Source organism: Gramella sp. KN1008, assembly GCF_004332155.1.
Taxonomy (GTDB): domain Bacteria; phylum Bacteroidota; class Bacteroidia; order Flavobacteriales; family Flavobacteriaceae; genus Christiangramia.
The window spans coordinates 115,344-173,014 of sequence record NZ_SJDV01000004.1 but is presented as its reverse complement, the minus strand read 5'-3'; the positions used below and the strand labels follow the sequence as shown (position 1 = coordinate 173,014).

The 57,671-nt window shown below is 40.7% G+C and carries 46 protein-coding genes (2 of these 46 cut by a window edge); 18 read left to right on the top strand and 28 right to left on the bottom strand.

Features of this window, described 5'->3' with window-relative positions:
* Positions 1-954 carry the 5' portion of an aminopeptidase P family protein gene (locus tag EZJ28_RS09020; RefSeq protein WP_131397059.1) on the bottom strand. 339 nt of this gene lie to the left of the window's left edge, so only the first 954 of its 1,293 coding nucleotides appear in the window; the start codon lies at positions 952-954; its stop codon lies beyond the left edge, outside the window.
* Positions 955-1,073: 119 nt separating this feature from the next.
* Between EZJ28_RS09020 and EZJ28_RS09015 the strand changes: the two genes are divergently transcribed.
* Positions 1,074-3,929: a sialidase family protein gene (locus EZJ28_RS09015; RefSeq protein WP_131397057.1), complete on the top strand. Its 2,856-nt coding sequence runs from the start codon at positions 1,074-1,076 to the stop codon at positions 3,927-3,929.
* 5 nt (positions 3,930-3,934) lie between these two features.
* Here the strand turns inward: EZJ28_RS09015 and EZJ28_RS09010 are convergent, their stop codons facing one another.
* From EZJ28_RS09010 to EZJ28_RS09000, 3 genes are read right to left on the bottom strand one after another with little or no spacing between them, the layout of a single operon-like run.
* Entirely contained in the window at positions 3,935-4,225 is a 291-nt protein-coding gene (locus tag EZJ28_RS09010; protein ID WP_131397055.1) for a chaperone modulator CbpM, read from the bottom strand.
* 59 nt (positions 4,226-4,284) lie between these two features.
* Positions 4,285-5,208, bottom strand: a complete 924-nt coding sequence (locus EZJ28_RS09005; protein ID WP_131397053.1) for a DnaJ C-terminal domain-containing protein — start codon at positions 5,206-5,208, stop codon at positions 4,285-4,287.
* A 7-nt stretch (positions 5,209-5,215) separates the two neighbouring features.
* The gene (locus EZJ28_RS09000; protein ID WP_165499056.1) at positions 5,216-5,704 is read right to left on the bottom strand and encodes a DinB family protein; all 489 of its coding nucleotides are present in this window, start codon (positions 5,702-5,704) and stop codon (positions 5,216-5,218) included.
* Positions 5,705-5,988: 284 nt separating this feature from the next.
* Between EZJ28_RS09000 and EZJ28_RS08995 the strand changes: the two genes are divergently transcribed.
* The 6 genes from EZJ28_RS08995 (at position 5,989) to EZJ28_RS08970 (ending at position 12,209) form a co-directional block, all read left to right on the top strand.
* Positions 5,989-6,705, top strand: a complete 717-nt coding sequence (locus EZJ28_RS08995) for a succinate dehydrogenase cytochrome b subunit (protein ID WP_131397049.1) — start codon at positions 5,989-5,991, stop codon at positions 6,703-6,705.
* Between the two features lie 3 nt (positions 6,706-6,708).
* Complete coding sequence (locus tag EZJ28_RS08990) at positions 6,709-8,712, top strand: fumarate reductase/succinate dehydrogenase flavoprotein subunit (RefSeq protein WP_131397047.1); 2,004 nt, start codon at positions 6,709-6,711, stop codon at positions 8,710-8,712.
* Positions 8,713-8,781: 69 nt separating this feature from the next.
* Positions 8,782-9,525 (top strand): succinate dehydrogenase/fumarate reductase iron-sulfur subunit, encoded by a 744-nt coding sequence (locus EZJ28_RS08985; RefSeq protein WP_131397045.1) that lies wholly within the window; start codon positions 8,782-8,784, stop codon positions 9,523-9,525.
* A gap of 82 nt (positions 9,526-9,607) precedes the next feature.
* On the top strand, positions 9,608-10,762 hold the full coding sequence (locus tag EZJ28_RS08980; RefSeq protein ID WP_131397043.1) for a methionine aminotransferase: 1,155 nt from the start codon (positions 9,608-9,610) through the stop codon (positions 10,760-10,762).
* Between the two features lies 1 nt (position 10,763).
* Complete coding sequence (pdeM, locus tag EZJ28_RS08975; protein ID WP_131397041.1) at positions 10,764-11,399, top strand: ligase-associated DNA damage response endonuclease PdeM; 636 nt, start codon at positions 10,764-10,766, stop codon at positions 11,397-11,399.
* Between the two features lie 12 nt (positions 11,400-11,411).
* Positions 11,412-12,209, top strand: a complete 798-nt coding sequence (locus tag EZJ28_RS08970) for a tryptophan-rich sensory protein (protein ID WP_131397039.1) — start codon at positions 11,412-11,414, stop codon at positions 12,207-12,209.
* On the opposite strand, the gene EZJ28_RS08965 is transcribed toward EZJ28_RS08970, so the two are convergent.
* Positions 12,206-13,591: an NAD(P)/FAD-dependent oxidoreductase gene (locus EZJ28_RS08965; protein WP_347562585.1), complete on the bottom strand. Its 1,386-nt coding sequence runs from the start codon at positions 13,589-13,591 to the stop codon at positions 12,206-12,208. The genes EZJ28_RS08970 and EZJ28_RS08965 overlap by 4 nt on opposite strands.
* Positions 13,592-13,702: 111 nt before the next feature.
* On the opposite strand from EZJ28_RS08965, the gene mfd reads away from it, so the two are divergent.
* Entirely contained in the window at positions 13,703-17,086 is a 3,384-nt protein-coding gene (mfd, locus tag EZJ28_RS08960) for a transcription-repair coupling factor (protein WP_131397037.1), read from the top strand.
* 85 nt (positions 17,087-17,171) lie between these two features.
* Here the strand turns inward: mfd and EZJ28_RS08955 are convergent, their stop codons facing one another.
* Both EZJ28_RS08955 and EZJ28_RS08950 read right to left on the bottom strand, forming a co-directional pair.
* Positions 17,172-18,551 (bottom strand): DUF5689 domain-containing protein, encoded by a 1,380-nt coding sequence (locus EZJ28_RS08955; protein WP_131397035.1) that lies wholly within the window; start codon positions 18,549-18,551, stop codon positions 17,172-17,174.
* 10 nt (positions 18,552-18,561) lie between these two features.
* The gene (locus EZJ28_RS08950; RefSeq protein ID WP_131397033.1) at positions 18,562-21,387 is read right to left on the bottom strand and encodes a TonB-dependent receptor; all 2,826 of its coding nucleotides are present in this window, start codon (positions 21,385-21,387) and stop codon (positions 18,562-18,564) included.
* A gap of 145 nt (positions 21,388-21,532) precedes the next feature.
* Between EZJ28_RS08950 and EZJ28_RS08945 the strand changes: the two genes are divergently transcribed.
* Positions 21,533-22,567: an endonuclease/exonuclease/phosphatase family protein gene (locus tag EZJ28_RS08945; RefSeq protein ID WP_131397032.1), complete on the top strand. Its 1,035-nt coding sequence runs from the start codon at positions 21,533-21,535 to the stop codon at positions 22,565-22,567.
* A gap of 189 nt (positions 22,568-22,756) precedes the next feature.
* Here EZJ28_RS08945 and EZJ28_RS08940 read toward each other — a convergent pair whose 3' ends face one another.
* The 10 genes from EZJ28_RS08940 to uvrC form a co-directional block, all read right to left on the bottom strand.
* A complete protein-coding gene (locus tag EZJ28_RS08940) occupies positions 22,757-23,194 on the bottom strand; it encodes a hypothetical protein (RefSeq protein ID WP_131397030.1) in 438 nt (145 codons plus the stop codon).
* 85 nt (positions 23,195-23,279) lie between these two features.
* Positions 23,280-26,042 (bottom strand): TonB-dependent receptor, encoded by a 2,763-nt coding sequence (locus EZJ28_RS08935; RefSeq protein WP_131397027.1) that lies wholly within the window; start codon positions 26,040-26,042, stop codon positions 23,280-23,282.
* A gap of 304 nt (positions 26,043-26,346) precedes the next feature.
* The gene (gene pgi / locus EZJ28_RS08930; RefSeq protein WP_131397025.1) at positions 26,347-27,978 is read right to left on the bottom strand and encodes a glucose-6-phosphate isomerase; all 1,632 of its coding nucleotides are present in this window, start codon (positions 27,976-27,978) and stop codon (positions 26,347-26,349) included.
* Positions 27,979-29,211: a peptidoglycan DD-metalloendopeptidase family protein gene (locus EZJ28_RS08925; RefSeq protein WP_207388447.1), complete on the bottom strand. Its 1,233-nt coding sequence runs from the start codon at positions 29,209-29,211 to the stop codon at positions 27,979-27,981.
* Positions 29,212-29,223: 12 nt separating this feature from the next.
* A complete protein-coding gene (locus EZJ28_RS08920) occupies positions 29,224-30,183 on the bottom strand; it encodes a tryptophan 2,3-dioxygenase family protein (RefSeq protein WP_131397022.1) in 960 nt (319 codons plus the stop codon).
* Between the two features lie 2 nt (positions 30,184-30,185).
* On the bottom strand, positions 30,186-30,962 hold the full coding sequence (locus EZJ28_RS08915; protein ID WP_131397519.1) for a DUF3108 domain-containing protein: 777 nt from the start codon (positions 30,960-30,962) through the stop codon (positions 30,186-30,188).
* 302 nt (positions 30,963-31,264) lie between these two features.
* Complete coding sequence (gene hppD / locus EZJ28_RS08910) at positions 31,265-32,407, bottom strand: 4-hydroxyphenylpyruvate dioxygenase (RefSeq protein ID WP_131397016.1); 1,143 nt, start codon at positions 32,405-32,407, stop codon at positions 31,265-31,267.
* 109 nt (positions 32,408-32,516) lie between these two features.
* Positions 32,517-33,686, bottom strand: coding sequence for a homogentisate 1,2-dioxygenase (locus EZJ28_RS08905; RefSeq protein WP_131397014.1), 1,170 nt, complete (start codon positions 33,684-33,686; stop codon positions 32,517-32,519).
* Positions 33,687-33,868: 182 nt separating this feature from the next.
* Positions 33,869-36,091: a patatin-like phospholipase family protein gene (locus tag EZJ28_RS08900; RefSeq protein ID WP_131397011.1), complete on the bottom strand. Its 2,223-nt coding sequence runs from the start codon at positions 36,089-36,091 to the stop codon at positions 33,869-33,871.
* Positions 36,092-37,885 (bottom strand): excinuclease ABC subunit UvrC, encoded by a 1,794-nt coding sequence (gene uvrC, locus EZJ28_RS08895; RefSeq protein WP_131397009.1) that lies wholly within the window; start codon positions 37,883-37,885, stop codon positions 36,092-36,094.
* Positions 37,886-38,036: 151 nt separating this feature from the next.
* Here uvrC and EZJ28_RS08890 point away from each other — a divergent pair, with 151 nt between their 5' ends.
* The 6 genes from EZJ28_RS08890 to EZJ28_RS08865 are packed head-to-tail and all read left to right on the top strand — an operon-like array spanning position 38,037 to position 42,824.
* Entirely contained in the window at positions 38,037-38,486 is a 450-nt protein-coding gene (locus tag EZJ28_RS08890) for a RimK/LysX family protein (RefSeq protein WP_131397007.1), read from the top strand.
* Positions 38,458-39,330, top strand: coding sequence for a 30S ribosomal protein S6--L-glutamate ligase (gene rimK, locus EZJ28_RS08885; protein WP_131397005.1), 873 nt, complete (start codon positions 38,458-38,460; stop codon positions 39,328-39,330). The genes EZJ28_RS08890 and rimK overlap by 29 nt, the downstream gene beginning before the upstream one ends.
* Positions 39,331-39,333: 3 nt before the next feature.
* Positions 39,334-40,323, top strand: a complete 990-nt coding sequence (locus EZJ28_RS08880; RefSeq protein ID WP_131397002.1) for a succinylglutamate desuccinylase/aspartoacylase family protein — start codon at positions 39,334-39,336, stop codon at positions 40,321-40,323.
* Positions 40,316-40,885 (top strand): 5-formyltetrahydrofolate cyclo-ligase, encoded by a 570-nt coding sequence (locus EZJ28_RS08875; RefSeq protein WP_131397517.1) that lies wholly within the window; start codon positions 40,316-40,318, stop codon positions 40,883-40,885. The genes EZJ28_RS08880 and EZJ28_RS08875 overlap by 8 nt, the downstream gene beginning before the upstream one ends.
* A 56-nt stretch (positions 40,886-40,941) precedes the next feature.
* Positions 40,942-42,396 (top strand): PAS domain-containing protein, encoded by a 1,455-nt coding sequence (locus EZJ28_RS08870; RefSeq protein WP_131397000.1) that lies wholly within the window; start codon positions 40,942-40,944, stop codon positions 42,394-42,396.
* Positions 42,397-42,407: 11 nt separating this feature from the next.
* Entirely contained in the window at positions 42,408-42,824 is a 417-nt protein-coding gene (locus EZJ28_RS08865; RefSeq protein ID WP_131396997.1) for a response regulator, read from the top strand.
* On the opposite strand, the gene EZJ28_RS08860 is transcribed toward EZJ28_RS08865, so the two are convergent.
* The 7 genes from EZJ28_RS08860 to gdhA form a co-directional block, all read right to left on the bottom strand.
* On the bottom strand, positions 42,821-43,441 hold the full coding sequence (locus tag EZJ28_RS08860; RefSeq protein ID WP_131396995.1) for a lipoprotein signal peptidase: 621 nt from the start codon (positions 43,439-43,441) through the stop codon (positions 42,821-42,823). The two genes, EZJ28_RS08865 and EZJ28_RS08860, sit on opposite strands and share 4 nt — an antisense overlap.
* A gap of 43 nt (positions 43,442-43,484) precedes the next feature.
* Complete coding sequence (locus EZJ28_RS08855; RefSeq protein WP_131396993.1) at positions 43,485-44,075, bottom strand: hypothetical protein; 591 nt, start codon at positions 44,073-44,075, stop codon at positions 43,485-43,487.
* 103 nt (positions 44,076-44,178) lie between these two features.
* A complete protein-coding gene (locus EZJ28_RS08850) occupies positions 44,179-44,562 on the bottom strand; it encodes a TraR/DksA C4-type zinc finger protein (protein ID WP_131396991.1) in 384 nt (127 codons plus the stop codon).
* A 3-nt stretch (positions 44,563-44,565) separates the two neighbouring features.
* Positions 44,566-47,967, bottom strand: a complete 3,402-nt coding sequence (gene ileS / locus EZJ28_RS08845; protein ID WP_131396989.1) for an isoleucine--tRNA ligase — start codon at positions 47,965-47,967, stop codon at positions 44,566-44,568.
* A 139-nt stretch (positions 47,968-48,106) separates the two neighbouring features.
* A complete protein-coding gene (locus tag EZJ28_RS08840) occupies positions 48,107-50,506 on the bottom strand; it encodes a TonB-dependent receptor (protein WP_131396987.1) in 2,400 nt (799 codons plus the stop codon).
* Complete coding sequence (recO, locus tag EZJ28_RS08835; RefSeq protein WP_131396985.1) at positions 50,507-51,226, bottom strand: DNA repair protein RecO; 720 nt, start codon at positions 51,224-51,226, stop codon at positions 50,507-50,509.
* Positions 51,227-51,302: 76 nt separating this feature from the next.
* Positions 51,303-52,646: an NADP-specific glutamate dehydrogenase gene (gene gdhA, locus EZJ28_RS08830; RefSeq protein ID WP_131396982.1), complete on the bottom strand. Its 1,344-nt coding sequence runs from the start codon at positions 52,644-52,646 to the stop codon at positions 51,303-51,305.
* Between the two features lie 201 nt (positions 52,647-52,847).
* Here gdhA and EZJ28_RS08825 point away from each other — a divergent pair, with 201 nt between their 5' ends.
* A complete protein-coding gene (locus EZJ28_RS08825; protein ID WP_131396980.1) occupies positions 52,848-53,624 on the top strand; it encodes a glutamate dehydrogenase in 777 nt (258 codons plus the stop codon).
* Here EZJ28_RS08825 and pncA read toward each other — a convergent pair.
* From pncA to EZJ28_RS08810, 3 genes are read right to left on the bottom strand one after another with little or no spacing between them, the layout of a single operon-like run.
* Positions 53,621-54,232: a bifunctional nicotinamidase/pyrazinamidase gene (gene pncA / locus EZJ28_RS08820; protein ID WP_131396978.1), complete on the bottom strand. Its 612-nt coding sequence runs from the start codon at positions 54,230-54,232 to the stop codon at positions 53,621-53,623. The two genes, EZJ28_RS08825 and pncA, sit on opposite strands and share 4 nt — an antisense overlap.
* Positions 54,229-55,641, bottom strand: a complete 1,413-nt coding sequence (locus EZJ28_RS08815) for a nicotinate phosphoribosyltransferase (RefSeq protein ID WP_131396976.1) — start codon at positions 55,639-55,641, stop codon at positions 54,229-54,231. Before EZJ28_RS08815 ends, pncA begins: the two co-directional genes overlap by 4 nt.
* 16 nt (positions 55,642-55,657) lie before the next feature.
* Positions 55,658-56,194: a macro domain-containing protein gene (locus EZJ28_RS08810; RefSeq protein ID WP_131396973.1), complete on the bottom strand. Its 537-nt coding sequence runs from the start codon at positions 56,192-56,194 to the stop codon at positions 55,658-55,660.
* Between the two features lie 169 nt (positions 56,195-56,363).
* Between EZJ28_RS08810 and EZJ28_RS08805 the strand changes: the two genes are divergently transcribed.
* Together EZJ28_RS08805 and EZJ28_RS08800 are read left to right on the top strand one after the other, a co-directional pair.
* Entirely contained in the window at positions 56,364-56,936 is a 573-nt protein-coding gene (locus tag EZJ28_RS08805; protein WP_165499055.1) for a peroxiredoxin, read from the top strand.
* Complete coding sequence (locus tag EZJ28_RS08800) at positions 56,923-57,378, top strand: hypothetical protein (RefSeq protein WP_131396969.1); 456 nt, start codon at positions 56,923-56,925, stop codon at positions 57,376-57,378. The genes EZJ28_RS08805 and EZJ28_RS08800 overlap by 14 nt, the downstream gene beginning before the upstream one ends.
* A 49-nt stretch (positions 57,379-57,427) precedes the next feature.
* Here EZJ28_RS08800 and EZJ28_RS08795 read toward each other — a convergent pair whose 3' ends face one another.
* Positions 57,428-57,671 carry the 3' portion of an inorganic phosphate transporter gene (locus EZJ28_RS08795; RefSeq protein ID WP_131396967.1) on the bottom strand. The gene runs 2,000 nt beyond the window's last position, so 244 of the gene's 2,244 nt are visible here — the last part of the coding sequence; its start codon lies off the right edge, out of view; its stop codon occupies positions 57,428-57,430.

Here is a 57,671-nt window from a genome sequence, read left to right as displayed (position 1 = left end):
AACGTGATATTCTTTCCAGAGTGTTCCAGGAACAAGAAGTTTCGTAGCTTCATTTTTCACTCTATTAACCGCATTATAAACCTTCTTTTGTCTGTCTGTATATCTTCCCGAAACAGGAATGGTTCTACTAAGGTCACTGGAGTAATTTGCATACTCAGCACCTGTATCAAGCAGAATAAGCTCTCCTTCTTTACATTGCTGATTGTTCTCTATATAATGCAGTACACAGGCATTCTTACCACTTGCTATAATGGGGGTATAGGCAAAACCTCTTGATCGGTTCCTTATCATTTCATGATAATACTCTGCTTCTATTTCATATTCCCAAACTCCGGGTTTCACGAAATTTAGTGTCCTTCTAAAAGCTTTTTCCGTAATATCGCATGCTTTCTGCATCAATTCCAGTTCAATAGGATCTTTTACAGATCTCAATCTTTGCAGTATAGGATTGGATTTAGCCACCTGATGTGCGGGATATTTCTCCTTACACCATTTAATAAATCGCTGATCACGGGTTTCGGTCTTATGAGCCGCGCGGTAATGTTCGTTTGTATTGAAATAAACCGTTTCACATTGAGTCATTACTTCAAAGAAAATCTTTTCAAAATCCTTCATCCAGTAAACAGTCTTTATACCGCTCACCTCCAAGGCATCCTCCTTCGTAAGCTTAGCTCCTTCCCAAACCGCAATATGATCATTGGTTTCAGTTAAGAACAGTATTTCTCTGTGTTTTTCGTCTGGAGCATCAGGAAACAACACCAAAATACTTTCTTCCTGGTCCACCCCACTCAGATAAAAAATATCCCGGTTCTGCTGAAACGGCATCGTACTGTCAGCCCCAATCGGATAAATATCATTGGAATTAAATACCGCAAGGCTGTTGGGCTTCATTTGTCTCATGAAATTCTTGCGGTTTTTTATAAAGAGTTTTGAGTCGATTCTATCGTATTTCATAAATAAATCTTTTCAGTTTTTTCAAAATTAAAGGATTTAAATGCAATAGCTATAAAAGCAGAATAAAATTTCGAATAACACAAGCTTTTCCTATTTTTAGGCTCTTACTTTAAAAAATCATGAAACACAGCTACAAATTCTTCAGCCTACTTCTTATTTCATTTACATCTGTTTTTTCCCAACAACCCGCGACTTCAGGCAGCGCCCTGAAAACTGGTGTTGAGAAAAAGGAAATGCTTACACAGAAATCTGTTGTAAGGAATATTCCTTTAAAAAACATTGGCCCAACCGTAATGAGCGGTCGGATAACCGATTTCGCGGTGAACCCGGCAGATCCAACTGAATTCTATGCCGCCTACGCTTCCGGCGGATTATGGTATACCGATAACAATGGGACCACCTTCACTCCGGTGATGGATAACAGTCCCACGCAAAATATCGGCGACATAGCCGTGGATTGGAAAAATGGAACTATCTGGGTGGGAACTGGTGAAGTAAACGCCTCCAGGTCGTCCTATGCAGGGATAGGGTTATTGAAATCTGAAGACCAGGGAGAAACCTGGGAATTCATGGGCTTACCGGACTCACACCATATAAGCAGAATTCTCATAAACCCCGATAATGCAGATGAGATCGTTGTAGGGGTCACGGGACATCTGTATTCCCCGAACAAGGAACGCGGAATCTACAAGAGCACTGACGGCGGGAAGACCTGGAGCAATAAGCTTTTCATTGATGAAAATTCGGGGATCATTGACGTGGCCGTCAATCCGGATAATTTTAATGAAATGTATGCTGCTGCATGGGATAAGGATCGCAAAGCATGGAATTTCAGAGAAAGTGGAGAGAACAGCGGCATTTATAAAAGTAATGATGCCGGAGATACATGGACCAAAATATCAACCCAAGAATCTGGATTCCCAACAGGAGATGGCGTCGGAAGAATAGGTCTTTCAGTTTATGATTCAAATACGGTTTACGCTATTGTAGACAATCAGGATCGAAGGGAAAAATCGGAAGATGAAAAGAAAGAAAAAGGTCTTCAAAAGGATGATTTCAAAAAGATGAAAAGATCTGAATTTCTCAAACTCGATGATGAAGAACTTGAATCTTTCCTGAGAGACAATGACTTTCAGGAAAAGTACACAGCCAAATCGGTAAAGGAAATGCTTAGAAAAGGGGAGATACAACCCGAAGATATTGCGGTTTACCTGGAAGATGCCAACTCTCTCCTGTTCGACACTCCGGTGATAGGCGCCCAGGTCTATATGAGTAATGACGGAGGTAAAACCTGGAACAAAACCCACGAAGATTACCTGGATGACGTATACTACAGCTATGGTTATTATTTTGGGATGATACATGTGGATCCTCAGAATAAGGATGCCATCTATATCTATGGCGTTCCAATCCTGAAATCCAAGGACGGTGGAAAGACCTTCAAATCCATCGATGCGGAAAATGTTCATGCCGATCATCACGCGCTTTGGATAAACCCTGAACGTAGCGGTCATCTTATTGACGGAAATGACGGAGGGATCAATATCTCTTACGACGATGGTGAGAACTGGATCAAGAACAACTCTCCTTCTGTAGGACAATTCTATGCAATCAATATAGATAATCAGGACCCTTATCATGTATACGGGGGGCTTCAGGATAATGGTGTCTGGGTAGGACCACACACTAATGAAGAAGATTTTAACTGGCTGGACTCAGGAGATTACGCTTATGACCGTTTGCTGGGTGGCGATGGTATGCAAATAGAAATAGACAGCAGGGACCCCGATATAGTTTATACCGGCTTTCAGTTTGGCAATTATTTCAGAATAAACCGAAAAACCGGCGACAGGTTATATATCCACCCAAAGCATGAATTAGGCGAAAGCCCCTATAGATATAACTGGCAAACTCCCATCCTTCTTTCTCCCCATAACCAGGACATCCTTTATATGGGAAGCAATAAACTAATGCGTAGTATGGATAAAGGAGAAAACTGGACTACGATTTCTGAAGATCTTACCGGAGGAGGTAAAAAAGGTGACGTGCCCTATGGCACACTGGCGACCATTAGCGAATCTCCATTTCAGTTCGGGTTGATCTATACCGGAAGTGATGACGGCTATATCTATCTTACTAAAAATGCGGGAGGCAGCTGGACAAATATAAGTGAAGGGCTCCCAAAGGATCTCTGGGTTTCCAGGGTGATAGCTTCTGAACATTCGAAGGAAAGAGTATACACAACACTTAATGGCTATAGATGGGATGATTTCAGAGCCTATGTATATGTTTCTGAAGACTATGGCAAAACCTGGAAGGATATCAGTTCAAATCTGCCATTATCTCCTGTGAATGTGATAAGAGAAGATCCACATAATGAAAATGTGCTTTATCTGGGAACGGATAACGGAATGTATGTTTCCCTGGATCGTGGACAAAACTGGCAACCCTTCAGCACTAATTTTCCTAATGTAGCTGTTCATGACCTAAGAGTACATCCTGAAGAAAAAGATCTTGTGGTGGGAACCCATGGCCGTTCTATTTATATAGCTGATGTTGCGGCTATTTCAGATATGAATATGGATGAACTTGACACTGCATTGAGTTTATCCTCGGCTCCAGCCATACGTTTTTCTTCAAGATGGGGGAACTCCTACAGTAAATGGATAGATCCTTATAAACCCGCATTAGACTTAACCTGGTATTCAGCAAAAGAAGGCAACGCAAAATTTACTGTAAAAACTGAAGCCGGAGAAAAGGTTCAGGAATTTGAACTGAAGACCGATCAGGGCTTTAATACCGGGAAGTATGACCTAACGATAAGTGAAGCGGCCGCGAAGATGCTTGAAAAAGAGAACGAAAAACTCGATATTGAAAAGGCTGCAGATGAAGAGTTCTATATCCCAAAAGGGAAATACACTATAGAAGTAAAACTTAATGATAAAACCTCCGAAACGGAATTTGAAGTAAAATAAATAGTTTATTCATAAAGACCCAGGCGGTTCTTAAGCCGCCTGTTGTCTTTTTGCAGTTCCCTTATTCTTTTTAAAAGATGATTTATAGCTTCCAGACCTTCCAGGTTTATATCCAGGTCCCGGTGCAGACGTATCATTTTCTCGAAATCCCCCAGGTAATCACAGTGTACATATTCAGCATCCTCAATGGTGATAATCTCAATAATCCCAATCTCTGAAAGGGAACTTACAAACTGATGTTCCACTTCATACCTTATGCAAATTTCCTCGGCCGGAATTAAATCTTCTTTTTTCATCTGTTCTTTTATTTATTCTTAAATATTCAGATGCATTATTATAATTTCTGAGACCTGTTTTATAAACCTGATTTTTTCAGTTCCTCAAATAATTCTCTCTGTTTCGCTGTAAGATGTTCAGGTGTTTTCACTTTATAGGTTATATAAAGGTCTCCAAACTGATTCTCCTTTTTGTATTTCGGGAAGCCTTTTCCTGATAGTTTCACCCTGGCACCATTCTGAGTTCCCGGTTTCACCTTTAATTTTACTTTCCCATCAAAGGTTCTTACATGTATCTCTCCACCCAGAACCGCGGTGGTGAGATCTATCTCTTCAGTGGAATAAAGATTTTCCTTTTCCCTCCTAAAGTTAGTATTGTTAATTATATTGAAAGTGATATAGAGATCTCCTTTAGGGCCTCCCTGCACTCCCGGACCTCCATGCCCCCTTATCTTAATCGTCTGACCATTCTCTACCCCGGCAGGGATCGTAAGACGAATGTTCTTTCCGTTAACGGTAAGGGTATGTTTCTGGCTTCTGTAGACCTCACTTAATCTCAGCTGAAGCTCGGCATTGTAATCCTGCCCCTTAAAATGACCTCCGCGATGTGAGCCTCTGGCCCGTGCACGACCTCCAAACATTTGTTCAAAAAAATCTGAAAAGGTATCCTCATCAAAACTACCTGAATAGCTGTAAGACTGTCCGCCCCCTCCAAAACCTCCACCAAATCCTCCGCCGCTAGCAGCCTGTTGTCTTCTGGCTTCTTCGAACTGGTCTGCATGTTTCCAGTCCTTGCCATATTCGTCGTATTTCTTTCGTTTTTCGGGATCGCTCAGTACCTCATGGGCTTCATTGATCTGTTGAAACCGGGCCTGGGCCGCCTTATCGTCTGGATTAAGATCGGGATGATATTTTCGGGCCAGCCTTCGGTAAGCCTTTTTAATATCGGCTTGAGAAGCCGATTTGTCCAGTTCCAAAAGTTTGTAGTAGTCTATAAACTCCATTTACTGCTTAGCTTTTAAAAACACCAGAATTCTCTTCTTTTCTTTTTAACTGACTTTCGATCAGGCCAATCTGCCCCAGATGGTAAATATCATGCTGGATAATCCCCCTAATAAGGAATTCAAAATTATAATCCTGCCCGTTTACCTTTTCCTCTAAAAAGGAATCATCAGGTTTGGCTTCCAGAAATTTATAGATATTACTCTGGGCAGCTACAAGCCTTCGTTTAAGGGCTTCCCATTCTTCCGGGCTTTTTATTTCTACTATTGGCCAGTCTGTTTCAGAATCTATTTCAATATCATAACCGTTATTGTCGTTCAGTTTTTCAGCGGCAAAGCTTTTCCAGGAAATCAGATGTCCCACGATCTCGGCAACACTATGAGAATCAGGAACACAGGTTTCATACCCGATCTTGTAAGGCACGTTTTCCAGTTTTTTCATCACCGATTCTCCATACCATGGCTCCCCTTCAAAAATTTCAGACAGGGATCTGATCAATTTGTTTGTTCTGTTTTTCATAGGGTAGAAATGAATAAGGAAATTACGAAAATTGAATTTCAGGAGCCGTTAAGCTTTTGCCAAAAACAGCTAAAACCCGCTTGTAGCTTAGTTCCGGAAAGCCGAAGTGGCTAATCATTCAAATCGCTCTTATTCAAAAGTCTCAACAAATTATAAAGTACTTTAAACTAGTTCTAAATAGTCCCTAAAAAGGTTGCCAAAGTTTGTTAAAAATTATTATGAAGTGTACTTTTGCTGGACTTATCAAATAATTCTAAACATTTATGGCGAAATCTGCGCTTTTAAAGTCATCCCTCGCAAAGAAATACTGGATGGCTTTCACCGGCCTTTTTCTGTGCCTGTTTTTAGTAGGACATTTATTCGGAAATCTGCAATTATTAATTCCTGTAAGCGAAGGAGCCCGGGACCAGTTCAATGAATATGCATTATTCATGACCACGAACCCAGCCGTTAAGCTCCTTTCCTATCTTACTTATTTCAGTATTATTTTTCATGCGATTGACGGTATCATGCTTACAATAAACAACAGGAAAGCAAGACCTCAGAGCTATGTAAGCTTTAGGCCTTCAACTAATACCATGTGGTCTTCCAGAAATATGGGAATTCTGGGAACTGTTATTCTCGCTTTTATTGTTGTTCATATGACGATGTTCTGGGGGGAAATGAAATTTGGAGGACTTGACGATACAATCTATACAACTGCAGACGGGATGGAAGTAAAAGATCTTTACACTCTTACTATTAAGACCTTCCAGGATGCTCAATATGGTCTACTTTGGGCCATAGCCTATGCCGTGGCCATGCTGGCGATTGCTTTTCACCTTTCTCATGGTTTTTCAAGCGGATTTCAGTCACTTGGTGTTAATCATCCAAAATACAACGGATTCATCAAAAAGGTGGGAATGGCTTTCGCCGTTCTGGTACCACTCGCATTTGCCGTGATCCCTTTTTATATTCACTTTGTATTAGAAAAAATTTAAGCTATGGGAATATTTGAATCAAACACACCTAAAGGCCCATTGGCAGAAAAGTGGACCAACCATAAAAATGATATAAATCTCGTTAACCCTGCCAACAAACGAAACATTGATGTGATCGTAGTTGGAACCGGACTTGCCGGTGGTAGTGCTGCCGCAACCCTGGCCGAGCTGGGTTACAATGTGAAGACATTCTGCTACCAGGATTCGCCACGTAGGGCTCACTCTATTGCGGCCCAGGGAGGTATTAACGCAGCAAAGAACTATCAGGGTGACGGTGACTCTATTTACCGTCTTTTCTACGACACTATCAAAGGAGGTGATTATCGCTCCAGAGAAGAAAATGTATATCGACTCGCCGAAGTTTCAGGCAACATCATAGACCAGTGTGTTGCTCAGGGAGTTCCTTTTGCCCGTGAATATGGCGGACTTCTGGACAACCGTTCATTTGGAGGGGTACTTGTATCCAGGACTTTTTATGCTAAAGGACAAACGGGACAGCAGTTACTGCTCGGTGCCTATTCTGCAATGAACCGTCAGATCAACCGAGGAAAGATCCAGGCCTTCAACAGGCATGAGATGCTTGATATCGTTAAAGTAGATGGCAAAGCAAGAGGTATCATCGCGAGAGATCTTGTAACAGGTAAACTTGAAAGACATTCGGCTCATGCTGTGGTTATCGCTTCAGGAGGTTACGGAAACGTATTCTTCCTTTCAACCAATGCGATGGGAAGTAATGTTACTGCAAGCTGGAAAATACATAAAAAAGGAGCATATTTCGCAAATCCATGTTTCACTCAGATACACCCAACCTGTATTCCGGTTTCAGGAGACCACCAGTCTAAGCTTACGCTGATGTCTGAATCCCTTCGGAATGATGGAAGGATCTGGGTACCGAAGAAAAAAGAAGATGCTGAAGCGATAAGGGCTGGCAAAAAGAAACCTACCGAGCTTTCAGAAGAAGAAAGAGATTACTACCTGGAAAGAAGATATCCGGCTTTCGGTAACCTGGTCCCACGAGATGTTGCTTCAAGAGCGGCAAAAGAACGTTGTGATGCAGGTTTTGGAGTAAACAAGACCGGAGAGGCTGTTTACCTGGACTTTAGTTCGGCGATCATGCGTTATGGCAAGGAAGCTGCGACTACCCAGAAAATAGATAATCCTTCAGAAGCCAAAATAAAGGAACTTGGAAAACAGGTGGTAGAAGCCAAATACGGTAACCTTTTCCAGATGTACGAGAAGATCGTAGATCAGAATCCATATGAAACTCCAATGATGATCTATCCTGCGGTACATTACACGATGGGTGGTGTATGGGTTGATTACAACCTTCAAACCACAATTCCTGGATGTTACGCTATTGGAGAAGCTAACTTCTCTGACCATGGCGCTAACAGACTTGGAGCTTCTGCTCTGATGCAGGGACTTGCTGACGGATATTTCGTATTACCTTATACCATTGGTAATTATCTTGCCGATGATATCAGAACCGGACCTATCCCTACCGATTCTCCGGAATTTGAGGCCGCCGAAAAAGAGGTACGTGATCAAATTGATAAGCTTATCAATAATAAAGGAAGTAAATCTGTAGACCATTTCCATAAACTTCTTGGTAAGATCATGTGGAACAAGGTGGGAATGGCAAGAAATGCAGAAGGTCTTAAGGAAGCAATCGAAGAGATCAAACAACTTCGTGAAGAATTCTGGAAAGATGTAAAAGTTCCCGGTTCTGCCAATGAGATGAACGCTGAGCTTGAAAAAGCGGGCCGTGTTGCAGACTTTCTTGAACTTGGAGAATTATTCGCTAAAGACGCACTTCATAGAAATGAATCCTGTGGAGGTCACTTTAGAGAGGAATATCAAACCGAAGAAGGGGAAGCCCTTCGTGACGATGAGAACTTTATGTATGTAGCTGCATGGGAATACACTGGTAATCCCGGAGAAGCCATACTTCATAAAGAGAATCTGGAATACGAGAATATAGAAGTAAAAACAAGGAGCTATAAATAATTTGAAAGTTTGAAAATGTGTTAATTCAATTGACTAATTTTCAAATTCTCAGATTTTCAAATTGAAAATATGAACCTTACATTAAAAATATGGCGTCAGAAGAACGCCGACACCAAAGGAAAAGTAGTGACTTACCAGGTTGCAGACATCTCTCCCGATATGTCTTTTCTTGAAATGATGGATGTTCTTAACGAACAGCTTATTGACAAAGGAGATGAACCTGTAGCTTTTGATCATGACTGCCGTGAAGGAATTTGCGGAGCCTGTAGTCTTCAGATAAATGGAGAACCTCATGGCCCTGATCGTGGGATTACCACCTGCCAGCTTCACATGAGAAGATTCAAAGATGGCGACACTATCGTTATTGAACCTTTCCGTGCGAAAGCCTTTCCCGTGATCAAGGATCTTGTGGTAGACCGCAGTTCTTTTGATCGTATCCAGCAAGCCGGTGGGTATATTTCTGTAAATACTTCAGGAAATACTCAGGACGCTAACTCCATTCCAATTGAAAAGGACAATGCAGACATGTCTTTCTATGCTGCGACCTGTATTGGTTGTGGTGCCTGCGTTGCCGCCTGTAAGAATGCCAGTGCTATGCTTTTCACCTCGGCCAAGGTAAGCCAGTTTGCATTACTGCCTCAGGGTGAAGTGGAAGCTGACAGAAGGGTACTCCAGATGGTAGAGCAAATGGACAAGGAAGGTTTTGGTAACTGTACCAACACCGGAGCATGCGAAATCGAATGTCCTAAAGGAATCTCTTTGGAAAATATCGCTAGGATGAACCGCGAATATCTGAAGGCCAGCGTTAAGTAATTAACAATCGTTTAAGCGAATATAGAAGGTCCCGGGCTTTGCAGTCCGGGATTTTTTATGCATTTTAATTAAAAATTAAATAATGGCAGATATCCGGACTATTTCTTCCAAATTACCAGATACCACTCCAAGCATCTTTTCTGTAATGAGCAGGATGGCCAACGAGTACAAAGCCATTAATCTTTCTCAGGGTTTTCCCAATTTTGAAACGGACAGAAAACTGAAAAAACTGGTAACCAGGGCAATGAAAAATGGTTACAACCAGTACCCTCCATCCCATGGAGTAAAGGAATTGAGAGACGAAATCACGAAAAAGATCGCCAATCTCTACGGCAAAGAATACAATGCGGAAACAGAGATAACACTTACCGCAGGGGCAACCCAGGCGTTATATTGCGCAATTACCGCATTTATAAATCCCGGAGATGAAGTCATCGTCCTCAAGCCTGCCTACGACAGCTATGAACCCACGATAAGGTTGAATGGCGGGAAACCAGTGTTGATCCAGCTAAAGGGTGAAAACTATAAGGTTGACTGGAATGAAGTGAAAAGCGCGGTTACCCCAAAGACCCGAATGATCATTATCAATACACCACATAACCCCACGGGAACTGTTCTTTCAGAAGAAGACATGAAAAGACTGGAAAACATCCTGGAAGGTACCGATATCATTCTTCTGAGCGACGAGGTATACGAGCATTTGATCTTTGATAATCTGGAACACCAGAGTGCTTCAAAATTCCCTGGGCTGGCCCAAAGGGCTATTGTATGCGCATCATTCGGCAAGACTTTCCATAATACCGGCTGGAAAACCGGATATTGTGTGGCTCCTGAATATTTGATGAAAGAGATCTGGAAGATACACGAGGTGACGGTCTTTTCTGTGAATCACCCCATGCAGAAAGCTTACGCCGGGTACATTAAAAACCCGGAGCATTACCTGGAACTATCTTCCTTTTATCAGAAAAAACGTGATCTTTTTCTGAATTTAATAGATCAATCCAGATTCAAATTCACTCCTTCTTCGGGCACTTATTTTCAACTTTTAAATTATTCTGAAATCACTCAGGAAAATGATGTGACTTTTGCGGAAAGGCTGGTTAAAGAGCATGGACTGGCTTCCATCCCCGTTTCAGTTTTTAATATTGATCAAAAAGACCATAAACAGCTAAGGTTCTGCTTTGCCAAAACAGATGAAACTCTGGAACAGGCTGCAGAAATCTTGTGTAAACTATAATATGAATCTAAACATAAGGATTAAAAATCGTGATTTCGTATTACATCCTTCCGGCGCTGCTTACTGGCCGGAACAAGAGATCCTGCTTATAGCCGATGTGCATCTTGGTAAGATCTCCCATTTCAGAAAGCATGGAAGCGCCGTCCCGGTGACAGCCATTGCGAATAATTTCAGAAAGATGGATCTTCTGATTAAAGAGTTTGATCCGGAGCATATCGTCTTTTTGGGAGACCTTTTTCACAGTTCCGCTAATATGGAATGGGACATGTTTGAAGACTGGCACTCCAATCTGGACCAGCAGGTACATCTTGTAGCAGGTAATCACGATATCATCTCGCCTCTTAAATATGAAAAACTGGGCATCAGGTTCTTTTCGGAAGTGGAGGTTGATGAATTTCTCCTAAGCCACCATCCTGAAGAACGTGAAGGACTTTTTAATCTTTGTGGTCATATTCACCCTGGATATAAGATGCAGGGGAATGGAAAGCAGGTATTAAAACTTTCCTGTTTCTTCCAAAGCCGGCAGCAGCTTATCCTTCCTGCATTTGGTGATTTTACCGGTAATTACTTTATGCAACCGGAACAGGAAGACCGGGTTTATGCCATAACCGGAAAAGAAGTAATTTTAGTAACCTAAATTTCACCTGACGTGTTAAAGAAACTGGCTATTTTCAATTTTCTGTCGGTTGTATTAAGCCTTACAGTTAATTTTCTGGCTCAAACCGGGCGTATTAATGGGAAGACCATTGGTGAAATAAGCGATAAATATCCCAACCTGTTCACTCCGGCAGATTATGCCTTCTCTATCTGGGGCCTTATATTTATAGGCTTAGTGGCATTTTCAGGTTTTATGCTATATGAGGCTTTCTCAAATGGAAAATATACCGATTTTATAAGGAACACCTCCGGCTGGTTTATAGTCGCCAACATAGCCATGAGTTGCTGGATAATTGCATGGCTAAATGAATATATTGGACTTTCAGTAATCTTTATGTTCCTTATTCTAATAAAACTGCTGAAGATCATCCTCAATAATGATATGGAAAAGTGGGATGCGCCGATACAGACCATAGCATTTTATTGGTGGCCAATCTGTCTTTTTTCCGGCTGGATAAGCGTAGCTGTAATTGCTAATATGGCTTCCTATCTTTCCCTGGTTGGTTGGGATGGCGCTATCTTTTCTGAAGCCGAATGGACAGTTATTATGATAGGCGTGGCAACTATAATTAATCTACTCATGATACACCTACGAAACATGCGTGAATATGCTGCAGTAGGAATCTGGGCATTAGTAGCCATTTATGTTCGACATCAGGGAACTGAAGAATTAATAGCGAAAACCGCAATTGGTGGAGCCATTCTCTTATTACTCAATACGGCATATCATGCCTTTATTAACCGAAAAACCAACCCAGTTTATCGCTTACTTCATGGGGAAAAGATCTAGACCATAAACTTGATATCCCCTGCCCAGCTTGGGTAAGTAAAAATCATCCTTTTTAAGGTTTCACAATCCAGTTTTCCGCACATGGCCATTACGAACATATTGATCATTTCACTCGCTTCGGCACTTACGAGGTGTGCTCCAAGGATAAGGCCTGTTTTTTTATCAACAAGGGTCTTATAGGCATAATAATCGTCATTGATTCGCTTGGCATTGAACCATTCGGGAGCATTTTTCATTTCTACCACAAAATCATAAGCCTTTTCTCTGGCCTGCCTTTCATTGAGCCCTACGGAAGCAAGGTTAGGAAGAGTAAATACCACCGATGGTTGCGGAGGAAAATCCACGGTTTTATCCCGGTTCTTATTCAGAATATTGGCGGCCACTATTCGTGCCTCCTGGGAGGATAAAGGAGTTAGGGGTAAGCCTTCACTTGCTGAAACATCTCCGCATGCATACACATTTTTATTTGAAGGGCTTTGCAGATGTTCATTAACAATAACCCCCTTTTTTGAAAAGTCCACATTTCCCTTTTCCAGATCAAGCTCATCAATAGAGGGAACGCGGCCGGCAGCGTTAACCACCAGTTTGGCCTTAACCGATATTTCCTTTCCTTGACGGTCGGCTTTCACCCTGTAGTTGGTCTGCAATTTCTCTATCTCCTTTACCTGTGCATTAAATATGAACTTTATTCCCAGATCTTCTGAAGCCTTTTGCAGATATTCCACCATATCCTCATCAAAATTATTAAGAGGCCTGGATTCAGCATCAATCATTGTAACATCCACCCCGAATCTGGCAGCAATATGGGCAAATTCCATCCCGATGTATCCAGCACCAATAAAGATCATGCTATCGGGCAATTCTTCCAGTTCAAGAAAATCATCACTAATTATAGGGAGGTCACGGCCCGGTATTGGCAACTCCAATGCTTTATTACCTGTAGCAATAACGATCTTTTTCGCCTTCACCGTTTTACCTTCTACAGACAACGTATTCTCATCCAGAAATTTTGGTGACTGATGGTACATTTTTATTCCAAGGGCTTCCAGATCATTCTCTGTGGCTGCGGGAACTGCCCCGGTAAAGGTGTTTTTGAATTCCATTAGATCGCTCCAGCTTACTTCGGGCATTTTTGTTACACCTTTACCTTTCATTTTTTCGGCCCGGTGAATGATCTCTGTAAGTCCCAGCAGAACTTTTTTAGGATCACAACCACGATTAGCACAGGTTCCTCCAAATTCACGTTTATCGGCAATTGCTACCCTCAAACCTTCTTTCACACATTCCCTGGCGACACTTTTCCCTGCGGTACCGGTACCTATTACAAAAACATCGAATTGTTCAATCCCCATAATTGCAGTGTTTCTGATGAATGTACTCATCCTATCAAAGATTCTGCGTTAGAGAAATGGTAAAATTCAAAAATGCTATATAATCGTTAAAAATGAATTTTTCGGTTGTAAGGCTTTGAGTATGAAATTATCTTTGCGGCAATGAGTATAAATCTTATCGCCAAAAGTTTTGCACAATCCCCGCTGCAGCAGGAATTGCAGAACGCTATTTCCCATTCTGAAAATAAAGCTGAAAAATTACACCTGAAAGGTCTGGTTGGATCAGCACTTTCTTTTGTTATTTCAAATGCCTTTAAAGAGGCTGATCACCCTTTCCTACTGATATTTAATGATAAGGAGGAGGCTGCCTATTACCTGAATGACCTGGAACAGCTTGTAGGAGATAAAAATGTGCTTTTTTATCCCGGAAGCTATAGAAGACCATACCAGATCGAGGAAACCGATAACGCCAATGTTCTGTTAAGGGCTGAAGTGCTTAACCGCATCAACTCCCGAAAGAAACCCGCGATCATCGTAACCTATCCCGATGCGCTTTTTGAAAAGGTGGTCACGCGAAAAGAACTTGACCGAAGCACCTTAAAGATTGCTGTTGGCGATGAACTTTCAATCGATTTTATAAACGAGGTCCTGTTTGAATACCAGTTCAAAAGAGTGGATTTTGTAACGGAGCCGGGAGAATTTTCGGTTCGCGGAGGTATAATTGATGTTTTCTCCTTCAGCCACGACGAACCTTATAGGATAGAGTTCTTTGGAGATGAAGTGGACAGCATCCGGACTTTCGATGTAGAAACCCAGCTTTCCACGGACAAAAAGAAGAAGATCTCTGTGATGCCTAATGTGGAAAACAAGCATCTGGATGAAATAAGGGAGAGCTTTTTAAAATATATTTCAGCCAAAACGGTAATATTCATCAAGAATCTGGACCTTCTTTCGGGGCAAACAGATAAGCTTTTCAAAAAGGCTGAAGAAGCATTCAAAGAACTGTCAAAAGAAGTAAAACACAGTGAGCCCAGGGAATTGTTCTGTAATGCCGAATTACTTAAAAAACAATTGCTGGAATACACTGCCGTTGAGCTTAGCACACAGGCTTACCTTAATCCGAAGAAACAGATAGCCTTCAACACCAAGCCGCAACCTTCCTTTAACAAGCAGTTCGATCTGCTTATTAACGACCTTATTGAAAACCAGGAATCCGGCTATACTAATTTTATTTGCTGCGTAAGTGAACAGCAGGCCAAAAGGTTCCATGATATCTTTGACGATCAGGTACAGGAAGTGAAATATCATACCCCGGTATTCTCAATGTATCAGGGATTTATTGATGAAGATTCAAAAACGGTTTGCTACACCGACCATCAGATCTTTGAACGATATCACAAATTCCATCTAAAGAACGGTTATGCCAAGAAGCAGGCCATCACTCTTAAAGAACTTACCAATCTTGAAGTTGGGGATTATGTAACCCATATAGACCATGGGATCGGGAAATTTGGCGGCCTTCAGAAGATAGATGTAGAAGGAAAAAAACAGGAAGCCATTAAGCTTATTTACGGCGAACGCGATATACTTTATTTAAGTATTCATTCCCTGCACAAGATCTCCAAATTCAATGGAAAAGATGGAAAACCTCCCAAGATCTATAAACTTGGAAGCAGTGCCTGGAAGAACCTTAAGAAAAAGACCAAAGCAAGGGTAAAACATATCGCTTACGACCTTATAAAGCTTTATGCCAAACGGCGACTCGAAAAAGGCTTCAAATATGATCCGGACTCCTACTTACAGCATGAGCTGGAAGCCTCTTTCATGTATGAAGATACTCCCGATCAAAGTTCCGCAACCGAAGCCGTAAAAAAAGATATGGAAAGTGAACGCCCCATGGACCGCCTGGTTTGTGGTGATGTAGGTTTTGGCAAGACTGAAGTTGCTATTCGTGCCGCTTTCAAGGCCGTTGATAACGGAAAACAGGTGGCCGTACTGGTACCAACCACCATTCTCGCGTTTCAGCATCATCAAACATTTACAGAAAGGCTCAAGGATTTCCCGGTTAGGACAGACTACCTGAACCGTTTCAGAACAACTAAAGAACGTAGAGAGACCCTTCAGGATCTGGAAAATGGAAAAGTAGACATAATCATAGGGACACATCAACTCGTTAACAAATCGGTTAAATTCAAGGATTTGGGGCTTCTGATAGTTGATGAGGAACAGAAATTTGGAGTTTCCGTAAAAGACAAGCTTAAGACCATCCGTGAAAACGTGGACACTTTAACCCTTACTGCAACGCCTATTCCAAGGACTTTGCAGTTCAGTTTAATGGCTGCCCGTGACCTTTCAACGATTACAACACCCCCGCCTAACAGATATCCTATAGAGAGCCATGTCATAAGATTTTCAGAGGAGATAATAAGGGATGCCATTTCTTACGAAATTCAGCGTGGAGGGCAGGTATTCTTTATCCATAACAGGGTGGAGAACATCAAGGAAGTTGCAGGAATGATCCAGCGACTGGTGCCCGATGCAAAAATAGGAGTGGGTCATGGCCAGATGGAAGGAAAAAAACTGGAGAAATTGATGTTAAGCTTTATAAATGGTGAGTTTGATGTTCTTGTATCAACCACTATCGTGGAAAGCGGACTTGATGTTTCAGAAGCGAATACGATTTTTATCAATAACGCCAACAATTTCGGGCTTTCTGATCTTCACCAGATGCGTGGCCGCGTAGGTCGAAGTAACAAAAAGGCATTCTGCTATTTTATCACTCCGCCATACTCGGCAATGACTGAAGATGCCAGAAAGCGTATCACAGCTTTGGAACAGTTCTCAGAACTGGGCAGTGGATTCAATATAGCGATGAAGGACCTGGAAATAAGGGGCGCAGGAGATCTCTTAGGGGGCGAACAGAGCGGTTTTATAAACGATATTGGGTTTGACACTTATCAGAAGATCCTTAACGAAGCGATAGAAGAATTAAAAGAGAACGAATTCAGGGACCTGTATGCTGAAACTGAAGACCTGGAGCATAAGGATTTTGTAAAAGACACCCAGATCGACACTGATTTTGAGCTACTCTTCCCTGATGACTACATCAACAATATCACGGAAAGGCTTAATTTATATACCAAACTGAACGAGCTTAAGAATGAAGAAGAACTTCAGAAATTCGAAGAAGAGCTTGTAGACAGGTTTGGAGAATTACCAGTACAAGCGGTAGACCTTCTCAATTCGGTGCGATTAAAGTGGATCGCCTCACATATGGGTCTTGAAAAGATCGTAATGAAAAAAGGGAAACTGGTAGGTTATTTTATTTCCGATCAGAAATCAAGGTTCTACCAGACACAGAATTTCACCAGAATTCTCCAGTATGTTCAGTCGCATTCACAAACCTGCCAGATGAAGGAAAAACAAACCAGGAATGGTCTGCGTCTATTACTGACTTTTGATAGAATCACCTCTGTAGAAAAAGCGCTGAAAGTATTAAAACCACTGGATTTTAGGGAGAAGAATGAAGAAGAGAAGATTAGTTAAATTCTTCTTCATGCTGAACTTGTTTCAGCATCTTTTAAAAATATATTACGAAACCCTGAACCAAGTTCAGGGTGACGAAATAAATCTAATCCCCTGTTACCCTGACATTATCCAGGTCATAAGTCGTAGTCTTATCCGGTGCCGAGCCCAGGTACCTGAAAGCTATCCAGACCTTACCATCAAGGCATGAAATATCAATTTTAGATCTTGTAAAAACCCGGGAATTACTACCTGAAGGCCCAAGAGGAATATCAGCATCCAGCTGGGTCCATTCTGTAGTGAGAGGATCACCCGTGAAACTGGTTGTCACAAAGACTTCCATCAACAGACCTTTATCATAAGACGACATGATATCAAAACTGAGCACTTCATCAACTGAACTATCCAGATTGATAAGCGGAGTCACCAGCCAGGCTTCAAGCGGACTTTCTATTGTATTATAGGCAGAGATCCTTAATAGTCGATTACCGGCCGAAAGTGTTGGTTTGAATTTCACCTCACCTCCACTTACATTTTCATTGATCCAGCGCCGTGAATTAAGTATCGTATTGGAAGTAACTCCTTCGAAATTCTCTTCGAATATGATTTTTGAACCTTCAGTTAAATTTTCTCCGCAATCAAGATAAACCGGATCACAACGGGAAGCGTTCATATCTAACTTATCGGGAGAATTTACCATAATCACATAATGTTCATCAAAAAAATCACGGGTCAAAATTCCTTCTACACTTCCCGAACCCTCGGGAATCAGGAGGGATTTAAAATTTGAGAAGGAACTCGTACTTAATAAAACGGTCTCTCCTGTTTCACAACTTTCAAGTTGTCGTTCTCCGTCATACTGGTCAGCAGGATTGGAAGCAAATGAATAGACTTGATCTTCTTTTACCAGATTGCGGTCAAACTGAACATTCTCTAATTTTATGTAGAGGTTCTTCATTTCCGAAGAGAAATCAGAAATTTTAATTGGAATGGGGGTTATCTCAGAAGTCTCTTCAGTCCGGATCACATGGTCATCGATAAGGGAATTAGGAATTACCACAACGTCTCCCCTGTTCTGAATTCCTAATTGTAAAACCCCATTATTATACCAAAGGCTTAGCCCATCTAGCTTTACATATACCTTTCTTCCAAAATTGAAGGTTTCAAAAAGAGAATTATGATCAAGAAGAAGCTGAATCCCGGAAACAGGATTGGATGGCTTATCCTGAATGATCAATTCCTTATAGAAATTCCCACCTGAATCATCAGAGATAACGTACCCGGAAAACCAGGTATTAGTTCCATGAAAGGTATAGATCTGTCCGGTACTGAAATTATAATTACCTTTTACCGCTTCTATACTGGTAAGATTTCCATTGATCTCTACCTGCACCTTATCCAGTTCAGGCAATTCAAAATCATCGGTCTTCACACAACCAAAACCAGCCAGTAAGATCAATAACATTCCTGTTTTAAAAATCTTCATATTCATCTGCTTAAAATCTTAAATAAACATTTGCGAAAAAGGTAGTCCCCTGACCGTACCAGTATTTAGGAGCGAAAAGTGGCAGCTCTCTGCTCATATCTTCTTTCAAACTCCGGTAATTTGCATTCCTCCCCTGCTCATAACCTCCACTTTTATAAAGCACATTGAAAATATTATTAAGACTGATAAAAGTTCCCAGATATTTATCCCTGATCCTCCAGGATTTACCTCCTACAGCATTCACCAGGAGATAATCATTAAATTTCTCCTGTTTCAGAAGTTCTGACGCAGTCACGGGATCATATTCCAGCAAGGCTAAACCGTCATAATCCCTCTGGAAATTTGCAGTTCTGGTTAACGGATTTATATCTATGAATGCATTCGAAAAATAGTTGAGTGTTGTGCCGAACCACCAGAAATCCGGATCACGATATTCGAATCCAATTTGAGCTGCGGTCTGGGGTCCGCCGGGGAGATGATAATTCTTTAAATAGGCTTTCCCGTAATCGAGATTTGAAGAGAATGTCGAAGAACTTAAGGTCAGACTGGGATTGTTGGAATGGATATATTCGCCAAGGGCCAGTGCCGATTTGATCTTGATCGTCGAAGTTATTTGGGATTCCGCCCCTAATTCGAGACCATAGTATCGCTTGTCCATACCGCTCAAAACTTCCTGTACAAAAGCAGTAGTATTTTCCCTTTCCAGACCTGAAAGTCCGTCAGCAAAATAATAGGAAACTTCTGTGATATCTGAGATTTCCGTATAGTACCCGGTTAATCGGAAATTCAGCAATGAAGAACGATAGCGATATGAAACATCGCCTGTCATTATCCTTTCTTTATCCAGATCAGGAACCAGAAAATTGTTTTGTCTTGGATTTAAAAATGCATTCCTAATACCGGGAGCCTTGTGAAAATATCCTGCATTTACTTCAATATTTTGTCTGCCTGATATTTTGTAAACAGCTCCAGATTTAATCCCGAAATTTAGAAATTCGGCAACTTCGCTATTACCTAATGAATTATCCGGAAAAACACCATTCTGATAGTTCCCCGTTCTCTGGTAACTGATTGCCTCCAGGTTTCCACTCAGATAAGCTTCCCAATTTCGGTTCGTCCATTGTAACTGACTAAACAGTTCAGCCTCCTCGGCCTGGATCTTATAATTATACTTGTAATGTTCATTTTCGGTAACAAGACGATTAAGATTCTTCAGATCACTTTGAGCGGCCAGGCCGGGAGTATTACCTACTTCATCCTGAACGAAAATATCTATATCCAGGAAATGATCGCCTCCCAGGAGGTCTTTAATCCTTGCATAATTCTGACTTTGAAGTCGGCTGAATCGTATGGCAGAGTTCAATTTTAAATTCTTCCTTATTTCCAGGCTAAGAATAGAATTAGCAGATAACTGAGAATCCTCATTCACATCTTCAGCAAGTGCATAAACAGTATTCTGAACATTTTCGGCAGCGGTTAGATTAGCTGAATAAAGTGAAATCCAATCGAGCTGCCCATTTTCGTTGATTTCATTCTGAGCACGATAAGCGGATTCAAAATTCTGATTGTTGGAAAACCTCAGGAAATATGAAGGCAGTTTTTGATAATAAACAGGATCGGGATTCGCTCCACCTCCATAAAAGGAATTTTGACCATTTGCTGTGTTCAATGTGGTCCCTCCGTAGTCTATCCTTGAATTCGCTGTTTCCCCAAATTGATAAGAAAGATTGGTATTCAATAAAGCCTTTTCTGAAATTGCCCAGAAATGATTTAACATCAAAACCGGTTCTTTGGTCTCCCGAATGCGGGAATTTCTTATCTCCCCATTCTGATAACCCCAATAAGGATTATAGGTTCTGCCCTTCAGCTCGAAGACTTCTTCGGTCATAGCCGCTGAGCGCCCCCGGATATTAGGTGTATAGAAAGCACTAAAATTAAGTGAGTGTTCTTCTTTCAGTTTTTTTTCGACAGAAACAAACAAAGAGTTAGCATCATATATGGTTCCATCCATATATCCTTCGGCGGCGTACCGGCGCCCCACCGACAGGGCATAATACCATCTATTTTTCTCTTCACCGGAAGCATAGGTTGCCATCAATCGGCCGGTATAACTCCTATTGGAACCTGCAAAAGATAACCGGCCGCTCTTCTGATATCTGGATGCCCGCATAATAATATTAGTGGTACCACCCAACCCGCCAAACTGGTAATCATTAGCCGCAATTCCATTTGTAAAAACCTGGTTTCGCTGCACATCATTAAGTCCGCCCCAATTACTCCATTGGGGGCGACCGTCATAGAGTTTGTTCATTTCGATACCATTGATCAGGATTTTTCCATATTCCGAACCCAGACCTCGTGGACGGAAGAAAGTCTGACTAAAATCAAACGCAACAGCGTTTAAAAAGACGTCCCTGCTGGATTGAAGGATACCAGAAATATTATCGAATTCACTTTCGGCCAAAAGCAATTCGGCATCTGACAGACTAATGCTAACCTGTTGATTTTGCTCAAAAGCAGGGTCAGGCTGGAGAAGGATTGTTCCAAGGTCTTTTCCAACAGTTTGAATATTAACGGGAATCCGTTTCAGCAGGTAGCCAACTTTGTCAATTCTCAAAACATATTCAGCAGGCTGAATATTTTCCAGCTCCAGCTGGAATTCACCATTGGAATCTGAAATAACTTCTGTAAAATAACTTTCGAAAGAAACTTTTACCTGTGGTAAGGGCACTTCGGTAAAGGCATCTGCAAACCTACCTGAGATGGTGATTTGCTGGGAATTCATTGACATGCCTGAAAGCATGATCATGAAGACCAGAATAACCTTTATGTTCATTTAATTGCCCCAAAATATTTTTGATAAAATTCAAGAGATCAAATATATAATAAACTAATTTTCAGTACTTTAAAAATGTTATAAATTTTTAGAAAATTTGAGAAAATACTTGATATGCCTATTCAGAAACCTGATAATTCTGAGTATGCAACTGTCGCTTTTTAATCTGTTCGCTCAGGAAAAAAGGGAATACCAGATAGCGACCATCGCATTTTACAATGTAGAGAACCTATTTGATATTGAGGATAATCCGGAAACTTTTGACGATGACCGAACTGCTGGAGGAAAAGATGTATGGACGGCAGAAAAATACACCAGGAAAATTGAGAACATAAGTCGCGTTCTTTCCGAAATTGGCTGTGACGTAAATCCTGAACCGCCGGCGATAATTGGCCTGTGTGAAATTGAAAACAGCAAGGTACTCGAAGATCTTATCGCTCATCCAAATTTGGATAAATACAAATATGGAATAATCCACTTTGACTCTCCGGACGAAAGGGGCGTTGATGTGGCACTTTTGTATCGAAAACAACACTTTACTCCTATGGATTCCAAAAACAGGCGACTGTTGATCTATGAAGCCGAGAACCCCTCTAAAAGAGATTATACACGGGACCAATTGGTGGTGACCGGACTTTTGAACAAGGAAGAGATAAATTTTATCGTAAATCACTGGCCATCCCGGGGCGGTGGAGAAGCAAGAAGTGCTTACAAAAGAGAAAAGGCTGCACTTCTCAATAAAAGGATTATTGACTCTCTTGTAAATGGTAATCCCGAAGCTAAGATCATCAGCATGGGAGATTTCAATGATGATCCAACCAACAAAAGCTTTAAAAAGATCCTGAAAACAGAAGCTGCTAAGAACCAACTAGCGGAAAATTCTCTTTATAACCCAATGGAAAGTATGCTTAAAAGTGGAATTGGAAGCCTTGCCTATCGGGATTCCTGGAATTTATTCGACCAGATCTTTATGACTGCAAACCTTGTAAACAATAGTGATGAAGGATTCCAGTACTATAAGGCGGGCATCTTCAATAAACCCTATCTAGTTACTCAGAATGGTCAATTTAAAGGTTATCCATTCAGGACCTATGGATACTCGGGATATGAAGGAGGATACAGTGATCATTTCCCGGTATATATTTATCTGATAAGACCAATAGATTCCAATGGAAAGTGAGGAGGTTCTATATGTCAAGCTGATCTTGTTTAAGCTTCTTTTCAAAATTTTATCACCAGCCCCCGAAACAATCCCGTTAACTGTCGGGGCAGGATAACTTTGGAAAACAAAAAGCTCCGGAAAATCCGGAGCTTTAATTATGGAATTATCACATTTCAACAGGTTCAATGTGACAAATATTTTTCCTGGTTAGAACCAGGCAGACCATGGGATCCTGGAAAGCATTACTACGAATGCGAGTCCGTAGAAAATAGCAAGAGCCTTGAATTTTGGTCTTGAGGTTAGTTTCTTTTTATGTTTTGAATATCCGATCGTGATAAGAGCGATCGCGATGATCATCATTAGCGGATGTTCAACATTGTAAAGCCTTAATACGGAATCACCCATAACACCGCCCATTCCTTCTTCGGCCCACATTTCAAAATAAGGCGTAAGAAAGTACAGAATTATACCTATAAGGAACTGGATATGGCTAACGATAAGGGTAAAAAGTGCAATTCTGAAATTAGTGGCAGAATATTCCTTATTGGCCGCAAAGCCAATAATGCCATTAAAACTAGCGACAAGCAACATAAAAAGAACCAGATAGGCCCAGTATGAATGAATAAACTGAATTGTTTCGTACATGATAGATTAAATTTTGCTAAATATAATTAAACATAAAAAAAACGTCCCATTAAATGGGACGTTTTTAGTCTTATATTATTTCTATTTAAAATCTGAAAGCAACACTTGCATTCCAGGATCTACCCCAACCAAAGAAAACATTGTTTCTGGTATTTACACCATTCCATGTTTCATCGCCAGGACCAGCTGACCTGTTTGTTAGAGACTCAGAAATGTAAATATTATCTGTAACATTATTAACATTTACTCTAAAAGTAAGTCTATTTTCTCCCAGATCCAGACCATATGATGCTCCAAGATCCAGTAGCCCGTATGAAGGTAATTCAAACACCTGGAAATCTGAATCCTCCGCATCGGTAGCATCATAGGAAGCATATAAATTATCTGCGAATCTATAAGTTCCATCAATACTTAAGTTATCCAATATCTGATAATCTGCACCTAAACTGGCAGTGAACTGAGCAGCATTTCCAACTTTTACTCCATCCAAATTTAGGACTGAATCCTCAGCTCCAGGGATTGGATTTTGATTTTCATCGAGATAAGAAACATTTACATCATCTTTATATTCCCAGTTACCAATGGAAAGCATTCCATTCCATCTGAATTTATCACCTATTCTACCGTACAGATCAAATTCAACACCCGTATGCACCTGAGTAACTCCTAATATATTAGCCACCCCTCTTATTTCATCATCGGTATCCTCGAAGAATGTAGTAGAGGTTGTTTCAAATCTATCGGCCCACGAAGTTCTATATAAATTAACGTTGGCATTGAAGAACTGAGATCTGAAACCATAGCCCAATTCAACTCCAAATACCTGCTCATTGGTTAAATTTGGGTTTTTCTCATTTGTATCATTCAGATAAACAGCATCAAATAGAGGTTGCTTAGAGTAGTATCCAACATTTCCAAAAACGTTATGTTTTTCGTCAATGTTAAAATTCAAACCACCTTTTATATTACCCCCAAGAATATTTTCCCAATCTGTTTCTTCGTTACCCTCATCATATAAGAAATAATCTTTTCTCTTAAATCCTTGATTGGAAATAGCACCCTGAACAAAAGCTGAAATCTGCTCACCTACATATTCTAACTGAGCAAACGCCCCTTGCCAGTGAACATAGCCTTCATTATAATAATCTATTTTCTCCTCATCATCAATACTTTTAAATACATTTAAAGTATTTCCTACAGTAGGCTCATAAGTTTCAGAAAGGAATCTATATGGATTCGTCTTATTATCATTGTCTACGTAGATATCTCCTCCCATTAAATCAACCATTCTTCTATAATGGAAACCTGTATAGGATCTTAAGTCAACTCCAAAATCAAGGGTAAGCTGATCATTGATTTCTTTTTGATAATTAGAAATAAGACCAAACCAGTTATGTGAATTGATAGAAGATCTTCTTGTGATACCATTTTCAGCTCCATAAATATGACCTGCATCACTAACAAAATTAGACGGTCTTTCGTTTCCGTTTACAAAAGAACCCTGATAGTCATTACCGCCACCAGTATATCCTTCTCTAGTCCCTCCAAAATCCGGAACATTCTGACCTGAATTATAGGCGAAAATATCATCGATTCTTAGTAATCCATCGTCTGTCTTTGGAAGGGAATAATATCTATCTCCGTCAATTCTTCCAATAGGACCTATAGACCCACCACGTCCAAAAGAAGCATATGCACTAGTTGTAAGTTTAGAGTCTAAGTTTATATCCCACTCCCAGCTAAGAGAAGCTACAGGCTTATGGTAGAAGTTACCTGCAAATGTATATTCCTCTCCATTTCTATACCCAAATTCTGGATTATATCTTTCATTTGGCTCTCCATTTTCTCCATACTCAAGGTAGCTACCTAAGCTGGTGAAAAAACTTCTCTGGTTATGTTGCTGAGGTGCACCAGTTAACATGAAATTGAAATCATGCGAATCATTGGGTCTATATCCAGCACCGATAAAGTAATTATAACCTTCAAACTCGGTTCCATTTACATAGCCATCACCTGAAGTCCTGCTTAAAAGGAAAGATCCAGACCAGCCATTATCATTAAGACCAGTATTATAAGAGGCGATCGTCTTAAGATAACTATCGTTACCTACACTAGCTTTAACAAAGCCACCTTCAGATCTTTCTGCTGAACGGGTCACCACATTAATAGTACCCCCTACTGAAGAAACAGCAAGCTTAGAGGATCCAAGACCTCTTTGAACCTGAATAGCTGAAGCCACATCACTTAATCCTGCCCAGTTACTCCAGTAAACTGCACCATTTTCCATGTCATTTACAGGAATACCGTTGATCATAACAGCAGAGTTCTGGGTATCAAACCCACGAATAGTGATACGTGAATCTCCAAATCCACCTCCCTGCTTGGTGGCATAGATCGAAGGTGTAGTATTCAATATTTCCGGGAATTCCTGGTTACCAAGTTTCTCCTGAATAACCTGTGATCTAATAGTAGAAACCGCAACTGGAGTCTGTCGATCTTTTGCAAGATCTACCACCCCTGTAATCACTACTTCAGATAGTGCATTCGCATCCGCATTTAACATGATCTGTCCAAGATCTTGAGTCTGTCCGCTAGATACGTTAAAAGCTACAGTTTTGGTCTGATAGCCAACGAAACTGATACGAACCTGTCCAGATGAATCTTCAACATCAATGCTAAAGTTTCCATCAAAGTCAGTCATTGTACCTTGTTGTGTACCTACCACCATAACGTTAGCGCCTGGCAGCGGTCCATCCATTTCAGAATCAATTACCGTTCCGGTAATAGTTCCCTGAGCGAAAATTGTAGCAGACGTTAAGAACATCGCTAACAGTAATAATTTCCTCATTTTTTACTAGTTTGTGTTTGATTAAAATTCGATGCAAAAAAAGCTAATTCTCACGTAACTACCATTACTAAATTGTTAAGATTTTTAACTTTTTATCCACTGCGTCAGGAAACTAGGATTTGTAATCGGGCCGAAAATCCTGTTATTACTCTATTCACATTCTTATCCCTCTAATATTCAATTTGTTAATATCTCTATAGGCATGTTAAATTTTTATTAAAGAGAACTCACGTTATCCCATAAAAAAGCTCCGGATTTTTCCGGAGCTCTGTATAATTAAAATTTTAATCAAGTTCTGACTTTATTATTTCAGGTAATATTTCAATAAGGTCCCGGTAGATGAATCATGATCACTAACTTCCTTCTCACCAAATTCTGCAAGAATCTTACTGGCAAGCTGCTTACCAAGTTCAACTCCCCATTGATCATAACTAAATATATTCCAGATGATTCCCTGTACAAAGATCTTATGCTCATAAAGTGCAATAAGTTTTCCCATACTTTCAGGTGTCAACTTTTCTATAAGGATAGTTGTGGTAGGCTTATTTCCTTCAAAGACCTTAAAGGCTTTAAGCCTGTCTACCTCTTCTCTTCTAAAACCTTTGCTCTTCAACTCTTCCTCTACCTCATCTTCATTCTTTCCATTTAAAAGAGCTTCAGTTTGGGCGAAAAAATTAGCCATCAGTTTATCCTGGTGATCTTTATCCCCAAAAAGAGATCTTTTAAAGCCAATAAAATCGGCAGGAATAAGTTTTGTTCCCTGATGTATCAACTGAAAAAATGCGTGCTGGGAGTTGGTCCCAGGCTCACCCCAGATAATGGTTCCGGTCTCATAATCCACTCGCTCTCCATTTCGATCCACACTCTTACCGTTACTTTCCATAATAGCCTGTTGCAGGTAAGACGGAAACCTATTTAGGTATTGAGAGTAAGGGATAACAGCTTCACTCTCTGCTTTAAAGAAATTGTTATACCAGATGCTCAAGAGAGCAAGTTGTACCGGTAAGTTTTCTTTAAAGGAGGTATTCTTGAAATGCTCATCCATCTTACGAGCGCCGTCAAGAAGGGCGGCGAAATTATCATAGCCAATGGCCAGACTTATAGAAAGGCCCACAGCACTCCAAAGAGAAAAGCGACCTCCTACCCAATCCCACATAGGGAAAATATTATTTCGGTCTATTCCAAAAGATTCCACTTTTTCCAGGTTGGTAGAAACAGCCACAAAGTGTTTGGAAACTTCTTTCTCCGGCACAGATCTAAGAAACCACTCGCGCACAGTAGTGGCATTACTAAGGGTTTCCATAGTGGTAAAGGTCTTGGATACAATCAGAAAAAGAGTTGTTTCCGGGTTCAGATCCTTTATGGTCTCATGAACATGATCACCATCTACATTTGAAATAAAATGCATATTCAGATGGTTCTTATAGAACTTAAGGCTTTCGGTAACCATCACAGGACCAAGATCTGATCCTCCAATGCCGATATTCACCACATCGGTAAAAGCCTTACCGGTATAGCCCTTTCTGGCCCCACTAATAACCTCAAAGCTGAAATCCTTGATCTTCGTCTTCACCTCTTCCACTTCAGGAAGAACGTTTTCTCCTCTAACCTTTATTTCGGCATCTTTGGCCGCTCTTAATGCGGTATGGAGAACAGGCCTGTTTTCAGTTCTATTGATGGCTTCTCCTGAGAAGTAATCATTGATAGCCTCTTCCAGCTGACATTCTTCAGCTAACTGAAGTAAAAGACTTCTGGTATCTTCAGTGATCCTGTTCTTACTGTAATCAACATAGAAATCTTCCCAAAGGATGCTGAATTTTTCAGCACGATTCTCGTCATCACTGAACATATCCCGCATATGTTCATTCCGAATCTTCTTAAAATGCTTTTCTAATTCCTTCCAGGCTTCGGTTGAGGTTGGATTTATATTTTTCATCTAAATGTTTTTGTAGGGAATTTGATCCAGTTCTTCTTTTAAAGGCTCGATATAGGCAAAGTACTCGTCCTTCAGCTCTTCTTCAATATGCTTGGCAGAGGGCAGATTTTGTCGGTACGGATCAACCTGCCGTCCATTTACCCAAAATCGGTAACACACATGGGGGCCAGTGGCAAGGCCAGTACTTCCAACATAGCCGATGACATCACCCTGTTTTACGGCCTGTCCGGTTCTAACCGCTCGCTTGGTCATATGAAGATACTGGGTAGTATACTTACTGTTATGCCTTATTTTTACATAATTTCCATTCCCAGAAGTATAACTTGACGCTATCACGGTACCATTTGCCGTACTTACAATGGGTGTATTATAGGGAGCGGCGTAATCTGTTCCTAAATGGGCTTTCCATCTCTTCTGAACCGGATGGAAGCGTCTTTTGGTATACCTGGAGGAGATCCTGGAGTAATTGAGAGGAGCCTTAAGGAAAAAACTTTGCAATGCTTTTGCTTCATCATCATAGAAACTCGGTTTTCCCGAAATACTGTCTGTGAGATATTTGAAAGCATAGAAAGGCTTTCCTGAATGTTTAAAAACTGCAGCGTCTACCTTTTCAATACCCGCAAAAATAGTATCCTCAATATATTTTTCATGGTAGACCATCTTGAACTGATCTCCCTTTTGAAGTTTAAAGAAATCTATACTCCACTGGTAAATGTTGGAAAGTTCATACACCAGCAGGTGATTAAGCCCCTGAGCCTCCATTGCTTCAGAAAGAGATGAAGTGATCACACCTGAAACTTCCCTTCGCTTTACGGTTACCGGCCGTTTGCGTTTCGCGGCATAAATACTATCTGTTAAAGAAACTACCGTATAGTTAATCTTATCATTCTCGTATATAAAGAATTTCGGGGTTCTCGCCGAGTCCTTGTCTTTCAGTATCATATACCTCTTCCCCGCTACGATTCGTGCGGGATTAAAAGTATCTTTCACTTTCTGGGTGATCTCATAAACTTGCCCCGGAGCCACACCACTTTCATCCATTATGGCACCAAAAAAGTCTCCCGACTTTATAGTATCTTTTACTACCTCATAATTGTTAAGCACAAAACCGTATTCCTTTTCCACAGGAGGAAGTTTTTTCTCTTTAACCTCCTTTACTGCCTGGTCTTTTTCATCATCATTGCAGGCAATAATCACCAGCATCATCATTAACAATAAACCTAGTTTCTTCAATTTTTCGTTTTTTTATTTTTCAGTATTAAATGTATGGTTCACCCACTGTTTTCCCCAATCTTCCTGTTCTTCCTTACTCCATAAATTAGGAAAGAAAGAAATCTTTTGAAACCCAGGTGGCAAGAATTGCTTCCAGTTGGTGCCTCCCGTAGCCTTTATCGTTGATTTATCCTTGCTCAAATAACGATAGGCAGCTCCCATATGCATTAGAAGCCAGTTGATATTCACATTAACGTCCAGGTCCCGCATAGCCTTGATAAGGTCTTTATTATTCCTGTCCTCTTCAGCCATACCAAGATAACGATGGTAAATGGTGTTTTCTTTCACCTGATTGGCGATTCGCAGAAACCTTGGAGTATAGCGTTTTTCAAACTGCCTTAAAGTAAGGGTCTTTTCGCCTGTTTTCAAGTCTATACCTCCTTTTTTCCAGTAAATATTCTCGTAAAGCTCTTCCAAAGTGTTAGTTTCTGAAAAATCAGTTCGAATATCTGCTGAAACCAGATGTTCCAGCGGTGTTGAATAAAGTTCGATCATTCTGAACTGGGCCGACTGAAAACCACTGGCGGGCAGAAGCGCCATTCTGAACTTCAGGAACTGCTCTCTTTCCATTCCCTTGATCATAACATCAAAAGAATCGATAAGGATCCGGAAATACCTGTTGATCCTTTTCAGTTTTTCGATAAAGAATGAAGGTGTGAGCGTTGGGTTTTCAATGATCTGTTTCTGTTCATGAATTATAAGCTTAAAATAAAGCTCCGTTATCTGGTGATAAGTAATGAAAATGGTTTCATCAGGGAAATGAGTATTTGTCTTTTGAAGACTTAGCAGGGTATCTACACTTATATAATCCCAATAAGACAAATAACGGTCATACAGCAGACCGTCCAAGTAGGAACCCATATCCTGCCCCGAATTCCGGAATTTCTCTTCCAGCTTACTAATTCGTTCGGCGATTTCGGGCTTTATTTCCATATTTAATTCATTATAATACTAAACTGATGCTTTAATCCTTTATAAGCTTCAAGATCGGCATCTAAAGAACCAACAGCCAGATCAGCTTCGATCTTTACGGGAATTTTATTTTTATCATCACTTACCCATATGGTAAGACTTTCCTTTTCTTTGAACACCCGCCCAGCCAGAACATACGGCCTGAACTTTAGAGTGGCCACCTTTCCAAATTTGGTCTTGATCACTTCCCGGCCCAGGAAAACCAGTTTAAAATCGGTGTTTTCATCATCGATGAACATTTTTAACTTCATCTCATCTCCCGGCTTCAGATCCCTGCCATTAATCTGGTTGCGAATATAATAAAATGCCGACAACATATCATGCACATTATTGGGCACCGAATAGGTCTGCCTCTTATCGGTTTTTTTATTGTGTACATGGGCCTGATTGGCCTGATGATCAAAGTCTATTTCCAGATCTTTAGTATATCCGCCTTCATTAATCTTCCTAATGAACTTATATGGCTTTCCGGTTTGCCTGTCAATATAAGTTTGATAATCATCATCTACTTTAAAGAAAAGGCTCAATAATCCGGTGGATTTACCCCTCCCTTTTACATGATAAACAGGCCTATCATTTAGATGAGCCTCATCTACTTCCAAAGTGGCATAACTGGCATTAAAAAGACCATAGTGAATCCTGAACTTGAACCATTCACCTCCTTCAAAGGCATTCTGTGAGAATACCTCAGCAAATGGTATAAAGAGGAGTAAAAAGGTAATTGTAAATAGTCTTCTCATCATGTTTTATTTCCTAAGTTATCTGGTATTTTTAAGGGCTTGGTACGCTAATTACAATTACTATTCCAAAAGTATTAAAACAAAAAACCCCATCAAATTAATGATGGGGTTTTTGTCTTATTAACCAACTAAAACTTAAATTATGAAAAAAATTAAATCATTCCTGGTAACCACTCCAAAAATGCGGTGCAAAAGTCTGATATTTCTACCTTGCCAGCAATGTTTAGATAAACTTTAACTAAAAAATTACGTGATTATCAGAAATTTATTTTCAGTGTTTAAATTTTAGCAGTTTTTTAATCTTAATTTAAAGTACCTCGCAAATCCTGCTCTCTTTCAATTGCTTCAAATAAGGCCTTAAAATTACCTTTTCCAAAAGATTGAGCTCCTTTACGCTGAATGATCTCAAAGAACATGGTTGGCCTGTCCAAAACAGGTTTGGTAAATATTTGTAAAAGATAGCCTTCATCATCCCTGTCTACAAGGACTCCAAGTTCCTTAAGTGGTTCAAGATCCTCATCAATCTCTCCAACCCTGTCTAAAAGATCATCATAATAAGTCTCGGGTACATACAGGAATTCAACTCCACGATCCCTTAATTGAGTTACAGTCTCTATGATATTATCCGTGGCAAGGGCTATATGCTGCACTCCTGCCCCATTGTAGAAGTCAATATATTCCTCGATCTGGGATTTTTTCTTCCCCTCTGCCGGTTCGTTGATAGGAAACTTGATACGGCCGTTACCGTTGCTCATCACCTTACTCATAAGAGCAGTATACTCCGTGGAAATATCCTTATCATCAAAGGAAACAAGCTGTGCAAATCCCATTACCTTGGCATAGAATTCCACCCATTTGTTCATTTCGTTCCAGCCTACATTCCCAACCATATGGTCAATAAATTTCAGCCCGGTATCTTTAGTTTCAGCCTTGGTATTCCAAGCCCTGTAACCTGGAAGAAAAGGACCTTCGTATTTATTCCTTTCCACAAAGAGATGAACCGTCTCCCCATAGGTATGTATCCCCGATATCACGGCCTTACCATTATCATCTTCCAGTTCATAGGGTTCCACATAAGATTTAGCTCCTCTTTTTGTGGTCTCCTCATAACTTTTTCGGGCATCATCAACCCATAAAGCAACGAATTTTACTCCGTCTCCATGTTTGTTGATATGTTCATTTATATCTCCATCTCTTTCCAGAGGAGAGGTTAAGACCAGTCTAATCTTCCCCTGCTGAAGAACATAAGACACCGTATCCTTCTTCCCGGTTTCAAGCCCCGCGTACGCAACAGGCTGGAAGCCCCAGGCATGCTGATAATAATACGCAGCCTGCTTGGCATTACCTACATACAATTCTACGAAGTCCGTTCCAAGAATCGGTAAAAAATCCTCCGCTTCCGGAACCACTTTTTCTAATTTTAATGATGTGTTATCTGTACTCATAATATTTTTAATTTTTTCTGAACGGGTGAAATGATAAAGCTTTTTGTCTGGAATTTCCATAGTTACCAATTCGCCCACCTTCCTGAGCTAAAAAATCTTCTTTTTACTATTACTTATCTTCTTCTTCCAGCCATGATTTATAATATGTATCATCGGCTATTTCCATCGCCTCTTCGGTAAGCATCAAAGGTTTAAAAGTATCTACCATTACCGCAAGTTCTTCGGTATCGGTTTGCCCAATACTTCTTTCAACGGCTCCCGGATGAGGACCATGAGGTATTCCGGCCGGGTGAAGCGAGATGTGCCCTGCTTCGATATCATTACGGCTCATAAAATCACCATCCACATAATAAAGCACCTCATCACTATCAATATTACTATGACTGTATGGTGCCGGTATGGCTTCCGGGTGATAATCATATTTACGAGGGCAGAAACTGCAAACCACAAAGGCGTCGGTCTCAAAAGTCTGATGCACCGGTGGTGGCTGGTGAATTCTACCAGTTATGGGTTCAAAATCATGAATGGAGAAGGCGTATGGATAATTATAGCCATCATAGCCCACCACATCAAAAGGATGTGTGGCATAGACCATATCAAATATCTTCCCTTGTTTCTTGATCTTTATAAGGAAATCTCCTCGTTCGTCATTAGTTTCGAGCTCATATGGCTGACGCAGATCACGCTCACAGAAAGGCGAATGTTCAAGCAACTGACCGAACCAATTCCTGTATTTCTTCGGAGTATAAATTGGTCTTCTTGATTCTACAATAAAGAGTCTGTTATCCTCATCATCAAAATCAAGTTTATAAATAGTCCCTCTTGGAATAAGCAGGTAATCACCATATTTAAAGTCTAGATTTCCAAGATGGGTTCTAAGTTTCCCGGTACCTTTATGAATAAAGATCAGTTCATCAGAATCTGCATTCTTATAGAAATAATCTTCAGTTGATTGCTGCGGAGAGGCCAGGATTATATCACAATCTGAATTGGTTAATACCGTCTTACGACTTTCCAGGTAATCCGGGTGCGGAGTTATTTGAAATCCCCTGAAACGGTAAGATTTCATATTATTCTCTACAGTCACTTTTGGTGTGGCATCATAACTCCCCTTGATTTCCTTTACCTGAGTCGGTCTATGCTCGTGATAGAGATTTGAGGACATCCCGTCAAAGCCAATGGTTCCAAAAAGTTGTTCATAATAAAGACTGCCATCCGGTTTTCTAAACACCGTATGACGCTTATGAGGTATTTTGCCAAGCTTATGATAAAAAGGCATAATTTCTGGATTTTAAAATCATTCAAAAACTTACTTTTTTTTGAAGGATTACGATTTTTTCTACTTTATTTTTCGATTTCTACAAATATCATGAAATTTTGACGAATTATTCTTAAATGAAGTCTAAAAACCCCGCAGGAAACGTGAAAAGCTTTTGATTTCAGAATATTAAGATAAAAGAGTTAAAACCAGAATCCAAGACTAAAGAACCAGTAGCTCTCTTTAACTTCAGGAGAATAGGTGTATTTCACCTCCATAGGGCCTAGAAAAGTATCCAGGCCATAACCCAGCGCATAACCCGAATAATCAGGCCAGCTGAACCACTTCCCGGTAGTATATAACCGGTTTTCAACATTAGCCATATTAGTGCTTGCTATGATATGATTATTAGGGTATACTTCATAATCAAGCTCTACTAATCCCCTTATATAGCTGTCTCCCGAAAGACTAATGAAGTCATAACCATAAAACGGAACAAAATTATTGATAAGGTTATTTCCATAACCTCCAAGGAAGAAATCGAATACATTGATATTATCATTCCCTATCTTAAAACCAGTATCCGTTGAAACCCGCATTACGAATCTGTCTGAAAAAGGCAAAGCATAGCCAATCTCCCCCTTAGCTATAGAAAACTCTGCGAAATCGGGCTGATCATTAGAAGCCAGCAGGTAAATATGGAAGTCACCGTTAAAATAAAGTCCTTTCCGGGGGAAGTATTTATTATCGTAACTATCATAGGTCAGGTAGCCAAAAGTGCTGAAGTAATGATTGTCTTCAAAAACATTATTACTGCCCTGAGGAGTGGGGTTGTTAATGGTTGAAGAAGCTATATTAAGATATTTATGTTCGGCACCCATTCCAAATAGGAACACCTGCTTGAACAGGGTCTGCACATAGACCTGATTGGTAAAATCCTTATAATCCACAACAATCTCCCTTACCCCGCCAATTTCATCCAGTCCGGCATTTTCCCTCGCAAGATCAAAACTTACGTCCTTCTCAAAATTGTTATAACGGGATTTCAAGCCAATACTCCAGTAGTATCCCTTGTCCAGATAATAATCAAAATTATACCTGAACTTATCTCCAACAATTACATCCAGGGAGACCACATCATTAGTGAACATCAAACTTTTCCTGGTAAGGTTCACAAGAGCGGCGCTTTGATACAGCTCATCGTAATGCAGTCCCAGCCTTAGAAATGTCTTATTCTCACTTTCTTCTATCTGCATCGCAAGGGTATAATCCATCGGCTCCTCGTTAGGGATGAGTTGATAGTTTATCCTGTTGAAATTCCCGGTGGCTGACAGGTTATTGATCCCTATCCCAAGATCATCCAGGTCATAAGGCTCATCATAATCAAGTTTCAGTTTTCCCAGGATATAGGAGCGCGGGTAATCACTATTACCCTCCAGCACAAGTCCACTAATATTAAATTTATCGATCTCGGGGACATTGAATTTCCTAGGGGGTTTCTGATCTTTAGCCAGATCTTTAAGCTCATCCAGCTTTCTTTTAGTGGCTACCCTGCCGGAATCGATTATAGCCTCGCCTTCATCGAAAGACAGGATGGAAAAGGCAGAGATATCCGGTTTAATATAGATATCAGTAAGTGGCCTTTTAACTTTCATATCGGCAATGGTATTGAAGTTATTGATCTGCGTAAGAATATCAAATACACTTTTCAGATCCTCCCTTGCAATCAGGCTGTCCTGTACATCAACACCGATAATGATCTCCGCCCCTCTCCTTCGCAGCTCCTCCACCGGATAATTATTGGCGACTCCGCCATCTGTAAGCAGCCTATCATCAAATTTAACCGGACTGAACAATGATGGGATAGCACCACTGGCCGAAATTGCCTTGGCCAGTGAGCCCTCATCAATTATCACCTCTTCTCCGGTTTCAATATCTGCGGCTATGCAGAAGAAAGGAATGGGCAGGTTCTCAAAATCTTCAATATCACTTACATGCATAGTAAGACGAGACATTAGATTGTAAATGTTCTGACCTTTGGACAGAGCTGAAGGAAAACTTATATGAAAATCATCAAAAGGAAGGGTGAGGGCATATTTTTCGGTATCCTCCTTCTCATAGAAGGTTTTTGCGCTTCGCGGAATATCGTCCTGTATAAGAATATTGAAATTGGTAGCATGAAAAATGGAATCAAGCTGACTGGCCGAATATCCTGCAGCATACAAACCTCCAATTATGGCACCCATACTGGTCCCGCCAATATAATCTACACGCACTCCGGCTTCTTCCAGAATCTGCAGTGCGCCTATATGCGCGAGACCCTTTGCTCCCCCGCCACTCAGCACAAGCCCTACCTTAGGATCATCAGATTGAGTATATCCTGGCATGCTAAAGATTATGAATAACAGAAGGAGAAATTTCCTCATTTAACCCGTATGATAATGATTGTGAATAATACCCGCTTTCGAAGCTCCTATAACTTCGGACAGCTCTTCCAGGGAGGCCTCCTTCACTCTTTTTAATGACCGGAAATGCTTAAGCAATTCCACCACGGTCTTTTCTCCTATTCCCGGGATCCCTTCCAGCTCTGTATTAAGCGCCGTTTTACTTCTTTTATTGCGATGAAAGGTAATTCCGAATCTATGCGCCTCATTTCTAAGCTGCTGAATTATTTTCAGGGTTTCTGATTTTTTATCCAAATAAAGAGGTATCGGATCTTCAGGATAGAATATTTCTTCCAGTCTCTTAGCTATCCCTATGATCGCAATCTTCCCTCTTAAACCAAGTGTTTCCAAAGCTTTAACTCCACTTGACAACTGACCTTTACCTCCATCTACGATAATAAGCTGAGGAAGCTCCTCTCCTTCGTTCAGCAATCTTCGATACCTTCTGAAAACCACTTCTTCCATAGAAGCAAAATCGTTAGGCCCTTCAACCGTCTTGATATTAAATTTACGATAATCTTTTTTACTGGGTTTGCCATTTTTAAAAACCACACAGGCTGCAACCGGATTACTTCCCTGAATATTGGAATTATCAAAACATTCTATATACCGCGGTTCCTCACTTAGCCTTAGATCTTCTTTCATCTGCGCCATTACCCGGTTCACATGCCTGTCCGGATCAACTATCTTCATCTGTTTGAAACGCTCCTGGCGGTAATATTTGGCATTCCTTTGTGACAGTTCAACGATCTTCTTTTTATCACCAAGCTTTGGAACTGTTACTTTCAGATCTTCGCCGGCATCTACCTTGAATGGCACATAGATCTCTTTTGAATTCGAATTGAACCTTTGCCTTATCTCTATGATGGCAAGTTCCAGTAGTTCCCTGTCGCTCTCATCCAGTTTCTTTTTCATTTCGATGGTATGAGAACGGATGATCGCGCCATGAGATAACTGAAGGAAGTTCACGTATCCATAGCCTTCATCTGTAACAATGGAGAAAACATCTACATTATTAATCTTCGGGTTTACGACCGTAGATTTGGACTGGTAATTCTCCAGCACATCTATCTTATTCTTGATTCGCTGGGCATCTTCAAACTCCATCCTTTCAGCATGCTCCTTCATCTGATTTCTGAATCGCTGCAGAGAATCCTTGAAATTTCCTTTTACGATCTGCCTTATGGCTTCAATATTTTTATTGTAGTCCTCTTCTGCCTGCAATGCCTCACACGGACCTTCACAATTACCTAAATGATATTCAAGACACACCTTATATTTCTCATTCCTGATCTTATCTTCAGCCAGATCATAATTGCAGGTACGCAGCTTATAAAGTCCTTTGATGAGATCCAGTAAAGTATTTACGGTTTTAAAACTTGTAAACGGACCGTAATATTCACTGCCATCCTTTATAAGTTTTCGGGTTGGAAATACGCGCGGAAACCTTTCATTCTTTATACATATCCAGGGATAGGTCTTATCATCCTTCAGCATCACGTTAAAGCGCGGCTGATGTTTTTTGATAAGGTTATTTTCCAGAAGCAGCGCATCGGTCTCTGAGGCCACCACAATATGCTTAATCTCACGTATCTTCTTCACCATCACTCCAATGCGATGGCTGTCATGCTTTTTTGTAAAATACGAGGTAACCCTTTTTTTGAGGTTCTTAGCCTTCCCAACATAAAGTATCTTCCCGTTCTTGTCAAAATACTGATATACCCCCGGGCTGTTGGGCAGAGTTTTTAACTGAACTTCCAGAGCAGGTTTTTCCATTACTCAAATTTAAAACATAATTGATAGCCTGATAAATTTTTAAGACGGGATTAAAAAATTAATGATATTGAAAAAGCTTTTGAATAAATGCACAATCTTTGCTTTACTTTGCGTCTACATAACTTTTGAAGGGTTTTTAGTATATTGCATTATGGAGAAGATCGTGATTGGTAGGTTCGACAAAGCAGATTTCCCTGCCTTAAACCTTAACGATATCGCCGTTAAGATCGATACCGGCGCATATACTTCCTCTATTCACTGCGAGAATATCATTGAAAAAGATAACGAAATACATTGTAGCTTCCTCGATGAGGAACATCCTTTGTATGACGGAAAGGAAATCATCTTTGAGGACTATGATATCGTTTTTGTTAGAAGCAGTAATGGTATAATCCAGAAAAGGTACCAGGTACAATCGAACATCCGCCTGTTCGGTAAAACATTCAAGATATCTCTTTCCCTATCAGATCGCCAGGAAATGAGATATCCAGTGCTGATAGGTCGGAAATTTTTAACCAAAAAATTCATTGTGGATACCGAACTCACAGATGTGTCCTATAATCAGAAGGTAAATGAAGATAAGAATTCTGTCAAGAAATAGCAGGTTATATTCCACCAGTAGACTTGTGGAAGCTGCGAAGCAAAGAAATCATGAAGTTGAAGTGATAGATCCCATTAAGTGTGACCTTATTATTGAGAAAAAAAATCCCTGTATATACTATAAAGGTCATTTCCTGGAAGATACCGATGCGGTGATCCCCAGGATCGGAGCCTCCATTACTTTTTATGGAACTGCCGTGGTAAGGCAGTTCGAGATGATGGGAACTTTTACCACTACAGAATCACAGGCACTCGTAAGAAGCCGTGACAAGTTAAGAAGCCTTCAGATCCTGTCCCGGGCAAGATTAGGTCTTCCCAAAACGGTTTTCACCAATTACTCTAAAGATGTAAAAGAAATTATAGAACATGTTGGTGGTGCCCCGGTGATCATAAAACTACTTGAAGGCACACAGGGGCTGGGAGTTGTTCTGGCAGAAACCCAGAATGCAGCCGAATCTGTTATCGAAGCTTTTAACGGTTTACAGGCAAGGGTGATCGTTCAGGAATTCATCAAGGAGGCCGGAGGTGCTGATATTCGTGCCTTTGTTGTAGATGGCCAGGTAGTGGGAGCAATGAAAAGACAGGGAAAAGAAGGGGAATTCCGTTCCAACCTTCACCGTGGAGGAACCGCTTCTGTAATTCAGCTTACCGATGACGAGGAAAATGCGGCGATAAAAGCCGCGAAGGCCATGGCCCTGGGAGTTGCCGGGGTGGATATGCTTCAGAGCAGCCGTGGCCCGCTTATCCTGGAAGTGAACAGCTCACCCGGTCTTGAAGGGATTGAAGAAGCAACCGGGAAAGATATCGCTAAAACCATCATAAGATATATTGAAAGAAACGTGTAGTATATGCCTCGTATAGACAAGAACAATGTTCTTGAGATTTTAGGTGAAAAAGTACTTCCGGGAAAGGGAGCTACCATCAATTTCAATATGGCCAAGCTCTATACTACTACTTCTGTAGAAGTACCCGTTATCATTGAACGTTCAAAAAAACCAGGCCCTGTGGTTTTACTTACCGCGGGAATCCACGGAGATGAGATCAACGGAGTGGAGATCGTAAGACAGATCATTTCCAAGAGTATCAATAAACCGAAAATTGGAACCATCATCTGTATTCCCATCGTCAATATTTTCGGATTTTTAAATATGGCCCGTGAATTTCCGGATGGAAGGGATCTAAACCGTGTGTTTCCGGGAAGCAAACATGGTTCCCTGGCCAGCAGGTTCGCCTATCAGTTCGTAAAGAAGATCCTTCCCATTGCTGATTTTTGCCTTGATTTCCATACCGGGGGAGCGGCGCGTTTCAATGCTCCTCAGATAAGGATTAAAAAAGGAGACGAGCAGAGTATAAAATACGCACGCATCTTTAATGCGCCATTTACCATACATTCCAAGACCATTACTAAATCCTACAGGGAAACCTGTTCCAAGCTTGGTATCCCGGTCCTTTTATTTGAGGGCGGAAAATCTCTCGACAGTAACAAAGAGGTCGCTCAGTACGGCGTGGAAGGTGTGATGAGGATCCTAAGCCATCTTGAAATGCTCAATTCAAAGTTCGAATACCCTGATGTAAAAATGGAAACCGTCCTCATCGAGAACAGCTCCTGGCTTCGGGCAAAATATAGCGGACTTCTTCATGTTAAGGTACCCTGCGGGAAACATGTGGAGAAAGGTGAATACATTGCCACCATTACCGACCCTTATGGAAAATTCAGGCATAAGATCAAATCTAACAGCGAAGGCTATGTGATCAATGTTAATGAATCCCCTATCGTTTATCAGGGAGATGCAATTTTCCATATTTCCATGCAACCAAAAACCGAGCATGATGCATAAGACAGAGATCAGGAAAAAATACAAGCGATTAAGAACCGCGTTAAGCGAAGAGGAAATAGAAAACATGAGCCTGGAGATCGCCAACCGGTCACTGGAATTGCCTGTCTGGGATTACCGGTTCTATCATATATTTTTAAGTATTGCCGAACAAAAGGAAGTCAACACCGAGTTTCTGCTTCATATTCTACAGGGCAAGGACAAGGAAGTAGTGATCCCTAAAACAGATTTTAAAACTGGAAATCTTTTACATTTTTTACTTACAGATCAAACCGTAATAAAGAAAAATCGCTGGAACATTCCGGAGCCGAAACATGGGATTGAGATCTCAAAAGAAAAGCTGGAAGTGGTTTTTATTCCCTTGCTCGCATTCGACACAGAAGGCCACCGTGTAGGTTACGGAAAAGGATTCTATGATAAATTCCTGGCGGGTTGCAGGCCAGACGTTGTTAAAATAGGGCTTTCCTTCTTTGAACCCGTAGAAGAGATAAAAGAAGTATTTAGCAGTGATATCCCTTTAAATTACTGTATCACACCAGATAAGATTTATGAATTTGACCGGTAAATATTTTTTGTAATGATGATAGTATTACGTTATTTTTAACCTGACAAATCACTTTGATGCTTAGCGACCTGCAGTTAAATAGCATTCTGGAAGATTTTGATATCGCCTACTGGAAAATTAACCTATTTTCAAAGGAGATAATCTGGTCTGACCACTTCAACACTTTGGTTGGGAAGCCCGAGATAAGGGAAGATCGCTTTGAATTCTTCATAAACCACATTCTTCATCCCGATTATCGTTACGACTTCAGGATCCATTTTGAACAGCTCATTAAGGAAAATGAAGCCTTCAGTTTTGAGATAAAATTAAAACTGGAGAACGGTAAATACCGCTGGTTCGAATGTAAGAACCTCAAGAGCAAGGGAAATAATTTCCGTGAGACCGCCGTACTCCTTTTTGTAAATATCCACCAAAGCAAAAGGGACCAGTACACTATCGAGGAGAACTTTTTCTATTATCGCGAAACCGCTCAAATGACCTCTACCGGAGGCTGGTACATTGACACGATAAATAAGAATATCTACTGGGACGATGTTTCCAGAAAGATAGTTGACTGCCCAAGGGATTTCCAGCCCGCCTATGAAGACCATATGAAGTTCTATGCCAAGGAACATCATAACCGCATGCGTAATGCCTTTGAAAAATGTGAAAATTATGGTATACCCTTCAAACTGGAACTTAAGATGGTATCTTTTCAAAATCGTGAATTCTGGGTAGGTCTTACGGGAAAACCTGTTTATAACGAGGAACAGGAAGTGATAGGGATCCGGGGGGTGCTTCAGAACATTGATGAAAACAAGAACAATGAACTAAATCTTCAGAACTCACTTGATATCATAGCCACACAGAATTCAAGATTATTCAATTTTGCCCATATAGTATCTCATCATCTGCGATCTCACAGCAGTAATTTAAGCCTTATCGTGGAACTGTTACGTGAATCAAAAACCGATAAGGACAAACTGGATCTTCTGGCCAATGTTGAAGATGTGGCAGGCAACCTTGATTCTGCTATTTCGCGGTTAAATAGTCTCGTTAGTACGCAGACCACTCTCAAGAAGCAAAGGGTATGGATTAAATTTGATGAGGCGCTGGAAGTGGTTCTTGCATCCATTTCGTCACTCATTAATCGAGAAAATGCAAAAATCGTCGCCGAATTTCAGGATTTGAAAGAAATTCGCTATATCCCTGAATATCTTGAAAGTATTTTATTAAATTTAATCACGAATGCAATCCGGTATAGACAACCGGGACGTAAACCAGTTATTTTTATTCAGACCTATGTTGAGAACGACAAGGAGTACCTTGAAGTAAGTGACAATGGTATGGGAATAGACCTGGATGAGTATGGTGATAAGATGTTTGGAATGTATAAATCCTTTCACCATAATAATCAGGAATCAAAAGGAATTGGTTTGTTCATAACAAAAAATCAGGTAGAGGCCCTTGGGGGGACAATATCTGTGAGTAGCACCCTGGATGTGGGAACTACTTTTAAAATACAATTCTAGATCTATTTATTATGGGGCAAAAAGTAGAGCTAGCGTGTATCATAGACGATGATAAGATATACGTGAACTTAGTTAAGAAGATCATCGAAATTAAAAAACTTTCCGAAAATTTACTTATCTACAAGAACGGTAAGGAAGCACTGGACTATTTTAAGGAGATCATGGAGAATGTTACCGATGAGGACAAGCTTCCTGATATTATCTTTCTGGACCTCAACATGCCCGTAATGGACGGATGGGAATTCCTGAACGAGTTTATCAAGATCAAAAATCAGCTTAACAAAAAGATCACTTTATATGTGGTAAGCTCTTCTATAGATCCGCGAGACCTTGAAAGGGCAAGATCTTTCAATCTTGTCACAGATTATCTAATAAAGCCTATAGAATTGAAAAAATTCGAAAAGATATTCGATAAAACGGCCGCCTAATTATTTTTTTTTTCCTCCTGATCCTTTGGAAAAGCCCTCTTATTAAAAAGAAGAAGTATCGCCACTCCAACACTTATTGCTGAATCGGCTATATTGAAGACCGGCTCAAAGAACGTAAAGTACTCCCCGCCCCAGAAAGGTATCCACTCCGGCAAATACCCCTTCCATAACGGAAAATAGAGCATGTCTACTACCTTTCCATGGAATAATGAGCTATACCCTCCTTCAGCAGGCAAGAAGCTCGCTACCTGTCCGTAACTGTCGTTAAAGATGATCCCATAAAAAACAGAATCGATTATATTTCCAAAGGCGCCGGCGAAGATCATCGCTATCGCCACAATAAGGATCCTGGAGCCCGATTTTCTAATCGAATCCCAAAGCCAGTAACCGATGCCTACAATCGCACCCAATCTGAAAAGGGTAAGTGCAAGTTTTCCATACTCACCAGGGATCTTTGTCCCCCACGCCATTCCTTCGTTTTCCACGAAAAGTATGCGGAACCATTCAAATACCCTTATTTCGTCCCCAAGGGCAAAATTGGTTTTTATATAGATCTTGGAAATCTGATCTACAAGAAGGATCAGAATTATTATTATTCCGGCTTTTTTAAGGGACATGAATAGAATTTTGTTGAAAACGGCTCAAAAATACTAATATTATTTAGTTTTTACGCACCATAATATCCCCATCTATACTTGTTAGTTTTAAAGGATTACGGCCGGGTAAAAATTCGGGAACTATAACTTCTCCATTCCGGCTATGAGCCTCTATTAATCCAGTCCCGGTTTCAATAAGAATATCACCGCTATAGGTATTGACCACAGCCTGACCTGAAAAAGACAGGAGTTCACAGTGACCCTGTTTCAAATCGGTATAAAAAGCCTTGTAATTCCCTGTCGCCATCACAGATGCAAGATTAGAGCGTATAACAACCTCCATTCCTTCAGGGATTTCCATTTCAATTTCTAATGAAAATACCTTGTGGGCACTTAATTTATCATACCCTCCGGTAAGGATTTCTGGATAGCGGCTGGTTAGTTCAAACCGGTCAGCCTTTATAGAACTTTCAAGGGTGATATCATTATAATATTCACCTTCTGAACGGGTTTGTATGGAAATTGTGGAAGTAGAGGTAGCCCGCAACTTTATCCTGAATACCTCATCTGTATTGATATGAATTGTATTTATACGGGTCGCATCGATCACCTCCCTGGTCATTCTCTGGGCGGTTCCTCCTAAAGAGATAAACATCAGCAACACAAGTATCCATCTGTTATTCACAATCCTACCTATAAACAGAAAACGCCCAACCTAATTTAATGGCCGGACGTTTTATATATAATGAGATACAGTATTATCGTTGCATGTTCTTGGCCTCAATGCTCAAAGTAGCATGAGGAACAAGAAGAAGTCTTTCTTTTGCAATGAGCTTTCCGGTCACTCTACAAACGCCATACGTCTTATTTTCGATACGCATTAAAGCATTTTTAAGGTCTCTGATGAATTTTTCCTGACGAATAGCCAGTTGAGAATTCGCTTCCTTACTCATAGTTTCACTTCCTTCTTCAAAGGCCTTAAAAGTTGGAGAAGTATCATCGGTACCATTATTACCGTCATTCTTGTAAGCGTTCTTGTAGATCTCCAGCTGTTCCTGTGCTTTTTCGATCTTCTTTTTGATCAGAGCCTTAAACTCCGCCAAATCTGCATCACTGTAACGTTCTTTTACTTCTGTAGACATAGCTTAATGTTTTTTAATAAACAATTTAGTGGCGATATCATCAAATTCAACTTCAGCACCTTCATCTACCACTTCTGCAAATTCGAGTTTCGCAGTTAATGTTTCGTTCTTAATATAGGTTATATTATCATTGACGGCATCCTCGACAATACCATCTTTTTGCAGGGTCACATCAATTGTATCGGTCACCTCATAACCCGAGTCCTTACGAAGGTTCTGTATCCTGTTCACCAGTTCCCTGGCAACACCTTCCTTCCTGAGTTCCGGACTAATACTCACATCCAAGGCTACTGTAAGATTACCACTGCTTGCAACCAACCATCCTTCAATATCCTGTGAAGTTATCTCCACCTCTTCTAGTGACAAATTAACTAATTTTTTGTTAATTTCCACTTCAATAGAGCCTTCCCGCTCAATTTTTGATATTTCTTCAGGACCAAATTTATTTATTTCGCTGATAATCAGCTTTATATCTTTACCAAATCTTGGGCCAAGAACCCGGAAATTAGGTTTTATCTGTTTCTTTAACAGTCCTGAAGCATCATCGATCAGTTCTATTTCCTTAACATTTACTTCAGATTTGATCAGATCCTCAACTGCCTGAACCTCTTTCTTTTGGATCTCGTCAAGTACCGGAATCATTACCCTTTGCAATGGTTGTCTAACTTTGATCATCTCTTTCTTCCTTAAGGAAAGTACAAGAGAGGATATGGTTTGAGCCTTTTCCATTTTCCTTTCAAGGGATTTATCAACAAATCTCGGTTCATAAGCCGGGAAATCAGCAGTATGCACCGATTCTGACCTGTCTTTCCCTGTCGCGGCATTAAGGTCTCTGAACAATCTATCCATATAGAATGGAGCAACGGGCGCACCAAGTTTTGCAACCGTCTCAAGGCAAGTGTACAAAGTCTGATAAGCAGAGATCTTATCCTGCTCATAATCTCCTTTCCAGAAACGTCTCCTGCTTAATCTCACGAACCAGTTACTAAGATTCTCCTGAACAAATTCGGAGATTGCCCTGGTGGCTTTTGTAGGCTCATAATCTGCATAGAACTTATCCACTTTTTCAATAAGGGTGTGCAATTCCGAAAGTATCCATCTGTCTATTTCCGGTCTTTCCTCCAGCGCAACATCTTCTTCAGAGTAAGTGAATTCATCAATATTCGCATAAAGCGTAAAGAAAGAATAAGTATTGTACAGAGTTCCAAAGAATTTTCTCTGTACCTCTCCTATTCCCTCAATATCAAACTTAAGGTTATCCCAGGGGTTTGCGTTGGAGATCATGTACCAACGGGTAGCATCAGGCCCATAGACCGCAAGAGTTTCAAAAGGATCCACCGCATTTCCTAAACGCTTGGACATCTTTTGTCCGTTCTTATCCAGCACGAGTCCATTAGAAACTACATTCTTATAGGCTACATCATCAAAGATCATCGTAGCGATCGCGTGAAGCGTATAGAACCAACCACGCGTTTGATCAACTCCTTCGGCTATAAAGTCAGCTTTACGCCATTTATTCTCAACTTTCTCTTTGTTCTCGAATGGATAGTGCCACTGTGCATAAGGCATGGATCCCGAATCGAACCAAACATCTATAAGGTCTGCCTCACGCTTCATTGGTTTCCCGGAATCGGAAACCAGAGTGATCCCGTCCACCACATTTTTATGAAGATCTACTTTTTCATAGTTCTCTTCACTCATGTCTCCAGGGTCAAAACCTTCAAATATATCCTTATCCATGAAACCGGCATCAACCGCCTTTTTCATCTCCTCTTTTAGCTGAGCTACAGAACCCATTACCTTGACCTCTGTTCCGTCCTCTGTTCTCCAGATTGGTAAAGGAATTCCCCAGTAACGGCTACGGCTCAGGTTCCAGTCATTTGCACTGGCAAGCCAGTTTCCAAAACGACCTTCTCCAGTAGATTTCGGTTTCCAGTTGATTCCCTGATTAAGTTCAAACATTCTGTCTTTAAACTCGGTCACTTTAATGAACCAGGAGTCAAGAGGATAATATAAAATAGGCTTATCTGTTCTCCAGCAGTTTGGATAGCTGTGAACGTATTTTTCAACTTTGAATGCCCTGTTCTCTTCCTTCAGCTTTATAGCAAGCTCTACATCTACAGATTTTTCCGGAGCCTGGCCCTCATCATAATATTCATTCTTCACATACTTGCCAGCATGCTCGCCCATCTCAGGTCTAAACCTTCCCTGAAGATCTACCAGCGGAACAAGATTTCCATTTTCATCTTTAACCAGCATTGGCGGAACCTCTGGTGTGGCCTGCTTGGCTACCAGGGCATCGTCTGCACCAAAGGTTGGCGCGGTATGCACGATCCCGGTACCATCTTCGGTAGTTACGAAATCTCCTGAAATGATCCTGAAAGCATTTTCAGGATTATCGTTAGGCTGCGCATAAGGCAGCAACTGCTCATATTTTACCCCAACGATGTCTGCTCCCTTAAAGCTTTCTCCAATTAGGTAAGGGATCTTTTTATCTCCTTCCGAATAAGAAGCAAGATCTTCTTCAGACTCAGCCTTTCTGAACTTTTTATCGAATTGCTTTTCGGCCAGTTCTTTGGCTACTATTATTGTTATAGGCTCAAAGGTATACTGATTATATGTCTTAACCGTTACATAATCGATCTTTGGCCCAACTGTTAAGGCGGTATTAGAAGGAAGCGTCCATGGAGTTGTGGTCCATGCGATAAAAAATAAATTTACAGCGTCTTTCAGAAAATCAGGAAGTGTTTCTTCCTTAACTTTAAACATTGCGGTAACCGTAGTATCGGTCACATCCTGATAGGTTCCGGGCTGATTCAGTTCGTGAGAACTCAATCCAGTTCCTGCCTTTGGAGAATAAGGTTGAATGGTGTAGCCCTTGTAGATTAGATCCTTTTTGTAGATCTCAGAAAGGAGCCACCATACGGTCTCCATATATTTGGACTTATAGGTGATATAAGGATCGTTCATATCCACCCAGTAACCCATTTTCTGAGTAAGGTCATTCCATACATCGGTATAACGCATCACCGCATTCTTACAGGCTTCGTTATATTTTTCGATGCTGATTTTGTTCCCTATATCCTCCTTGGTGATTCCCAGTTCCTTCTCAACACCCAGCTCTACCGGGAGTCCATGGGTATCCCATCCGGCCTTTCGTTTAACCTGAAATCCTTTCTGGGTTTTATACCTGCAAAAGATATCCTTTATAGCACGAGCCATTACATGATGAATACCAGGCAAACCATTTGCCGAAGGCGGGCCTTCAAAGAACACAAATGGCTCCTTACCATCACGAGTGGTAACACTTTTTTCAAAAATATCATTCTCTTCCCAATAGTTTAGGATTTCCTCTGCCACCTTAGGCAGGTCAAGACCTTTATATTCAGGGAATTTTCTACTCATTTTCTCCATTTTTCAAATGATTTGCGAAAATAATGATTTTTAACCAAAGAAGATATTAATCCACATTAAATTACATATGAATTTATTCTTAGTCTCTAACCTAAAATTCTGGAACTTAACCTCTTCTGTTAAAATAAGCTTAAAAGGTATAGGATAAAGCGATAATAAGATTCCTTCCGGCAGCCGCAATCCCCGATGAATAGGTGCGGTATCGCTGATCTGTAATATTCTCTACTGAAACCGTCGCTAGCCATTGCGAATTCAATTCATACTGTCCGGTAAGATTTAGCGTATACCATGAAGGGGAATAAGGATTACCGTTTTCGTCCAGGGCATACAGGTAAGGCTTGTCCTGTTCTCCCGGCGCCAGCTCGTCAAAGTCGAATTGACCGTTATATTCTGCAAAAAGATCCAGTTTTAATCTTCTTTTATTCCAAATAAGATGTGTGTTTCCAAACATGGGAGCGGCATGTCTTAAAGGGACATAATCTCCTCCTTCATTTTCCTTTCCTTCGGTATAGCTGAACTGGGATTTCAACCTGAACGCTACTGAAAAATCTACTTCCAGTCCTGCTTCCAATCCATACACATAAGCATGTGCCGCATTCTGAATGGCCTGTACCCGGCTTGGTTCGCCCTGATAATCGATTTCGGTGACCCCGTTAAGATCAAAATCCCTGCGAACCATCGCGTTATCCAGATAAGTATAATACCCTGTTAGATCCAGCCTTATATTATCAGAAAGATTAAGATCGGCACCCAATTCAGCATTATACGCATATTCAGATTTGAGATCCGGATTTGGCACTACAACCGATCCCGGCTCCGAATCGAAGATCTTCCCTATGTCATCAATATTAGGAGCGCGAAAAGCTGTCGATAGTCCCAGTCGCCACCCTACAAAATCGTTCTGTCTCCAGTTAATCCCAAGACTTCCGGTAAGTGCACCCGTACTTATATCTGCTTCTTCAAAAGGGAAATCATAAAAACGATCTTCAAAAGTGGCATCTACCAAAATGTGGTTATACCTGATCCCTGTTTGAAGTGAGAGCTCCTCCAGTATCTTCCACTGGTAACTGGAATACACCGCCATAGACTGCCAATGGGAACCATCAGGATACCTACTGGCCGTCTCCCCGATCTCCTTCGTTTCAATATTCCTGAAGCTTCCATTTGAATCTATATTATTAAGCACATATTCAAATCCGTAAAAAAATTTACTTTCAAAAAACACCTTTTCAAAGTCCAGATTTGCAGAATATGCGTCCACATTTTCTTCAGTCGTAAAAAGTATTGGCTTCCCAAAATCCCTGTCGTTCCTGCTCTCGGCAAAGAACTGATAAGCCCCGGTGAACTGAACCTTATCATAAAATTCAGAATCACTTCTATGGTTTATGTTCAGACTCCCAAGAAACCAGGTCTGAGGCCCATAATACCATTCTGCAGATCTCAACACTCCATCCCTTTTCCGGTAGAGCCTGTCAAATCTTGGAAAGTCTGATGTATTGGAATATACCAGCCCAAGGTTAAAATCCCAGTCTTTAGCGGGCATATATTTGATCTTCTGCAACAGGTTAAGCTGATGATAACCTGTTGGTTTCTGAACCAGCGGATCTTCATTTTCCACCATCACATCTTCACCATCCCGGCGCACTGCGTAATCGGGTCTTAAGTAATCATCGGGACCATGCTCCCCCATCCTAAGATCTCCAAAATCTGAATAGGTAACCCCTGTTCTGAAGGCCCAGTTTTCCCGACCTACATTAACATCTGCATGAACCGTATTTTCGTTATTCGCTGTGGCAAATCTCGTATATATATTTCCGGAGTAGGAAGTACCTTCATTAAAACTGAATTTTGGCTTAAGAGTATAAAAATTCATCACTCCTCCAATCGCATCACTCCCATATACTACAGAACCGGGACCTAAAATCACTTCTGTACTTTCAACCATCATGGGATCTATGGAAATAACATTCTGAAGATTGCCACTTCGGAAAATGGCAGAGTTCATTCGCACCCCATCCACGGTAAGCAATAAGCGATTAGTAGCAAATCCACGGATCATGGGACTACCTCCGCCTAACTGACTTTTCTGAACATAAACCTGCCCGGTACTTTCCAGAAGGTCGGCCGAGGTTTGCGGGCTGGCAAGCTGAACTTCTTCCGGTGTAATGCTCACGATCTTCTGCGGGATCTCATCCTTATTAAGCTTGAACCTGGCCACAGATATAGTTACCTGTTCAAGCTGATTATCAGTAGGTTCCAGAAAAACAGTATTATCATTCGCTAAGATTTCCCTTTTTCTCCTGTAGGTTTCCACATAAAAAACCGACTTGAAAATAATCACTTCGGTATCGGTAAATTTGGAAATATGGGCTTTCCCATGAATATTAGTTACGGCAGACTTAGACTTATCGGTATTAAAAATAGCCACATTAACAAGAGGCTCACCTGTAACTTTATCCACCACTGTAATTTCCTGCGCATACAGAGTTGAAAAAGTAAATAAAAAGAGAACTAGTAAATTAAATTTCATTTAACCGAATATTTCCTTGAGTACACTTAAAGATTTGGGCTTATGAAAACCTTCAATATGCAATTCGTAATACAGAAGTAACATATTGAGAAATTCATTTCGGGTCGCCTTATTCATTTTTATGTGCTCCAAGGCATCAAAATCAATGCCTAAAAGCTTTTTAAGAACGTCTACATTCTTCCCCTCTATACAATAATCATTGATAGGAATTTCCTGAAAAACTCCCTCCAGTAAATTGAAAACCGGAAAATCGTTCTTTTCCTGTTCCGGCTGAAAACCCAGATATTTTGTAAGATTAAGCAAAAAAACCAGATGAAAATTAGCAATCCTTTCAGTGGTATCCAGAAATTCAAAACTGTATTCCAGGTAGTTAAACAGAGCCGGATTTCCTTCCTCTTCCCTGATCGTGTTCTTGAGCATTTCGGCCAGAAATATGGCCATGGTCATTTTTACCGGATGGGTATAAATACTCATGTAATTATTGGCAACCTTAGCATCCTTCAGATATTCCATCCTGTCTGCTCCTCGATGGTTGGCAATGATCTCCAGCCTGGTAAGACTCTGGAACATTGAGGCCCTGAATTTTCCCTTTTTTGATTTAAGCACATTCTTCAGCATATAGGTTTTAAGGCCATCAGATAAGGTGTAGGCCTTTACAATAAGATCGGCCTCACCATATTTAAGGGCGCTAATCACAATAGCCTGGGTATGAGTGAGCATTCAGGGAAATTTGGGGTGAATTTATAAAAAAAGCCGCTTTTTAAAGCGGCTTCGGTTATTTTTAAAAAAAGGAGATTTAAACAACACCCTGTGCAAGCATTGCATCGGCTACCTTCACGAAACCGGCAATATTTGCTCCTTTAACATAGTCTATATATCCATCTTCCCTTGTACCATACTCAACACATTTCTCATGAATGTCGTTCATGATCTCGTGTAACTTTTTGTCCACATCCTCAGCGGTCCAGCTATATCTCATGGAGTTTTGTGACATTTCCAATCCTGAAGTGGCTACACCACCAGCGTTAGAAGCCTTTCCTGGTGAGAAAAGGATTTTCTCCTTCTGGAAAATCTCAATGGCTTCAGGTGTACAAGGCATATTAGCACCTTCTCCAACGCATATACATCCATTCTTTACAAGGGTCTTCGCGTCTTCTTCATACAGTTCGTTCTGAGTAGCACAAGGTAATGCGATATCACATTTAATACCCCATGGCGTTTCCCCCTCATGATATTTGGCAGAAGAGTATTCGTCCAGGTATTCCTTGATCCTACCTCGTTTTACATTCTTCAGCTCCATGATGAACTGAAGTTTTTCATTGTCAATTCCCTCTTCATCGTAAATGAATCCACTGGAATCAGACATGGTCACTACTTTAGCTCCAAGCTGTATAGCCTTTTCGGCCGCATACTGAGCTACGTTTCCGGAACCGGAGATCACCACTGTTTTACCTTCCAGATTTTCACCTCTGGTCTTTAACATATTCTGAGTGAAATAAACATTTCCGTAACCGGTGGCCTCAGGTCTAATTAAAGAACCTCCGTACGAAAGCCCTTTCCCGGTCAAAATACCGGTGAACTCGTTCTGTATTCTCTTATACTGTCCAAATAAATAACCGATCTCGCGACCGCCTACTCCAATATCTCCCGCAGGAACATCGCAGTCGGCACCGATATGACGATTAAGCTCGGTCATAAAGCTTTGACAGAATTTCATCACTTCATTATCAGACTTCCCTTTAGGGTCGAAATCTGAACCTCCTTTTCCACCACCCATAGGCAGTGTGGTAAGGCTATTCTTAAATACCTGCTCAAAAGCAAGAAACTTAAGGATACTTAAGTTCACTGAAGGATGAAAACGCAATCCACCCTTATAAGGACCAATAGCTGAATTCATCTGAATACGAAATCCGCGGTTAACCTGCACATTACCTTCGTCATCCAACCAAGGCACTCTAAACATCACCACTCTTTCAGGCTCTACCATTCGCTCCAGAAGCATTTTGTTCTGGTATTTTTTATTTTTTTCTATAAAAGGGATTACTGTTTCGGCAACTTCATGAACCGCTTGCATAAATTCGGGTTCATTTTGGTTTCTGGCTGATACTTTATCCAGAAATTCTTTAATGTTTTTTTCCATAATGACTGGCGCTGTTATTAAATTATAAAAATCACGTCCAATTCGCATAGCAAATATAAATATTCTTTAATGATTAGCGGATTCATTTTTCTATTTGATATAAAATTAACTTTTGTATTTAGAGGTCCTGCTTATACCAATTACATTTAATTTTTCGTTAAGGTATTTTGTTATATTTGCTATCACGCCAAGCCTGATCTCATGATTAAATCCCGAACAATCTTATTCTTTGGTTTGTTTCTCACGCTTTGGTCGGGGAAGGTTTTTGGCCAGTTGAGGATCTCTCACGAAATAGGTGTTCTTACGGGTCCGGCAGGCTTCTTTACCGATTATGGCGAGCGCTGGAACATTCGTAACAACCTGGAAAACGAAGGTTTTGGGGTGGGGCTCGTACATTATATGAACTTCGCTTTTAAACCTGAATGTAGTTGCAGGCCCACGAAACTTTTCTTTACCAAACATTTCAGGATAAGAAGCGAGATAGATTATATGCGCTCCAAACTTGATCACTTTGGTCCGGTCGCACAGGGAGGTGGCGAAAGCGGAAGGCTACTCAGCGCCATGCACGGTAGAACTCAGCTTTTCCAGGGTGGATTGGCGCTGGAGTATCATTTATTCGGAATAAAGGAAGCCCGTGACTTCGCTGTACTGTTTGCGCCGTATATAAGTCTTGGCCTGCATTATGTCTATTACGACCCTCATGCCTATTCAGATCTGGGTCCCCTGGATAGCCCCAAGGTTTTATTTCCAACTTTTGAAGATGGCATATTTCTGGAAGGCGGTCATACATTCGCCATCGTGGGAAGTGGTGGAGTGAGATACAGGCTTGGGAGATATAATGACCTGATGGTGGAAGCAAGGGCCCATTATTATGATACCGATCGCCTTGACGGGCTTGATGTACAGGGTCCCCAGAACAAATTCAATGATTTTGTACTATGGGTAACTGTTGGCTATGTTTACTACCTGAATTTCTAAAATTCCAAGTCCGCCGATCTTATCACTTTTCCTCCCTTTCTTAAAATATCGATCCTGGCTTTTTCAAATTCTTCCTGGTTTAAGGCTCTGGTAGCATCTTCTATCAGCCAACAATCAAAACCTTCATTAAGCGCATCCTTAATAGAGAAATAAACACAATAATCTGCAGCGAGCCCGGCGAAATAGAGTTCTGATGCTCCCTTTTCCCTTAGGTATCCGGCCAGTCCGGTAGATTTTAAATGGGCATTATCATAAAAGCCGCTGTAACTATCTATTTTCGGGTCTGTTCCCTTCCTGAAAATAGCTTCTATACGGGAGGTTTTCAGATCAGGGTGAAACATGGCTCCTTCAGTATTTTGCACACAATGATCTGGCCATAGCACCTGGTCCAGGCCATCCAGCTTTATAACCGCAAACTCCTTCCCGGCTTCATGACTGGAAGCAAAGCTTGCATGGCCTGCAGGATGCCAGTCCTGAGTAGCAATAACGAGATCAAATTCTGACTGAAGCTCATTTATCAAAGCAACGATTTCATCCCCCTCCGGAACGGCTAAAGCCCCTCCGGGCATAAAATCGTTCTGTACATCAATTAAAATAAGTGTTTTCATTTAGATGATTTTTTATAGGAGCTAATCAGTTTTTCCCTTTCTTCCCTAAGTTTCGTACTTATCCCTATCTTATAAATATGCGGATTATTAAATCGCTTATATTCTATGGGTAGTTCAGCTAAACGTCTTAAACTATAATCGGCGATCTCATCCAGTGGTCTTTTTTCGATCAAAACCTTTCCGTTTTCCATCACTTTCTTTAGCAAGGCTTCCTGCTCGAATTCTGAAAGTTTCATGGATTTATAGGGTTCAAAAGGATGAAACATCTCTTCCACTCGTTCCTGATCCCGCAGTGCAACGGCATCAGCCCCAATACATTTTCCTTTTTTATCCTTGATCCTGAAAACCTGCTTTTTATGTGGAAGCGTTACCTTCACGATACTTTCCGAAATCTTAATACGTGGTTTTCCATTAGACCATGAAAGTTTATATACCCCATCCAGAGCACCATCAGGATCGCCGGTTACCAGATTTGTTCCTACCCCAAAAACATCAATGGGAGCCTGTTGCTCCAGCAGACTTTTAATCACATTTTCGTCGAGCTGATTGGAGGCTGCGATCTTTACATATTCCAATCCAGCTTCATCCAGCATCTTCCGGCTCTGCTTGGCAAAATAGGATAAATCACCACTATCAAGTCTTATGCCCAGCAATTTATGCCCACGGGATTCCATTTCCCTGGCTACTTTTATCGCATTTGGAAGTCCACTTTTAAGAGTATTATAAGTATCCACCAACAAGACACAATCTTTTGGACGGCCCTCGGCAAAATCCCTGAAAGCTTCCAGCTCATCATCATAACTCTGAATAAAGGAATGTGCCATGGTTCCGGAAGCAGGGATCCCAAATTCTCTAGCAGCCAATACATTACTGGTGCCGTCAAATCCTCCTACCATTGCAGCCCTGGTTGCAAAGTAACCTCCTGTAGCCTGTGCTCTTCGCAGTCCGAAATCCAGAAGTTTGGCGTCTCCAGCCACCAGCCTTATTCTACTCGCCTTGGTAGCGATAAGTGTCTGGAAATTCAGAAGATTCAAAAGCATGGTTTCAATGATCTGGGCCTCGATGATATTAGCTTCTACCTGAAGTATGGGTCTTGTAGGAAACACCACATCTCCTTCAGTACATGAAAAGATATTTCCCCGAAACTTAAAGTTCCTGAGATACTGAAGAAAGTCATCCTTAAATCCCTGTTTTTTCAGATAATCAAGGTCATCCCCACTGAAACTAAGATTTGAAACCACCTCAAGAAGGTTTTCGAGTCCCGCGAATATGGCATAACCACCATCGAAGGGTAATTTCCGAAAGAAATAATCGAAAACAGCGTCGTGTTCCTTATGACCTTTTTCAAAATATACCTGCGCCATTGCAAGTTGATACTGATCTGTATAAGTAGCAGTGAATTTTTCCATTAAAAGGTAAGATTTATTAGTCGGGAGCGATCTCTCTCAGTTTTGATTCATAAAGCTGAAGGTCTTTATCGCCGAATACCACAAATTTAATCTTTTTCAAATGCTTTAACCCAGGTAACTCAGATAAGACCGTATCAAAGACCACTTTTACCGCTTCCCCTTTGGGATATCCGAATATCCCTGTGGAAATACCAGGAAATCCGATAGATTCAAGCGATTTTTCCTCAGCCAGTTTTAGGCAATTCCTGTAACACGAAGCCAGCAGCTCATCTTCGGGCTTATCCTCTCCGTAAACCGGACCCAGACAATGAATAACATAATTATTAGGCAGACCATAGGCTCCTGTAATTACCGCCTCTCCCGGAGCAATTGGTGCCAGTGGCTTACATTCCTTATAGAGATCCGGGCCGGCTTTGCTATGGATCGCTCCCGCCACCCCTCCTCCGGGTGCTAGTTCCGCATTCGCAGCATTTACCACAGCCTCTACGTCCCGCTGAGCGGCAATATCTCCTTTTTGTACTTCCAGTGTAATGTTTTGAAGCAAGGTTCTCATAGCGTATGATTTTAATAAGTCTATAAAATATAGCCAAAATCCGGTTAAAAGCCTTGAGTTAAACTTATTTTAACCAATTGCTTCCCTGTTGCAGAATTAAGCATTAAATTTATAAATTGCTGTATATCAGTTTTTTAATTATTATAGAAACAATTTAAAAATGCGGGTTATGGAAAAAATTAGAAAATCGAAGAAGTCATATTTTCAATCATTCATCTTCTTTTTTATCGTTTCTTTCATGAGCATACCGGTTCTGGCGCAAGAAGAAGACAATCTTACGACCGAAAGGAAAGCACCTGAATTTACACTGCAAAGTCTGGAAGGTGAAACTATAAGCCTTAGTGATTATAAAGGAAAGAACCTGGTTCTGCATATCGCGACCACCTGGTGTCCCTTCTGCAATGCAGAAGCACCTCATCTTGAAAAGCTATATCAGGATTATAAGGATAAGAATGTAGAAGTTTTAATAATTGACGTTAAAGAACCTAAGGATCTTGTTAAGAGCCAGCTTAAGGAAAAGCATGCTCTAAGCTTCCCCATTCTCCTGGATCCCGACGGGAAGGTCGCAGCCAGTTTCGCTCCTAAAGATGTGCTTCCTGACCTATCCCGGGATGAAGTAATGCTGGCTTCCAATCTTATCATTGATAAGGAAGGGAAGATCAGGTTCATGTCCCTTCTTGATTCAAAGAATTTTGATGCAGAACTGGTTGAACTTAAAAAGCGACTTGATGAACTGCTTTAGACCTCTTTTATTAATCTTAATATTCTCCTTTCTTCCAGTTCAGGATGAGTTTGTGATCTTTCAGGCTGAAGATACAGGAGTAAAAACCGGTAATAATCAGTATGAAATAAGTCTTCCCTTCAAAATACTGGATGGATATTATATTCAGGCAGAAAAAGGAGTGCCTGAAAATATAATTCCTACACAGGTAACCTTTCAGAAAAATAAACTCTATGAAATAACAGGATATGAAATTCTTCCTCTGGAAGAAAAAAGCATTTTTCTGGACACTATTGAGCATAAAGTTTGGAGCAATGACTTTAGGATCAGGGTGCTCATTAAAGTAAATGATAAAAGCCGGTCTTTAACTAAACAACTCACAGGAGAAGTAGTTTATCAAGCCTGCAATAACAAACAATGCTTTTATCCCAGAAACTTAAATTTTGAAATAGATTTCATTTAAATTAAAAAAGACCGCTCATCGCGGCCTTTTTAAGTATATAGTTTAAAATCTATTTCTTTTTAAAGCTGGTATTGTACTCTTCCATCAGCTTCATTATACTGTTCACCAGATCCTTGGTTTCCAGCAATAAGCTAAAATAGAGAGTAGTGTTCTTCGGACTTGACTCCTCGGTACGAGTCCTGGACACCTGCTTATCAATTTTGTCTGAAAGCAATGCCATAGTCTGTTCCTTATGCGCCATAATTATATCTATCCTGTCAAACTTACGAGCATTAAATACCTCTTCAATTTCC

Coding starts and splice junctions, on each gene's coding strand:
- EZJ28_RS09015 (WP_131397057.1), top strand. CDS start 1,074: ATGAAACACAGCTACAAATTCTTCAGCCTACTTCTTATTTCATTTACA.
- EZJ28_RS09010 (WP_131397055.1), bottom strand. CDS start 4,225: ATGAAAAAAGAAGATTTAATTCCGGCCGAGGAAATTTGCATAAGGTAT.
- EZJ28_RS09005 (WP_131397053.1), bottom strand. CDS start 5,208: ATGGAGTTTATAGACTACTACAAACTTTTGGAACTGGACAAATCGGCT.
- EZJ28_RS08995 (WP_131397049.1), top strand. CDS start 5,989: ATGGCGAAATCTGCGCTTTTAAAGTCATCCCTCGCAAAGAAATACTGG.
- EZJ28_RS08990 (WP_131397047.1), top strand. CDS start 6,709: ATGGGAATATTTGAATCAAACACACCTAAAGGCCCATTGGCAGAAAAG.
- EZJ28_RS08985 (WP_131397045.1), top strand. CDS start 8,782: ATGAACCTTACATTAAAAATATGGCGTCAGAAGAACGCCGACACCAAA.
- EZJ28_RS08980 (WP_131397043.1), top strand. CDS start 9,608: ATGGCAGATATCCGGACTATTTCTTCCAAATTACCAGATACCACTCCA.
- pdeM (WP_131397041.1), top strand. CDS start 10,764: ATGAATCTAAACATAAGGATTAAAAATCGTGATTTCGTATTACATCCT.
- EZJ28_RS08965 (WP_347562585.1), bottom strand. CDS start 13,591: ATGAGTACATTCATCAGAAACACTGCAATTATGGGGATTGAACAATTC.
- mfd (WP_131397037.1), top strand. CDS start 13,703: ATGAGTATAAATCTTATCGCCAAAAGTTTTGCACAATCCCCGCTGCAG.
- EZJ28_RS08955 (WP_131397035.1), bottom strand. CDS start 18,551: ATGAAGATTTTTAAAACAGGAATGTTATTGATCTTACTGGCTGGTTTT.
- EZJ28_RS08950 (WP_131397033.1), bottom strand. CDS start 21,387: ATGAACATAAAGGTTATTCTGGTCTTCATGATCATGCTTTCAGGCATG.
- EZJ28_RS08945 (WP_131397032.1), top strand. CDS start 21,533: ATGCAACTGTCGCTTTTTAATCTGTTCGCTCAGGAAAAAAGGGAATAC.
- EZJ28_RS08940 (WP_131397030.1), bottom strand. CDS start 23,194: ATGTACGAAACAATTCAGTTTATTCATTCATACTGGGCCTATCTGGTT.
- EZJ28_RS08935 (WP_131397027.1), bottom strand. CDS start 26,042: ATGAGGAAATTATTACTGTTAGCGATGTTCTTAACGTCTGCTACAATT.
- pgi (WP_131397025.1), bottom strand. CDS start 27,978: ATGAAAAATATAAATCCAACCTCAACCGAAGCCTGGAAGGAATTAGAA.
- EZJ28_RS08920 (WP_131397022.1), bottom strand. CDS start 30,183: ATGGAAATAAAGCCCGAAATCGCCGAACGAATTAGTAAGCTGGAAGAG.
- EZJ28_RS08915 (WP_131397519.1), bottom strand. CDS start 30,962: ATGAGAAGACTATTTACAATTACCTTTTTACTCCTCTTTATACCATTT.
- hppD (WP_131397016.1), bottom strand. CDS start 32,407: ATGAGTACAGATAACACATCATTAAAATTAGAAAAAGTGGTTCCGGAA.
- EZJ28_RS08905 (WP_131397014.1), bottom strand. CDS start 33,686: ATGCCTTTTTATCATAAGCTTGGCAAAATACCTCATAAGCGTCATACG.
- EZJ28_RS08900 (WP_131397011.1), bottom strand. CDS start 36,091: ATGAGGAAATTTCTCCTTCTGTTATTCATAATCTTTAGCATGCCAGGA.
- uvrC (WP_131397009.1), bottom strand. CDS start 37,885: ATGGAAAAACCTGCTCTGGAAGTTCAGTTAAAAACTCTGCCCAACAGC.
- EZJ28_RS08890 (WP_131397007.1), top strand. CDS start 38,037: ATGGAGAAGATCGTGATTGGTAGGTTCGACAAAGCAGATTTCCCTGCC.
- rimK (WP_131397005.1), top strand. CDS start 38,458: ATGAAGATAAGAATTCTGTCAAGAAATAGCAGGTTATATTCCACCAGT.
- EZJ28_RS08880 (WP_131397002.1), top strand. CDS start 39,334: ATGCCTCGTATAGACAAGAACAATGTTCTTGAGATTTTAGGTGAAAAA.
- EZJ28_RS08875 (WP_131397517.1), top strand. CDS start 40,316: ATGCATAAGACAGAGATCAGGAAAAAATACAAGCGATTAAGAACCGCG.
- EZJ28_RS08870 (WP_131397000.1), top strand. CDS start 40,942: ATGCTTAGCGACCTGCAGTTAAATAGCATTCTGGAAGATTTTGATATC.
- EZJ28_RS08865 (WP_131396997.1), top strand. CDS start 42,408: ATGGGGCAAAAAGTAGAGCTAGCGTGTATCATAGACGATGATAAGATA.
- EZJ28_RS08860 (WP_131396995.1), bottom strand. CDS start 43,441: ATGTCCCTTAAAAAAGCCGGAATAATAATAATTCTGATCCTTCTTGTA.
- EZJ28_RS08855 (WP_131396993.1), bottom strand. CDS start 44,075: ATGTTTATCTCTTTAGGAGGAACCGCCCAGAGAATGACCAGGGAGGTG.
- EZJ28_RS08850 (WP_131396991.1), bottom strand. CDS start 44,562: ATGTCTACAGAAGTAAAAGAACGTTACAGTGATGCAGATTTGGCGGAG.
- ileS (WP_131396989.1), bottom strand. CDS start 47,967: ATGAGTAGAAAATTCCCTGAATATAAAGGTCTTGACCTGCCTAAGGTG.
- EZJ28_RS08840 (WP_131396987.1), bottom strand. CDS start 50,506: ATGAAATTTAATTTACTAGTTCTCTTTTTATTTACTTTTTCAACTCTG.
- recO (WP_131396985.1), bottom strand. CDS start 51,226: ATGCTCACTCATACCCAGGCTATTGTGATTAGCGCCCTTAAATATGGT.
- gdhA (WP_131396982.1), bottom strand. CDS start 52,646: ATGGAAAAAAACATTAAAGAATTTCTGGATAAAGTATCAGCCAGAAAC.
- EZJ28_RS08825 (WP_131396980.1), top strand. CDS start 52,848: ATGATTAAATCCCGAACAATCTTATTCTTTGGTTTGTTTCTCACGCTT.
- pncA (WP_131396978.1), bottom strand. CDS start 54,232: ATGAAAACACTTATTTTAATTGATGTACAGAACGATTTTATGCCCGGA.
- EZJ28_RS08815 (WP_131396976.1), bottom strand. CDS start 55,641: ATGGAAAAATTCACTGCTACTTATACAGATCAGTATCAACTTGCAATG.
- EZJ28_RS08810 (WP_131396973.1), bottom strand. CDS start 56,194: ATGAGAACCTTGCTTCAAAACATTACACTGGAAGTACAAAAAGGAGAT.
- EZJ28_RS08805 (WP_165499055.1), top strand. CDS start 56,364: ATGGAAAAAATTAGAAAATCGAAGAAGTCATATTTTCAATCATTCATC.
- EZJ28_RS08800 (WP_131396969.1), top strand. CDS start 56,923: ATGAACTGCTTTAGACCTCTTTTATTAATCTTAATATTCTCCTTTCTT.